Source organism: Hydrogenophaga sp., from assembly GCF_050182545.1.
Lineage (GTDB): Bacteria > Pseudomonadota > Gammaproteobacteria > Burkholderiales > Burkholderiaceae_C > Hydrogenophaga.
Genome location: NZ_JBFXCD010000022.1, coordinates 1 through 51690 on the forward strand (window position 1 = coordinate 1; position 51690 = coordinate 51690).

Consider the following 51690-nt stretch of genomic DNA (forward strand, 5'->3'; position numbering starts at 1 on the left):
CAGCTGGAACCGAAAGTACCAGCGTACCGCCTGGCTGATCACAGCCGCAGGAAATCTATGACCGTGATACGGAGACTTCGTCTTTTGCATCCAGCCAGCTTACGCCATCGGCAACGTGACAAAGCCCCCGGGGCCTGCATGACACCATCCAGGCTCACGAATGCGCTGACGACGATCTTCCTCATTTCATTCCCCCGCGCCACTCCAGCCAGGCCAGCACCAGGACCGCGAGGGCCTGGGCGATGACGAAGACGCGGCCCACGGCAGTGACGCCGTCGACGGCAAATGCCACGTAGCCACTGGCAACCGCCCATGCGACGTTGCCGAGCACGATGAGCATCACGAGCGCCGCAGCCGGTGGCCGCTGACGCCCCGCCACCAGCATCAGCACGGCACTGGCGAGCAGCAGCACGCCGGCCCAGGTCAGCAGCGCCGCAGGCAGCCCCAGCAGCGCGGCCAGAAACGGCGTCAGCGCGAGCAGAGCGACACCCATCGCCGCACAGGTGAAGGCGTCGAAGAGCAGCACCTTCGCAAGACCCGGGCGGGCAGCGGCGTTTGACAGGGTGGACACGGGATCGGTCATGGTGTTCATGGGGGATTCCTTCTGGATCATGTGGATGGGTCGACGGGAGCAATGGCGGCATCTTCAGCCGCAGCCGGCAGCGCGTCGATTACCTTCCAGGTCATGTGCGGTGCACGTGCAGGACGTCAGGGCACCCGAGTTGACCCCGCAGGTAGTCGACGGGCCTTCAGGACAGGACGAACATCCAGCCCCGAGCGCCATCAGGATCCCGTCTGGTCTTCGAGGAGATGTGTCGAAACCGGTGCATCTGGTTCGTCGACTCCAGCATCAACCACCCAACCCGGAGGAATTCCATGTCCAAGATGATTTTCGTCAACATGCCCGTCGCCAGCCTCAAGGCATCGATCGCCTTTTATCAGGCACTGGGTTTCAAGCAAAACCTTCAATTCAGCGACGACACCTCGGCCTGCATGGTGTGGAGCGAGGCGATCCACGTCATGGTGATGACCCACGACAAATGGCGCACATTCACGAGCCGGCCGATCGCGCCCGCAGGCTCCAGCGAGGTCATGCTGGCCCTTTCCTGCGACAGCCGCGAGGCGGTGGACGCCATGAACCGGGCCGCGGCGAAACATGGCGGCACGGCCGATGTGAACCCGGTGCAGGACCTCGGCTTCATGTACAACCGCAACCTGATGGACCCCGACGGCCATGTATGGGAGGCCATGTGGATGGACCTCTCGGCCATGCCTTCGGACGGCCAAGGGCACTGAGCGATGAGAGCGGGACCTGGTCATCCGGAAGTGGATGCGTACATCGCGAATGCAGCGCCCTTCGCGCAACCCATCCTGGCGCATGTGCGCCATCTGCTGTGGAAGACCTGCCCGAACGTGGTGGAGGAGATCAAGTGGGGCATACCGCACTTCGACTACCACGGCGAAATGATGTGCATGCTGGCCGCCTACACGAAGCACTGCTCATTCAGCTTCTGGAAACAATCGATCATGAGCGATGCCCGGCTGCAAGAGAACCCCGACAAGCCGGCATCGAAACGTTTTCTGGGCAAGCTCACTTCACTGGCCGATCTGCCCCCCGATCAGGAACTGGTGGTGCTCATCAAGGAAGCGATGGCCTTGAACGAGCAAGGCGTGAAACTGCCCCCCAGGAAGCCCGCAACGCCTCAGGCGCCGGTGGTGCCGCCCTGGTTTTCGGAGAGGCTCGCTGCCCATCCGGAAGCCAGGGCCGTGTTCGAGAGCAGGTCCCCATCGTTTCGGAAGGAGTACCTCGTCTGGATCCTGGACGCCAGGACCGAGGCGACGCGGGAGAAGCGCATGGAGGAAGCCCTGGCGTGGATGGCCGAGGGCAAGAGCCGGTTCTGGAAGTACGGGTAAAACTTCCGGGCAGCCCCCGTTGACGTGGTGCCAGCGGGCATCCACGTGCCCGAGTGTCTGTCCATGACCTTGATCCTCAGTCGATGACAGTGCCTGCGGGCGTCACCCGCCCGCCCCGTGCAAGCGGGTGGGTGGTGCTGGGGCCCGCAGCGTCACGTGTGACCCGATAGAGGCGACAGGTCAGCGCCGCAGCCGCCACGGCGAGCCCGATGCCGAAACCCCACCACACACCCGCCGGCCCGAGCGCCAGCGGGTGGGCCATTGCCCACGCGGCCGGCAGCGCCAGGGCCCAGCAGCAGGCCAGCGACACGCGGGTGGGCCAGCGGCTGTCGAGCAGGCCCCGCAGCGCGCCCAGGCTGACACTCTGCACCCCGTCAGCCACCTGCATCAGCGCCACCGCCACGCACAGCGCGGCGGTGGTCGCGACCACGGTTTCGTCCGCACTGAATGCGCGGGCAACGCTGCTTCCGCCCAGCGCCAGCGCCGCTCCCGCTGTGCCCATCCAGGCGGTGGCAACCACCAGCGCCGCGCGGGCCAGCGGCCAGCAGGCTGCACGCTCGCCGGCGCCCACCGCCTGCGCAATGCGCAGGCCTGCGGCCGATGCGATGCCCAGCGGCACCATGTACAGCGCCATCGTCACCGACATCGTGATCTGGTTGGCCGCCAGCGCCACGGCGCCGAACGCACCGACCAGCAGCCCGGCGGCCGCGTTGGCGCCGGTCTCGAACAGGTACTGCACGCCCATGGGCGCACCCTCGGTGCACTGGCGGCGCAAGGCGTCACGCCAGGGTGCCGGCGCGTGCAGCCAATGCCGCAGATCGGCCCTTTCGTGTGCCAGCAGCGCCAGGCCCGCGGCGGCGGCCGTGTTCGCCATGAAGCTGCCCAGGCCCGCACCCGCCAGACCGAGCGCCGGCAGTCCGAGGCCGCCGTGCACGAACCAGGCGCTGAACGCCGCGTTCAGCGGCACTGCGGCCGCCAGCACGGCCAGCGCGCTGGCGGGCCGGTCGATGGCGTCGAACAACTGCTTGTAGGCAAAGAGCACGGCCAGCGGCACCAGCGTGGCGGCCGACCAGGCCCAGTAGCCGGCCATCACGGCCAGCACGTCCTGCGGCTGGCCCAGGGCCGGCAGCAGCGGCCAGGCCGCGCCCATCAGCGCCGCCGCGACCAGGCCTGCCCCCATGGCGAGGCGCCAGCCGGCGCGCCGCTGGCTCGACACCGCCGACGCATCGCCGGCGCCAAAAGCCTGCGCGGCCAGCACGCCTGTGGCGTTCATCAGGCCGTAGAGGGTCGCGATGAACACCAGCATCACGGACGCGGCGATCGACACGGCGGCCAGCGCCGCACGACCCAGCGGTGCGACGACGGCGCTGTCCACCAGGCCCATCAGCGCGCTGCACATCAGCCCGGCCACGATGGGCAGCGCCAGGGCGAGCAGCGAGCGCAGGTCGCTGGCGAACCGGCCCATGGGCGCGCGCCGCGTGCCGGCGCGACAGGTCAGCGTGGTCATTTCACTGGCCTTGCATGTAGCGGTCCCAGTAGCCCGCGGCCGGATCGATCTGCTGCACCACATCGACCCACAGGCCCGAGGGGTCCGCGAAACCGAAGCGCCGCTGGCCAAAGGCCTCGTCGGTGAGTGGATACGCCACATGGCCACCGGCGGCGAGAAACGCCGCGTGCTCCGCTTCGGCGTCTTCCACCTGCAGCTCGAAGCACATGCCGGTGCCGGAGAAGGCCTCGGGCCCGGGCGGCGCCGAGGGATGGTCGGGGGTCATGAAGGCCATTGACAGGGAGCCGTCGGCGGCCGTGAGCCAGACGAACCAGTCGCTGTCGAAGCCCACCTGCAGATCGAAGTGATGGACCCAGAAGTCGCGGCAGGCATTCTTGTGGGGGGTGACGATGATGGGATAGCGGTCGCTGAATCGCATGAGGTTCTCCAGAGAAGGTTGCGTTGCCGAAAATACAAACAGACTGTCTGTATATAAGCAATCATCTCAACAAACAGACAGCCTGTCTATTACCATCCGGGTCATGGCCACCAATCCCGAACGATCCGCGCACACCCGCGCTCAGCTGCTGGGTGTCGCGCGTGCGCTTTTCGCGCAACACGGCTTCGCCGCCACCTCGACCGAGGCCATCCTCGCTGGCGCGGGTGTCAAGCGTGGCGCGCTCTACCACCACTTCACGGACAAGGCGGCGCTGTTCGAGGCCGTCTGCGTGGAACTGGTCGAGGAGGCGCTGCCCGCGGTGGATGCCGCCACGGCCAGGGCCGGCGGGGCGCTCGACGCGCTGATACGGGGATCGATCGCCTGGATCGAATTCGTCACGCGCGACGACGTGCGGCGCATCCTGCTCGTGGACGGCCCCACCGTGCTCGGCTGGCAACGCTGGCACGCGCTGGACGACCGCCTGAGCGTGAACGCGCTGCGGGCCGCGCTGCGGGACGCCATCAGCGCCGGTGAACTCAGCTTCGACGGCGATCCCGAGCTGCTGACGACCATGACCAACGGCGCGCTGAACGCCCTGGCCCTGGAGGTGGGCAATGCCGTGCCACCCCCCCCGGCACGGCAATGGCAACGGGCGGTGCGCGGCTTCTGGCGGGCGCTGGCGCGGTAGGTCCTGTGCCCGGAATTCGCCAGTCGGCCCCTCATTACTCAATAAGAACTTGACTGAATGTAGTTTTGATTGATTGCATTTAAATGAAGGTGCTGTGCGGGCACACTCCGTGGCATTCGCCCGCCCCCTTGGGCGGGCATCCACAGCTTCCGGAGCCGTTCGCCATGACCCTCGCCTTCCCCACCTTCACCGCCGGCATGGTGCTGAGCATGTCGCTGATCATGGCGATCGGCCCGCAAAACGCGCACGTGCTGCGCATGGGCCTGCAGCGCCAGCACCTGTGGCTCACGGTGCTCACCTGCGCGCTGGCCGACGTGGTGTTGATCGGTCTGGGCGTGCTCGGGCTTGCGCAGCTCGGCGGGCTGTCGGACAAGCTGCTCGGCGCGCTGGTGGGGGCGGGTGCGCTGTTCCTTGCGGTGTACGGCTGGCAGGCCTTCCAGCGCTTTCTGCGTCCGCGCGCCCTGGTGCTCGACGACGGTGGCCGCGTGGCCGCCGAACCCGTGTCGCCCCGCAAGGCGGTGCTGTCCGCGCTGGCCTTCTCTTTCCTGAACCCGCATGCGTGGCTCGACACCGCCGTGCTGATCGGCACCGCCTCGCTGGCGTACGGCCAGAGCAGCACCACCTTCGGCCTGGGTGCGGCCACCGGTTCGCTGGTGTGGTTCGTCTCGCTGGGCGCGGCCGCCTTCTGGCTGGGCCGCCGGCTCAACTCTTTGCACGTGTGGCGTGCGCTGGACGGCCTGGTTGCGTTGATGATGTGGGGCACGGCTCTCTGGCTGTTGACCAGCCTGTTCTGACCCACCGGAGATTTCGCGATGCAACGCCAACTGCGCGGCGCCGAGGCGCCCGTGACCCTGTTCGGGCCCGACTTTCCGTTCGCCTTCGACGACTGGATCGCCCACCCGCAGGGTCTGGGCGAGATCCCGGCCGAGCACATGGGGCAGGAGGTGGCCATCGTCGGCGCCGGCATGGCCGGCATGGTGGCGGCGTACGAGCTGATGAAACTGGGCCTGAAGCCTGTGGTCTACGAAGCCTCGCGCATGGGCGGTCGGCTGCGCTCGCAGGCCTTCGAGGGCGGCCAGGGCGTGGTGGCCGAACTGGGTGGCATGCGCTTCCCGGCCTCGAGCACGGCCTTCTTTCACTACGTCAACCGGCTCGGTCTGAAAACCCGGCCCTTCCCCAACCCGCTCACACCGGCGGCCGGCTGCACCGTGGTGGACCTGGAAGGCCAGACGCACTGGGCGCGCACGCTGGCCGACCTGCCGCCGCTGTTCAGCGAAGTGGCCGAGGCCTGGGCCCAGGCGCTGGAGGAAGGTGCCGGCTTCACCGGCCTGCAGCAGGCGCTGCGCGAACGCGATGCCGTGAAACTCAAGGCCCTGTGGAACCAGATCGTGCCGCTCTGGGACGACCGCACCTTCTACGACTTCGTCGCCACCTCGAAGGCGTTCTCGCGCCTGTCGTTCCAGCACCGCGAGGTGTTCGGCCAGGTCGGCTTCGGCACCGGTGGCTGGGACTCGGACTTCCCCAACTCCATGCTGGAGATCCTGCGCGTGGTGCTCACCGGTTGCGACGAGAACCAGCACCTCATCGTGGGCGGCGTGCAGCAGGTGCCACTGGGCCTGTGGCAGCACGCGCCCGCCGCGCACGAACTGCGCCACTGGCCCGCCGGCACCACGCTGGCCGGCCTGCACCAGGGCGCGCCGCGCGGAGGCGTCACGGCCATTGCGCGCGCCGCCAACGGCCACGACCTGGCCGTCACCGACACCTGGGGCGTCACGCGCCCCTACCCGGCGGTGCTGGCCACCTGCCAGAGCTGGCTGCTCACCACCGAGATCGCGGTGGAGGAATCGCTGTTCTCGCACAAGCACTGGATGGCGCTGGACCGCACGCGCTACATGCAGTCGTCCAAGACCTTCGTGATGGTGGACCGGCCATTCTGGAACGACCTGCGCAGCAACGGCTGGCCGCAGATGGGCATGACGCTGACCGACCGGCTCACGCGTGGCACCTACCTGTTCGACAACGGCCCGGACAAGCCCGGTGTGATCTGCCTGAGCTACGCCTGGATGGGCGACGCGCTCAAGATGCTGCCCCACGCCACCGAGAAGCGCACGCAGCTCGCGCTGCAGGCCTTGCGCAAGATCTACCCCGACGTGGACATCGCCCGCCACATCGTCGGCGACCCGATCAGCATTTCCTGGGAAGCCGACCCGCACTTCCTCGGCGCCTTCAAGGGCGCCCTGCCCGGCCACTACCGCTACAACCACCGCATGTACAGCCATTTCATGCAGGACGGTTTCGCCCCCGCCGAGCGCGGCATCTTCATCGCCGGCGACGACGTGTCGTTCACGCCCGCCTGGGTCGAGGGCGCGGTGCAGACTTCACTCAACGCGGTGTGGGGCATCGTGAAACACCTCGGTGGCCAAACGCACGCCGCCAACCCCGGGCCGGGCGATGTGTTCGCCGAGCTTGGGCCGATGGCGCTGCCGGACTGAGCCCGGCCATGGAATCGCTCACGCTCGCCCTCTGGCAGTGCCCCTATGCGGGCCAGGCCAGCGAGGCCCTCGTCCTGCTCGACGCCACCGCCACGCAGGCCCGCGCGCAAGGCGCCGACCTGTTGCTATGCCCCGAGATGTCGCTGACCGGCTACCAGATTGGCGCCCAAGCAGTGGCGGCGCTCGCCGAACCGGCCGATGGCCCCCTCGCACTGGCCGTGTCGGACATCGCACAACGCCATGGCATCGCTATTGCGTACGGCTACCCCGAGCACAACCCTGGTGGCAAGCCCTGGAATGCCGCGCAGTTCGTCACTGCCCAAGGCCAGCGCCTGGCGAACCACCGCAAGACCCACCTGTTCGGCGGCGTCGACCGCGCGCAGTTCAGCCCCGGCGTTGCCGCATCCGCTGTGTTCACCTGGAACGGCTGGCAACTCGGCCTGCTGATCTGCTACGACATCGAATTCCCCGAACCCGCACGCGCACTCGCGCTGCAGGGCGCTGATGCGATCCTGGTGCCCACGGCCAACATGGTGCAGTTCGACGAAGTGCAGCGCGTGCTGCTGCCCGCGCGCGCGCTGGAGAACCGGGTGTGCGTGGCCTATGCCAACGCATGCGGCAGCGAAGGCAGCACCGCCTATGGTGGACTGAGCACGGCGTGCGGGCCGATGGGTCAGGTGCTGGCGCAGGGCGGACGCGACGAGGAGTTGCTGCTCGCAACCCTGTCGCGCGCCGAGCTGCAGGCAGCGCGTGCGAGCTCGCAGCTGCCCGACCGGCGCGACGACCTCTTCGGTTCCACCAAACCCTGAACCGCAGGGGTCCGTCAATGGCCCCATTTCAGAGCTGATTCCGCAGGCGCCGCGCGGTCGGTCGGTCGCGCGCGCAAGCGGCTCTCTCGCCCTACAGATCGCACGCCCGCTGCCGATAGCGACTGCAGGGCCTCATGGCCTGCTCGTTTCAGGTGATGTTTCATCTGCAAAACCCACAGCCTTCGAGGCCCTTGTCCCTGCGCCGAGACGGGCGTGCAATCCCCACCGACCGACATGAACCGCTACAAGATTTCCACCCGCCTGATGTTCCTGATCGCGCTGATGTCCGTGCTGCTGTGCGGCGTCGGCGCGATCGGCCTGTACGGCACCCAGCAGTCCAACGAAGGCCTGCGAACCGTGTACGAGGACCGCACGCTGCCGCTCAAGCAACTGGCCGACATCAACTACCTCATCAACCGCAACCGGGCGCTGGTGATGGACATGCTGATCAGCCAGAACCTTGAAAACACTGAGCGCCGCTCCAACGAACTCAAGGCGAACGTCGAGAAGAACCTGACTGTGTGGAAGGCTTACATGGCGACCTACCTCACGCCGGAGGAAGCCGCGCTGGCGAAGTCCTTCAGCGACGCCGCCACCGACTTCTCGCGCAGTGGCCTGATGCCCGCCAGCGAAGCGCTGCGCGGCGGCAACATCTTCGAGGCGCAGAAGATCTATGACGAACAGATTTCGCCCAAGGCTCCCAAGGTGCAGAAGGAGATCGATGCGCTGATGCATTTGCAGACGGAGATCGCACAGCAGGAATACGCCAGCGCCGTCACACGCTTCCAGCGGCTGCGCGTGCTGTCGATCAGCGCCATCGTGGCGGGTGTGCTGATCGCCGTGCTGTTCGGTGTGTTCCTGGTGCGCGGCATCTCGCGTTCGCTGCGCCACGCGGTGGACGTCTCGGCCGCGGTCGCCGATGGCAACCTGACCACCCGCGTGGACACCAGCGGCCAGGACGAGGTGGCCCGGGTGCTGCAGAGCCTGGCCACCATGCAGGCCAACCTTGCGCGCATCGTCGGACGCGTGCGCCACGGCTCGGACGGCGTCTCCACCGCCAGCGCCGAGATCGCGCAGGGCAACCAGGACCTGTCCTCGCGCACCGAGAACCAGGCCAGCGCGCTGGAGGAAACCGCGGCCAGCATGGAGGAGCTGAGTTCCACCGTGCGTCAGAACGCCGACAACGCGCAGCAGGCCAACCGCCTGGCGCAGAGCGCCTCGGAAGTGGCCGCGCAGGGCGGCCAGGTCGTCGCCGAGGTGGTGGGCACGATGCGCGGCATCAGCGAGTCGAGCCGCAAGATCGCCGACATCATCAACGTGATCGATGGCATCGCGTTCCAGACCAACATCCTGGCGCTGAACGCGGCGGTGGAAGCCGCGCGTGCGGGCGAGCAGGGCCGGGGCTTCGCGGTGGTGGCTGGCGAGGTGCGCAACCTGGCGCAGCGCAGCGCCGGGGCCGCGAAGGAGATCAAGCAGCTGATCACCGACAGCGTCGAGCGTGTCGAGCATGGCAGTGCGCTGGTCGACCGCGCCGGCAGCACCATGACCGACGTGGTCGACAGCATCCGCCGGGTGACGGACATCATGGCCGAGATCAGCGCAGCCAGCGTCGAGCAGAGTTCGGGCGTGTCGCAGATCGGCGAGGCGGTCACGCAGATGGACCAGGTGACGCAGCAGAACGCCGCCCTGGTGGAGCAGATGGCCGCCGCCGCCAGCAGCCTGCGCAACCAGGCTGGCGAACTGGTGGAGACGGTCTCGGTGTTCCGCGTCGCCACCGCGCACTGACAGCCCCGGTCCGGCCGTCGCGCGGCTCCCCTACACTGGCGCGAGGCACACGTCGTGCCCGCACAGGAGAACACATGACGACGACGGAGACACATTCACGGGTGGCCCTGGTCACCGGCGCAGGCAGCGGCATCGGCCGCGCCGTGGCACTGGCCCTGCTGCAGGACGGCTACCGCGTCGTGCTGGCCGGGCGCCGGTCCGAACCCCTGAACGCAATGGTCGAAGCCGCGAAATCGGCCGGCCAGCAGGCCTTGGCCGTGCCCACCGACGTGCGCGACGCGCACAGCGTGCAGGCCCTGTTCGACCAGACCGAGCAACACTTCGGCCGCCTGGACGTGCTGTTCAACAACGCCGGCGTCAATGCCCCGGCGGTGCCGATGGACGAGCTGCCGCTGGACGCCTGGAAGGACGTGATCGACACCAACCTCACCGGCGTCTTCATGTGTGCGCGCGCGGCCTTCGCGCTGATGCGCCGGCAGAACCCGCAGGGCGGGCGCATCATCAACAACGGCTCCATCTCGGCGCACGCGCCGCGGCCGTTCTCCAGCCCCTACACCGCGAGCAAGCACGCGGTGCTGGGCCTGACCAAGTGCATCGCGCTCGATGGCCGCGAGTTCAACATCGTGTGCAGCCAGATCGACATCGGCAACGCGCTCACCGAACTGGCCGCGCGCATGACCCAGGGCGTGCGCCAGGCCAACGGCACCATTGCGCCCGAGCCGATGATGGATGTGCAGCACGTGGCCGAAGCCGTTCGCTACATGGCCGGTCTGCCCTTGTCGACCAATGTGCTCAACATGACGGTGATGGCCAGCCAGATGCCCTTCGTGGGCCGCGGCTGATCAGTCCGCGGGTCTGGCGGCGCGGTACAGCGCGCGCACCAGGTCCGACTGGGTGATGATGCCCACCAGGTGCTGGCCGGCATCGATGACCGGAATGTGGTGGTGCCCGCCCTCCGAGAACAGTGGCACCAGTTCGCTCAGGTGCCGCTGCCCGCTGACCACGCGCACCTCGCGCGTCATGATCTGGCCCACCACTTCGGGCTTGCCGGCGGCGTGCAGCGAGCCTCCCCGGCGCATGAGCGTTCGCAAGCGCCGGCCCAGTCCTTCGTGCTCGTCGAGGTCGGCGTGCCGCATGTAGTCCGCCACGGTCACGATGCCCACCACGCGGCGCGACTTGTCCGTCACAGGCAGCGCCTTGATCTTCTTCTGCCGCATCAGCAACCAGGCTTCGCGCAAGGGCGTTCCGGGGCGCACGACCAGCGGGTCAGGGGTCATGACGTCCGCGCAGCGCAGGTTGCCGAAGTTGCGCTGGTAAGCCGCCGATTCGGCGTGGTGCAACAGCGCCTCCAGATCGTCGCGGCTGACGTCGAGCACCTGGTTGTAGTGCGCCAGGGCCGCGTCCAGATCGGCCTCGCTGAAGCGCGCCGAACCGGCCTGTGCCGGCCGCCCCTGGGCGTGCGGATACCGGCGCCCGGTCAGGCCGTTGTAGAGCACGCCGGCGAGCACCAGCAGGACCGAGTTCACCAGCATGGGGAAGACGGCGAAGTGAAAGCTGCTGGCGCCCAGCGCGGCGAACAGCGCGGTGGCGCCGCCCGGCGGGTGCAGGCAGCGCAGCCAGAACATCAGCGCGATGGCCAGCGCCACGGCGGCCGACCCCGCCCAGGCCGCATCGGTGATGGCCATCGCGCACGCGGCACCCACCAGGGCCGACAGCGTGTTGCCCCCGATCACCGCCCAGGGTTGCGCCAGCGGACTGGCCGGTACCGCGAACACCAGCACGGCGCTGGCGCCCAGGGGGGCGACCAGCCACGGCCCCGGGGCCAGCGGCCCGGCCCACCACCGGCTGACCAGGGCCGTCAGCAGGATGCCGAAACCGGCACCCAGGAAGGCGCGCCAGCGCTCCCGGGCATCGACCGCCACGGGCGCCGGCCAGAAGCGGGACAGGAACAGGCCCGGCTGGCGGTGCCAGGGGCTGGCGGATGCGTGTTCGGTCGGCCCCCTGCCGGGGCGCTCGCGCGTCTTGCCCATCTCAGCTGGCCCGCACGGTCGACTCCATCAGGCAACGCGTGACGCGCGGCGGCGCCTCGCCGAGATGGAAGGCCAGCTTGCGGTCGCGCAGCGCGACGTCGGTGGCGGTGACACGGTCGAAACGCCGCAGGTGGTCGGTCCAGGACTCGTCGACGATGACCTCGACGAAGCGCCCCGGGTCGTTGATGTCGTGCAGAAGTTCCCAGGACAGCGCGCCATGGCGCAACCGGCTGCGGCGGCTCTCGTTGACCATCAGACTGCGAAACTCCGGCGCGCGCGCCGGATCGACGAGGTACTCGACCATCACCATCACGTGTCCCTGCGGCGGCGGCGCCTCGATCAGCGGCGCGGGGAAGATGCGCTTGGGCGTGAGGTCGTCCTCCAGGCCGGCGTCGGGCATCAGGCGGTTGGCCAGCGCCATGGCGACCACGCCACTGACGGCCGCGATGCCCAGCGTCACGGGCACGCTGGTCCAGGTGGCGATCTGGCCCCAGAGCGCGGCGCCGCTGGCGCTCGCGCCCATGATGGCCATCTGGTAGATCGACATGCCGCGCGCGCGCACCCAGTCGGGCAGGCCCATCTGGATCGACACGCTCAGGGTGTTCGCGGTGGTGATCCAGGCCGCGCCGCCCAGGAACATGGCCGGCACCGCCACCCCCACCTGGTCGGTCAGCGACATGGCCGCCATGGCGAGCCCCTGCAAGGCCGCGCCGCGCTGCACCAGGCCGTCGCGCGAGTAACGGCGGCGCAGCCGGGGCAGGAAGGCGGTGGCCACGATGGCGCCCGCGCCCATGGACGCCAGCAGCAGCGTGAAGGTGCCCGCGCCTCCGCCCTGCATGCCGCGCGCCAGCAGCGCCAGCAGGGCCAGCAGCGCGGTCGAGTGGAAGAAGAAGATCCAGATGCGCAGCAGCACACCTTTGAGCAGGTAGGACTGCGTCACGTACTGCCAGCCCACGCGCATGGCGGTCATGAGGCGCTCGCGCCCCAGCGGGTTCGGTTTGTGTTCGCGGTGCCAGCGCGTGATGATGATGGCAGCCCCCAGCGAGAGCACCGCGTTCAGCAGGAACACCCAGGCGCTGCCGGCGCTCGCAATCAGTGCACCGGCCAGCAGCGGGCCGATGATGCGCGAAGCGTTCATCGACACCCCGTTCAACCCCAGCGCGGCCGGCAGCTGGGCCCGGGGCACGAGTTCGGGCACGATGGCCGAGAACACCGGCCAGCGCAGCGCCAGGCCGATGCCGTTGGCGAAGGTCAGCGCCAGCAACAGCGCGGGCGTCACCACGCCCAGGAACACCACGACACTGAGCAAGGTGGCCACCACCGCCACCCACAGCTGCGTGACCAGGTAGTAGCGCTTGCGGTCCAGGTTGTCGGCCAGCGCGCCGCTGGGCAGGCCAAGCAGGAACACCGGCAGGGTGGAGGCCGTCTGCACCAGCGCGACCCAGATCGGCGACGTGGTCAGCGAGGTCATCATCCAGGCAGCGGCCACGTCGTTCATCCACATGCAGACGTTGGCCATGAGCCAGGTGGTCCACAGCATCCGGAACACCGGCAGGCGCAAGGGCGCGATGGGCGAGAGGCTGTCGTCGGGACCGGGCATGCGGGAACTGTAGCCGGTGCCGCCCGCCGCTGCCCGGCCAGGGGTACGCGCCATGCACCGGGGCGCCAGCCGGGCCAGGACAAAAAAAGGGCCGCCGACCTGGGTCAGCAGCCCTTGAAACACCTTGGAGACAACAGGATGGATCCACGCGCGTAGGCCTCAAGGCCCACCACGCGTGGCGGGCGTTCAGCCGCCGTTGGCGCGGCGCGACTCGACCAGTTCGGCGCGCACGTCTTCGCGCGTCTTGCCCTGCGCCAGCACCGGCTGCGGGTAGCGGTTGGGGTAGAGCTGGTTGTAGGTCTGGCCCGTGGCGCCGTCGGCCACCAGTTCGCCGTTGCGGATCGCTTCGGCCAGCTCGGCCTTGACCTGCTCGCGGGTCTTGCCCACGGCGGCCACGTTGGCCACCGGTGCATCCGTGCGCACGGCGGCGTACTGCGCCGGTGCCACTTCGTTGAAGCGCTGGCCGGTGGCGCCGTCGGCCACCAGGTCACCGTTGCGAATGGCGGCGGCCAGTTCGGCCTTCACCTCGGCGCGGCTCTTGCCCGCCACGGCGGCAGGCTGGGCGTACAGGTGGGGGGCGATTTCATTGAAGCGCTGGCCGGTGGCGCCGTCGGCGATCAGGTCGCCGCTGCGGATGGCCTGGGCCAGTTCGGCACGCACTTCGGCGCGGGTTTTGCCCACGGCAGCGGTGTCGGCTGCCAGGGCGTGGCCGGCAACGAGGGAAGAGAGGGCGATGGCGACAACAGAGAGACGGGTTTTCATGACAGTTTTCCTTGGAGAGGGTTGAACATGCCGGTCGGTCCGTTGTGCGGTCTGCCGGCTTCGATGCCTCTGCGGAGGGTTTGCGTGCATCGATGGGGTGTACTGTAGAGTTTCTGATTCAGAAGAAAAACAGCGCCGCAATGACAACTATGTTTCTGAAACAGCAACAATGTAGGTGTTCTTACCTGGGTTAACCCGTACTGCCCGTCCCACGGGTGGATCGGCGGCGCCTGCTCGTCAGGCAGAAAGCCACGCCCAGCGATCTCAGCAGTCCAGCACGAGGCGGCCGGACCGGCAACTGGAGACGCAGATCATCATCGACCGATTCGCCTCGCGCTCACGCTTCGTGAGGATCGAGTCGCGGTGATCGACATCGCCTGAAATCACCCGGGTCTCACATGCGCCGCACACCCCCTCCCGGCAGCTGAACTCCGGGTTCAGACCCGCGCCGGTCAGTGCATCCAGCAGGGCCACCCCAGGGGGCACATGGACGGTCCTTCCGGACTTGCGCAGTTCGACGTCGTACCCGCGGGCGGGAGACGCCCCGGGAGGGACCGCCGCGGCAAAGCGTTCAAGGTGCACATGGGCATATCCCAGTTGCGTGCATGCGCATTCGAAGGCTCCCAGCATCGACGCCGGTCCGCAACCATAGACGTGCGCATCCGGCGCATGCCCGCCCAGCAGCCGAACCAGATCGGGTCGGGCACCCTGCTCATCCCTGAAATGCAGTTGCGCCGAGAGCGCCCCCGCACTCTCCGCCACCAGGGCCTTGATGTCATCGACAAAGGCAGCCTGCGCGCGGCTGCGGGCGCAGTACACAAGATGCGCGCGCCGACCCAGCCTGGCGAGGCGTTGCAACATGGCATAAATGGGCGTGATGCCGATACCGCCCGCCAGCAGCACGCTGTTCGAGGCGGCCTCATCCAGCGAGAAGTGGTTGCGAGGTCCACCGAGGTGGACGACCTGACCCACCCGCAGGCTTTCATGAACGAAGCGCGAGCCGCCACGGCTCTGGGGGTCATGCATCACCGCCACCACGTAGCGGTGGCTTTCCCCCGGGTTGATCAAGGAATAGCTGCGCGTGATGCCCTCGCTCAAATGCAGATCGACATGCGCGCCCGCCTCCACCGCGACCGGGAACGATGTCGCCGGGGCGAGGGGCCGCAGTTCCATGCTCACGATGGTGGGAGCCTCGAATCGCAGGCTGTGGACGAGCGCGGGGCGTGATGGAGCCGTCATGACGTCACATGATGTGCAGGCCACCATCGACCATCAGCGTGGTCCCGGTGATGAACGACGCCTCGCCAGAGGCCAGCCAGACGATGGGCCACGCGATCTCCTCGGGCGATGCCCAGCGGCCGAGCAGCGAGGTGTCTCTGCGCTCGCTCCTGAGTTGCTCGACACTCTTGCCCGCGTTCTGCGCCCGGCCAACATGGAAGTCGGTCAGCGTGGAACCAGGACACACCGCGTTGGCGCGAACGCCGTGAGGCGCCTCCTCAAACGCCAGGCTGCGGGTGTAGGCCAGTTGCGCCGCCTTGGTCGCGTCGTACAGCGCCATGCCCTTGCGGCCGGTGACGGCATAGCACGAAGACACGTTGACGATGCTGCCCGCGCCGGACTTGCGCAGCGCCGGCAGGGCCGCGGCGCAGTAGTTGGACATGCCCACGAGGTTCACACCCACCATGGCCTGCCATTCCGCCGGCGTGGCATCTGCGGCAGCGGTGTGGTTGCGCATGGCGGCGTTGTTGACCAGAACGTCCAGGGCCCCCCACTGCGACGTGCATTGCGCCACCGCCGCCCTCGCGGCGGCCTCATCCGCAACGTTGGCGGTCACGCAGGCCAGCCGCGCCGTGGGCTGGGCCTGAAGAATCGCGGCCTGCGTGCGTGCCAGGGCATCTGCATCGGCATCCACCAGCAGCACCGCGGCACCCTCCTGGCAGAACAGGGCAGCGGTCGCCGCGCCAATGCCGGCACCCGCCCCCGTGATCAGCGCGGTTGTACCGCCCAGTCGGTGTGCGCTCATGTCCCGGTCACTCCGCCTTGGCACCGGTGTCCTTGATCACCTTGCCCCAGCGCACGATCTCGGTCCCGATCCAGTCGCTGAACTGCTGGGGCGAGGTGGCGGCGATCTCGAATTCCATGTCATGCAGGCGCCTGGAGATCTCGGGCGAGTTGAGGATGCGCACGATCTCCTCGTTGTAGCGGTTGATGATGTTCTGCGGCGTGCCTGCTGGAGCCAGCAGGCCGATCCACGAGGTGGCCTCGAAGTCTTTCAGGCCCGACTCGGCAAGGGTCGGCACATCGGGCGTGCTCGGGAAGCGCTTGGGCCCCGTGGACGCCAGCAGCTTCAGACGCCCTTCTTTCACGAAGCCCTGCACGTTGCCGGGCACGAAGAAGCCGGCTTGCACGTTCCCGGCCAGCAGATCGGCCACGGCGGGACCCGCTCCGCGATAGGGAATGTGCGTCATGCGGAAGTTGGCCGCCGATTTCATCATCTCCATCGTCAGATGCGATGCGCTGCCCAGCGCCACCGAGCCATAGACGTATTTGGTGGGATTGGCCTTGGCCTTGGCGATGAAGTCCTGCACGCTGGCGATGCCCGTCGCCGGATTGACCACAAGGTACTGGGGGGCCTTCACGGCCAGGGTGATGGGGGCAAGATCCTTCGTGGGGTCGTACGGCATCTTGTCGAACAAGGTGACGTTGATCGCCAGCGGCCCGTTGTATCCCACCAGCAGGGTGTGGCCATCGGGGGCGGCCCGGGTCACCTCGTAAGCACCGATGTTGCCCCCCGCGCCCGGTTTGTTTTCGACCACGAAGGGCTGGCCCAGCGCCTCCTGCAGCTTCGGCGCCAGCAGGCGCGCGAGCACGTCGTTCGTGCTGCCCACGATGGGCACGACGATGCGCACCGGTTTGGTGGGGCGCCAGTTCGCGGCCTCTGTCTGGGCCCAGGCCGAGGCCGCGCTGCAGGCCGCGAGCGCGACCGCCGCCGCGAGTTTCAGGTGCTTTGTCATGAGAAGTCTCCTGTGGTTGCTGTCGTGGGAAATGCGATGTGGTCTCAAAGGCTGAAGACCGGCTTCTTCGTGGCGTCCGCGAGATGCTCGCGCGCCCACTCGACGGGGTCCTGCTCCTTGGGCAGCAGCACGCCGGCGGGGCGCACGTGTTGCGCGCCCGCGTCCAGTGCGGGGGGGGTCTGGCCTTCTTCAAGGCCCAGCGTGGCCTGGTGCAGCATGCGGCGCGCCATCACGATGGCCTTGTCCGTCGGCAGCAGCATTTCAGCCTCGTGGTTCTGGATCGGCCCCATGCTCTCCTGCAACGAATAGTCCTGCGCGGAGAAGCCGAAGATGCCGCTGTAGGAGCGATCTTCGCGTTGCGCCACGCGGTCCATGCCGTAATCGTTGTCGCGGTTTTGCCTGGGAATGAAACTGCCCGGCGCTTCGTACTCGACGTGGATTCCCTTGCCTTCTTCCATGGCCGTGCGCTCTTCTTCGGTCAGCGGCTGGCCCGGCTGCCAGTTGATGCTCCACGCCCAGCAGTTGTGGTCATCGATGGGCACCCACACGTGGCCACCCAGCGCGTGATCTCCAAACGGTGCGATGAGCGTGAACCAGGGAAAGAGCCACTGCGTGATGCGCCAGTAGTACGAATCGGGCTCGCCGTTTCTGCGGCCGAACAGGCTCAGGCCGAACGGCGTCTGTTCGATCTCGAACTTCACGTTGCCGTCCGCCTTGATGTAGTCCAGCGCCTTCACACCCTGGTGCATCGGGTCGGTGTCCACCTCGAAACGGTGCACGTATGACACGTGCGCGGTGTCGATGCCGCCTTCCATGGCCTGCAGCCAGTTGCTGTACTGCAGGCGCTTGGAAACGAAAACATGTTCGGGCGGCAACGTGCACCACTCCAGTTCGGGCGGCGCGGGCTGCTGGTCGGCCGGACCCATGTAGGTCCAGACGATGCCGCCGCGCTCGATGCAGGGGTAGCCCTTGATGTGCATGCGCGCGCAGGCCTGCGGCGCGGACGGCACGTCCACGCACCGGCCCGTGCCGTCGAACTTGACGCCGTGGTACGCGCAGCGGATGCCGTTCTCCTCATTGCGGCCGAAGTAGAGCGAGACGCCACGGTGCGAGCAGAACTCGCCGATCAGGCAGGCCTTGCCATCGGTGTTGCGAAAGGCCAGCAGCTTTTCGCCCAGCAGTTGCACGCGCACCTGCGGTCCATCGGCCTCGGGGATTTCGCTCGACATCAGCGCGGGCACCCAGTAGCGCCGCAGCAGGTTGCCCATGCGGGTGCCGGGACCGACACGGGTGAGCGTTTCTGACATTTCCTTGTTCACGGGTGAGCTCCGGTGTGAGGTTGTACGCTTGGTGATACGGCTGTCCATTCTGTTGAGCGAGTTGACGTTCGTCAACAAAATGAATCGAATGTCCATCAGGTGGACGGATTTCTGCAAAAATGCCCATTTCCGCCTGAAAAATGCGCACCATGAACTCAGAAAACAGCAACGACGGCGTACGGGCAGTGGACCGCGCCCTGGACATCCTGATGGCCTTCCGCCCGGGCGACCACCTGTTGAGCGCAAGCGATCTGCTGCGCCGCGTGGCCTTGAGCCGTCCCACGCTCTACCGGCTGCTGCGCACGCTGGAGCTGCGGGGATTCGTCGTTTCCTCTGGCGAACCCCAGCGTTTCCAGCTCGGACCCTCGGTGGCCCATCTCGCCCACATCTGGGCCTCCGGCCTCGATCTGGCCGAACTCTCGCAACCCATGATGCGAAGCCTGTGGGAGCAGACAGGTGAGACTGTCGCCCTGCTGGTGCACCACGGCCGTGAACGCGTCTGCGTGGCGGAACTGCCCAGCCACCAGCCTCTGAGCTTCAAGCGCGGCGTGGGCTACAGCGAGAGCGTGACCCTGGGTGCGAGCGGGCGTGCCATCCTGGCCTTTGCGAACGATGTGCCCAGGTACCTGGAGGGAAAAGTCCCGCAAGACCAGCGCGCCGCGTACCTGGACGAACTGGCACGCATCCGCGAGGTCGGCTACGCCATCAGCCGGGATGAACTGATCAAGGGCGCGGTGGCCATCGCCGCGCCCTTCTTCTCAGCGGGCGCCAAGGTGATGGGTTCGCTCGCGGTCTACGGCCCCAGTGCGCGCGTGGACGACGCGCAAGTCAACCGCATTGCCCAATGGCTGGTGGAGGCAGCGCGTGAACTCTCGCAGAAGGCCGGCGCCAGGCAGTGAGGGGCACGCAGGCGCCCACGCTCACCCCTGCTGCAGCGGCAGTGCCGTCTTGTAGCGCACCTGCTTGAGCGCGAAACTGGATCGGATCTTCTCGACCTGCGCGATCGGCGAGAGCTGCTCCAGGATGAAGCGCTCCAGCGCGGGCATGTCGGGCACGGCCACGCGCAGCAGGTAGTCGGCGTCGCCCGTCATGAGGTAGCACTCCATCACCTCGTCGCGGATGCCGATGCGCGCCTCGAACTCCTCCAGCGCCTCGCGGCTTTGCTGCTTGAGGCTGATCGAGATGAAGACGTTCAGGTGCAGGCCGAGCTGTTTCGCGTCCAGCAGCGCCACGTACTGGCGGATCAGCCCGCGCGCCTCCAGCGCGCGCACCCGCGCCAGGCAGGGCGAGGGGGAGAGGTGCACGCGCCGGGCCAGCTCCACATTGGACAGGCTGGCGTCGCGCTGCAGCTCACCAAGAATCCTCAGATCGGTCGCATCGAGGTCGTTTGTGCTGGATGTATTCATGTTCGCGGAATTTTATGCGCCAGAACAAGCACGTATTGCGTCGCTTTGGCAGCAACTGCGTGTCCACCGCGCCTACAGTGACCGGTCCACGGAGCATCACCATGAACGACCTTTCAAGGCAGCGGTATTTCGACGAACCCGAGGGCGCCGACCCCGATCCGGCCGAGACGCTGGAATGGCGCGAGGCCCTGCTCTCACTGGCCGCCACGCAGGGCCCGGCGCGCGCGCGCCAGATCCTCGATGAGCTGGCGCGCCTGGCGCGCCAGCAGCGCATTGGCTGGCAGCCCGAGCTGAACACGCCCTACGTCAACACCATCGCCGTGGAGGACCAGCCCGCCTTCCCCGGCGACCTCGCGGTGGAGGAGCGCCTGGCCTCGCTGATGCGCTGGAACGCGCTGGCCATGGTGGTGCGGGCCAACCAGGCGTACGGCGAACTGGGCGGGCACATCGCCAGCTACGCCAGCGCCGCGGACTTGTTCGAGACCGGCTTCAACCACTTCTTCCGCGCAGGAAGAGATGGCGACCTGGTGTTCTTCCAGCCGCACAGCGCGCCCGGTGTGTATGCGCGCGCCTTCCTCGAAGGGCGGCTGAGCGAAGCCGACCTGCTTCACTACCGCCAGGAGATCACCGCGCCGGCCAGCGGCGCGCGCGGCCTCTCCAGCTACCCGCACCCATGGCTGATGCCGGACTTCTGGCAGTTTCCCACCGGCTCCATGGGCATCGGCCCGATCAGCTCGATCTACCACGCGCGCTTCATGCGCTACCTCACGCACCGCCAGCTGCAGAACTGCGAGGGCAGAAAGGTGTGGGGCGTGTTCGGCGACGGCGAAATGGACGAGCCCGAGAGCATGAGCGCGCTCACGCTGGCCGCGCGCGAGCGGCTGGACAACCTGGTGTGGGTGGTCAACTGCAACCTGCAGCGCCTGGACGGCCCGGTGCGCGGCAACGGCCGCATCATCGACGAGCTGGAAAAGCTCTTTGCCGGTGCGGGCTGGAACGTGATCAAGCTGGTGTGGGGCAGCGACTGGGACGGCCTGTTCGCGCGCGACACCACGGGTGCGCTGGTGCGCGCCTTCGCCGCCACGGTGGACGGACAGATGCAGACCTTTGCCGCCAAGGACGGGCGCTTCAACCGCGACAACTTCTTTGGCCAGAATGAAGAACTCGCGCGCCTGGCACAGGGCATGACCGACGAGCAGATCGACCGCCTCAAGCGCGGCGGCCACGACCTGGTGAAGATCCACGCCGCCTACGCCGCGGCCGCCGCCCACACAGGCCAGCCCACCGTGATCCTGGCGCAGACCAAGAAGGGCTACGGCATGGGCAGCGCGGGCCAGGGCAAGATGACCACGCACAGCCAGAAGAAATTCGAGGGCGCGGACCTGATCGAATTCCGCAACCGTTTCAACCTCCCGCTGACCGACGAACAGGCCACCGGCCTGAGCTTCTTCAAGCCCGCCGACGACAGCGCCGAGATGCGCTACCTGCGCGAACACCGCGAGCGCCTCGGCGGCGCCATGCCCCGGCGCGAGACCACCTGCGAGGTACTGCCCGTGCCCGCCATCGACACCTACGCGAACTTCGCGCTGCTGGCCGGCGGCAAGGAGATGAGCACCACCATGGCCTTCGTGCGCATGCTCGGTGGCCTGCTCAAGGACAAGCAGCTCGGCCCGCGCATCGTGCCCATCGTGGCCGACGAGGCGCGCACCTTCGGCATGGCCAACCTGTTCAAGCAGGTCGGCATCTACAGCAGCGTGGGCCAGCGCTACGCGCCGGAAGACATTGGCTCGGTGCTGAGCTACCGCGAGGCGCTGGACGGGCAGATCCTGGAAGAAGGCATCAGCGAAGCCGGCGCACTGGCGAGCTGGACGGCAGCGGCCACCAGCTACAGCGTGCACGGCCTGGCCATGCTGCCGTTCTACATCTACTACTCGATGTTTGGCTTCCAGCGCGTGGGCGACGCGATCTGGGCTGCGGCCGACCAGCGCGCGCGCGGCTTCCTGCTGGGCGCCACCTCCGGGCGCACCACGCTCGGCGGCGAAGGTCTGCAGCACCAGGACGGCAGCAGCCACCTCGTGGCCGCGACCATCCCCAACTGCAAGGCCTGGGACCCGGCCTTTGCCGGCGAGCTCGCGGTGATCCTTGACGCCGGCATGCGCGAGATGCTGGTGGAGCAGCAGGACGTGTTCCATTACGTCACGCTGATGAACGAGAACTACGCCAACCCCGATCTGCCCGAGGGCGCGGCCGCGGGCGTGCTCCAGGGCGGCTACCACTTCGGGCGCTTCGGCGCCGACAGCGCAACGCAGCGCGTCACCCTGCTCGGCTCGGGCGCCATCCTGACCGAAGTGATCCAGGCCGCGCAGACGCTGGCCAGCGAGGGCTTCGGCGTTGACGTGTTCAGCATCACCAGCTGGAGCGAACTTGCGCGCGATGGCATGGCACATGGCGAAGGTTCGCACCTCACGCGACTGCTGGCCGACGGCACAGGCCCGGTGATCGCCGCGACCGACTACGTGCGCGCCGTGCCCGAGAGCGTGCGCGCCTTCGTGCCCGAAGGCCGGCGCTACCTCACCCTGGGCACCGACGGCTTTGGCCGCAGCGACACGCGCGCCGCGCTGCGCGCGTTCTTCCAGGTGGACGCGGCGAACATCGCGAAGCGGGCGCGCGCGGTGACTTCGTGAGCAGGGCTGGCTGGCGTGGGTTGCCGGCGTGAGGGCGAAACGTGAGAGGGGGCAACCCGCCCCGACGGTGACTTGCCCACTTCAGCGCCGCGCATCTGTGCGGCGCCGGCGCCCGGCCATGAGCGCCCGGATACCCGAGCCCAACAGGACTGCGCCCATCAACACGCCCACCGCGTCACCCGCGAGCCGGCCGAGGTTCTCCCACTGGTCGGCGAACAGATGCCCGAGGCCGCCATACAGGACGACCCAGATCGCCTCGCCCGCCACCACGGCCAGCAAGAAACGTGGCCAGGGGTAGCCGGTCGCCCCTGCCAGCAGGTTGACCGGCAGCGCCACCGGCGTGAGCAGGAAGCGGCTGACAAAGACACCCCAGCCACCCCAGACGGCAAACAGCGCTGCCGCACGCTGCCAGACCTGCGAACCAGTGATGCGCCGCGGCACCCGTTTCAGGCCGGCGCGCCCGAACAGGTAGCTGCAAGCATCGCCCGCCATGGCGCCCAGGCACGCCGACAGCACGGCACTTTCGATGGGCAGCACGCCCTGCCGGGTGAAGGCGCCCGCAGCCATCAGCGTCATCGTGGCAGGCAGGGGCACACCGAACGCCGCCAGAAACAGCGTGCCCCCCAGCAAGGCGTTGCCATGGTTGAGCAGGGCCGTCAGCAGCCACTCGCTGACGTCAGTCACCCGGCGCCTCGCGCCGACCGGTTTCGGCCAGGATGAGTGCCTCGACGCGGGCACGTCCCGCAACCGGGTCGATGCCTTGAACTTCCAGCCAGTTGCGCAAGCTGCGGTCCTCATCCCCCGTAGCGGGCAAGCCCAGCGTTTCACGCAAGCGCGATTCGGGCACACCGTACACCTTGGCGATGTAGGGCAGCGTCATCCAGCCGCGCAGCGTTTCCACCCGGACCTGCCCCGCCGCCACGCGCTGCGCGTACTGGTACTGGTGCCAGGCGCGTGCGCCAAAAAGACCCAGCAGGGCCAGCCCCGCCACAACAGCCAGAATGCCAAGCCAGCGCCGCGTGCGCTGCAGGGGACTGGAAGGGGGATGTGAGGACACTGGACCCTAGCGTTTGAATTCGCAGGCCATTGGCAAGCGCGGGACGCTCTTGATGCTGGTGCGGCTGGCGGGGATCGAACCCACGACCCTCGGCTTCGGAGGCCGATACTCTATCCACTGAGCTACAGCCGCAACGCCCGCGATTCTACCAGCCGGGGGGCGCACGCCCGGGTTGCCGCAGGGGGCTTGGCTATAATCACGGGCTGTTTTGCCCCGCTCCGCGACGGGCACGCCCCACTCCCTTCCCGGCACCGATTCGCCACCCTTGAGGACACCATGAGCGACCACGCGCACGACGACGAACACCACACCGGCCCGATCAAGACGCCCACGCAGTTGCTCTGGACGTCTTTCTTTGCGTTTGTCGCCCCCATCTTCATCATCATCGGCCTCGTGTACTACGTGGTGTCGGGTGACAAGCCCGCAGCTGGCGCGGTGGACATGGAACAGGCCACCGCGCAGCGCATCCAGCGCGTGGGCACGGTGGAGCTGCGCGACGCCAACCGTCCATTGGCGTCCGGCGAATCGGTGTACAACGCGCAATGCGTCGCCTGCCATGGGGCTGGCCTGGCGGGCGCGCCGAAGCTCGGCGATACCGCCGCCTGGGCCCCGCGCATTGCCACGGGCTATGACGCCCTGCTGACTTCGGCGCTCAAGGGCAAAGGCGCCATGAGTGCGCAAGGTGGTGGCGCCTTCCGCGACGCGGAGATCGGGCGCGCGGTGGTGCACATGGCCAACGCCTCGGGCGGCAAGTTCCCGGAACCGCAAATGCCGGCACCCGCAGCCGCAGAAGCCACCCCTGCCACCGCGGCGGCACCTGCTGCGGTGACCGCTGCCGCTCCCGCGACCGCTGCGGCCGCACCTGCCCCGGCGGCGTCTACCACCGTGGCTGCTGGTGCGGGCGAAGCGCTTTACAAGCAGGCCTGCGCCGTGTGCCACGTGGCCGGCGTGGCGGGCGCGCCGAAGTTCGGCGACAAGACCGCATGGGCGCCACGTGTCGGCACGGGCCTGGACGCCCTGACCGCCACGGTGATCAAAGGCAAGGGTGCCATGCCGCCCAAGGGTGGCTCGACCGCATCGGATGCCGACATCAAGGCCGCTGTGCAGTACATGCTGGCGGCGGTGCAGTAAGCAGCGCTGCAAGGCCCCAAAAAAGCCGGTCCACTGACCGGCTTTTTTGTGGTCGCGCCACAGGCAGATCAGGCGTGCGGCTGTCGTCGCTGGGGGCTTTGCACAAAACCGTACCGCGTGGGCAGGGCGGACGCCACCACCTGATGTGGCGACCAGCGACCCGCTTCCACCCGTTCGGCCGCTTGCACCATGTCGGCACTGTGCACCAGGCCGACGCCGGCATCGGTGACCAGATACAGCCTGCCGGATTCATCCAGCAGGCTGTCTTGCACGTGAACCGGCGCACCCGTGTGAGACAGCACACGCCCATCGGGCTGCAAGCGCCAGATCCAGGGCGTGGCCTCCAGCTCCACGTACACCCGTTGCGGCCCATTCTGGAAGTACCAGCGGCCCTGTTCGTCCACCGCGTAGTTGCGATGGATGAAGTCGATCAGCTTCTCGTGCTGCAACAACGAACCCTTGCTGTCAGGAAACGGGCCGGCGGCCTGCGTGCGGTCGTCGCGCATGTACCAGTTGCCTCGCGCGTCCAGCCCCAGCCATCCGTAGCAGTGCGGCACATTGGGCCATTTGGCCATTGCAGCCTTGACGATGTCGTCCATGGCGGTGATTGTCATAGGTGGGCGAGCAGCCAGTTTCCCACGGCTTCGGGCATGGCACGCACATGGCCGGGAAGGCCGAAGGGTCCTTGTGACACCGGGAACCCGACATGCCCCCCCTGCGGGGGCTGCCACAACACGACGCTGGCGCTGGTGTCTTGCGGGCCCGGCAACGACGCCGCAGGCACGAAGGGATCGTTGCGGGCGTTCAAAGCCAGCGCGGGTACGCTGATGCGGTGCAGAACCGGCTTGGCCGACGCGCGAGCCCAGTAGTCTTCGGTATCACGAAAACCGTGCAACGGGGCCGTGAAGAGGTTGTCGAACTCGTAAAGATCGCGCGCCACCAGCAGCGCCTCGCGGTCGAACAGACCGGGATGCTGCTCCAGCTTCTGCAACGCCTTGGGCACCATGGAGCGCATGAACATGCGGGTGTAGACCAGCCGGTTGAAGCCACGCCCGATGGCGTGACCGCCGGCGGCGAGATCGAGTGGTGAACACACCGAGGCGATGGCACGCACCCGCTGCTGCGCTTCCTGTCCCATTTCCCCGGCCCAGCGCATCAGCGCGTTGCCGCCCAGCGAAACACCCACGGCCAGCAGCGGGCGGTCGGGGTTCTCGGTGGCGAAGCGGCGCAAGATCCAGTCGATCTCGGCGAAGTCGCCCGAGTGGTAGGCGCGCGGCGCGTGGTTGAGCTCACCCGAGCAACCTCGGAAATGCGGCACCGCATAGGCCAGCCCGTGAGCCGCAGCAAAGTCGGCGAAGGCCACGGCGTACTGGCTGGCCGACGAGCCTTCGAGGCCGTGAAACAGCACCAGCAGCGGCGCGTGCGAATCACTCGCGTGCAAGGCCTCATCCACGTCGACAAAATCGCCGTCAGGCGTGCTCCAGCGGCTGCGCCGCCAGCGAGGCGCAGGCCCGAAGTGGCGGCGCGCCACCAGCGCGGCCCACAGGGTCTGGGTGTTGCCACCCGGCAGCCACCAGGGCGCGCGGTATGCAAAATCGCTGTCGCGTCTCAATGCAACACCGGCTTGCTGGTGAGGACCTCGAGCGGCTCCGCGCGCGAACCCGGGCTGGCGTGGTGGGCCAGCATGCGCCAGCCCTGCGCGGTCTTGGCGTACACGTTGGTCGCGACCACCCAGGCGTGCTGCGGGCCGTCGTCCGTCATCACGGCCACACGTTCGACCACGCTGTGCACGCTGCAGCTTCCCGCGTCCAGCCGGCGGACTTTCTCGGCGTGAGCCTGCACGCTGCCGCTGGCAAACATGGCCTCGAAGGCGGCGCGCACGGCGGCATGTCCCACGAGGCGCGGGCCACCGGGGTGCACGCAGACAATGTCGTCCTCGTCCGCCCAACAGGCCATGAGCCGTTCGATGTCGGCGTGCTGCATGGCGTCGTAGAACGCCGCCTCCGTGTCGTCCGGCGAGCCGGGAGGAAGTTTTGGTTTGCGCATGCGGCGTATTTTGCCGCCTGCGCAGGCGTCGCTCTCATGCCGTATCCCCCTGGCGCACCACCATCGTCGCAGCCCCCAAGGGTATAGTGCCGCGGGTCGGGGCATCCAATTCCGCGGAGGTTTCATGCGCACCCCCATTCAACGTCTGTTCTTCTGGGCCGCGGCCTTGCTGCTTGGCACCAGTCTCACCGGCTGCGGCTACAACGACTTCCAGCGCCTGGATGAGCAGAGCACCTCGGCTTGGTCCGAGGTGCTCAATCAGTACCAACGGCGCGCGGACCTGATCCCCAACATCGTGGCCACCGTGAAGGGCGAGGCGAACTTCGAACAGGAGACGCTTACCCGCGTAATCGAAGCGCGTTCCAGGGCGACTTCGATCCAGGTCACGCCTGAGACACTGAACGACCCGGCGACGATGCAGCAGTTCCAGGCGGCGCAAGGCGAGTTGGGCAGTGCGCTCAGCCGCCTGATGGTGGTGGTAGAGCAATACCCCAACCTCAAGGCCAACCAGGGCTTCAGCGATCTCCGCGTGCAACTCGAAGGCACCGAGAACCGCATCACCGTCGCGCGCAACCGCTACATCCAGGCCGTGCAGGAGTACAACGTTCTTGCGCGCAGCTTCCCCACCAACCTCACCGCCATGGTGTTCGGCTACGGCCCCAAGGCCAACTTCCAGGTGGCCAACGAGGCGGCCATCTCGACACCGCCCGCAGTGGACTTCAAGAAACCATGACGCAGCGCCTGGCCCGGTCGCTGCTGGCGCTGGCGCTGTGGCTCTTGCCGGTGTGGACGCTCGCGCAGGGCCTGCAACCCATCCCCGAACTGCGTGCGCGCGTGATCGACCAGACCGGCACGCTGGATGCAGCCAGCATCGCGGCGATCGAAGCCAGGCTCGCCGCGTTCGAACAATCGAACGGCTCGCAGGTGGTGGTGGTGATGGTGGGGACCACCGCCCCCGAAGACATTGCCGACTACACGCAGCGCCTGGGCGATGCCTGGAAGATCGGCCGGCGCGACGTGGGCGACGGCGTGCTGTTCGTCATCGCCAAGGACGACCGGCGCCTGCGCATCGCCCCCGCGAAGACGCTCGAAGGCGCGATTCCCGACCTAATGGCGCGACGCATCATCGATGGCGCGGTGACGCCAGCGTTCCGCCGCGGCGACTACGCGGGCGGCATCGAGGCGGGGTTGGACCAGATCCTTGCGCGCATACGCGGCGAGGACTTGCCCCTGCCCGCCAGCCAAACCGCACGCACAGGCGGTGACGCCGGCGATTTCGAGTGGATGGAAGTGCTCGTCTTTCTGGTATTCGCCGTGCCCATGTTTTCGGCCGTGTTGCGCGGCATCTTCGGCAACAAGGTTGGCGCTCTGCTGACCGGGTTGGGCGCGGGTGCTCTCGCCTGGCTGCTGACCACGGTGGTCTGGGTCGCGATTGGCGCCGGGCTGCTCGGCATGCTGGCCGCGCTGTTCCTGCAATTCCTGCCGGCACCCACAACCGGAGGCCCTGGTCGGGGTGGTCGCGGCAAGGGTTGGGGCGGTGGTGGCTTTGGTGGTCGCAGCGGGGGCTTCGGCGGAGGGGGCGGCTTCAGCTCAGGCGGCGGTGGCAACTTCGGTGGTGGCGGCGCGTCGGGCGGCTGGTAACGATGGAGCGCACACAAGCATGAACAAGCTGCTTCGCATCCTCAAACACCGTTGGCTCGACGCCTCGGACATCACCCGCGCCCTGCCCGACGACATGGCCGAACGCCTGGCGCGCCGCGTGGCCGCCAGCGAGGGCCGGCACAGCGGCGAGGTCCGGCTGTGCGTGGAGGCGGCGTTGCCCACGAGCTATCTCTGGCGCATCAACGCGAACACGCCGTTGCCGATCATCGTGCGCGAGCGTGCACTGACCTGGTTCGGACGCCTGCGCATCTGGGACACCGAGCACAACAACGGCGTGCTGATCTACCTGCTGCTGGCCGAGCACGCGATCGAGTTCGTGGCCGACCGCGCGCTCGCACGGCGTGTGAGCCAGGCCGAATGGCAGGCCATCGTGGACCGGCTGGGAACGCGCCTGCGCGAAGGTGCGTTCGAAGACGGGCTGACGCAAGCCCTGGAGGAGGTGTCTGCCCTGCTGGTTCTGCACTTCCCCGCCGCAGCGGATGAAGGTCGGCGCAACGAACTGGCGGACAGCGTCGTGCGCCGCTGAGTCCTCAGCCGCGCACGCCGCGCTTGTCCGGGGTGGCGCGGCTGTTCAACGCCACGTTGAGCTCCTGCTGCAGCGCCTTGTTCATCTGGGCAAAGGTCTTGAGCTTGCGCGTGGTCTCGCGCAGCCGATCGGCCATGCGCTTGGAGATCGCGAGCAACAGGCGCGACCCGAGCTTGGGGTCCTCCTTGAGCAGGCGCATCAGGGCCGTGCGCGATAGCACGGCAGCGGCAATGTCGGTGTTGGCGGTGCAGGTGGCCGAGCGCGGGGCGCCGTCGAGTACGCCCATCTCGCCGATCAAATGACCTGGCCCCATGATGTTCACCACCATGCTCTCGTGCAGCCCTGGCAATTCGTTCTCCACCGCGATATCGCCCTCAAGCACCAGCAGCATGTAGTCGGTCTGCCTGACCTCCCCTTCCTGGATGATCACGGTGCCGGCCTTGATGAGCTTGGGGCGCATGTAACCCACGATCTTCAGGGCGTCGCCCAGCGTCAGGTCGGCCAGCGCGGAGGAGGTGACGAGCAAACGGGCCGCCACTTCTTCGGGAGCGGTGTCCGGACTCTCGAATATGGAAGACATGTCGCGCTCGGTTCCTTGTGCTTGTCTCGTTGCAGGATGTTATTCGCTCTGGCGCGAGCCGACTTGCAGCGACCAAGAAAAAGACCGGCACAGGGCCGGTCCATCTCCGAGAAGCAGCGCGGGGCCTTACTTCTTCTGGCGGTACTTGCGCAGCGCAGCAATCTGCGCGGCCATGACCGCCAGTTCCGACGTGGCCTTGGCCAGGTCGAGGTCGCTCTGGGCATTCTTCACGGCTTCCTCGGCCTGTCTGCGCGCCTCGGTGGCCTTGGCCTCGTCCAGGTCGCCGCCGCGGATGGCGGTGTCGGACAGGACCGTGACATGGTGGGGTTGCACTTCCAGAATGCCGCCCGCCACGAACACGAACTCCTCGCCGCCCTCGGCCCTCTCGATGCGCACGGCACCGGGCTTGATGCGGGTGATCAAGGGGGTGTGCCCGGGCAGAATGCCCAGCTCACCGGCCTCACCTGGGAGCGCCACGAACTTGGCCTCGCCGGAGAAGATGGACTCTTCGGCGCTGACCACATCGACGCGGATGGTACTCATGGAATTTCCTTGGGTTGGGCGTTGAGCGCTGAGCATTGAGCGCGCGGGGGCGTCTGCTCAGTCCCCGCTCAACGCACTACGCTGAACGCTGAACCTCGGCTCAGGCGACCTTCTTCGCCTTTTCAAAGGCTTCATCGATGGTGCCGACCATGTAGAACGCCTGCTCGGGCAGGTGGTCGCATTCACCGGCGGTAATCATCTTGAAACCGCGGATCGTTTCGGATAGCGGCACATATTTCCCAGGTGAACCCGTGAACACCTCGGCCACGTGGAACGGCTGCGACAGGAAACGCTGGATCTTGCGGGCGCGGGCCACGGCCAGCTTGTCTTCAGGCGCCAGTTCGTCCATGCCCAGAATGGCAATGATGTCGCGCAGTTCCTTGTAGCGTTGCAGCGTGCCTTGCACGGCACGCGCGGTTTCGTAGTGTTCCTGGCCCACCACCAGCGGGTCGAGCTGGCGGCTGGTGGAGTCCAGCGGGTCCACGGCGGGGTAGATGCCCAGCGCAGCAATGTCACGGCTCAGCACCACGGTGGAGTCCAGGTGGGCGAAGGTGGTGGCGGGCGACGGGTCGGTCAAGTCATCGGCTGGCACGTACACGGCCTGAATGGACGTGATCGAGCCGACCTTGGTGGAGGTGATGCGCTCCTGCAGTCGGCCCATTTCTTCGGCCAGCGTCGGCTGGTAGCCCACGGCGGAGGGCATGCGGCCCAGCAGGGCGGACACTTCGGTACCGGCCAGGGTGTAGCGGTAGATGTTGTCCACGAAGAACAGCACATCGCGGCCTTCGTCGCGGAAGGATTCGGCGATGGTCAGACCGGTCAGGGCCACGCGCAGACGGTTGCCCGGAGGCTCGTTCATCTGGCCGTAGACCATGGCCACTTTCGACTCACCCAGGTTCTCCAGGTTCACGACGCCGGAGTCGGCCATCTCGTGATAGAAGTCGTTGCCCTCGCGGGTGCGCTCACCCACGCCAGCGAACACCGACAGACCGCTGTGCGCCTTGGCGATGTTGTTGATGAGCTCCATCATGTTCACGGTCTTGCCCACGCCGGCACCACCGAACAGGCCCACCTTGCCACCCTTGGCGAACGGGCACACCAGGTCGATCACCTTGATGCCGGTCTCCAGCAGCTCTTGCGAGGGCGAGAGTTCGTCGTAAGCGGGGGCCTTGCGGTGGATTGAGGCGGTCAACGCCTGGTCGACAGGGCCGCGCTCGTCGATGGGCGCGCCCAGCACGTCCATGATGCGACCCAGCGTGGCCTTGCCCACGGGGACCATGATGGGGTTGGCGGTGTTGGACACCACCATGCCGCGGCGCAGGCCGTCGGAGGAGCCCAGTGCAATGGTGCGCACCACGCCGTCGCCCAGCTGCTGCTGCACTTCCAGCGTCAGCGCGGAGCCTTCCATTTTCAGAGCGTCATAAACGCGCGGCATCTGATCGCGCGGAAATTCCACGTCCACGACGGCGCCGATGCACTGGACGATCTTGCCTTGTACTTGAGACATGATGAATACCTTCTGTTTTCTCTGGATTCTGTTGGGCGGCTGCTGCTTCAGACCGCGGCGGCGCCGGCGACGATTTCCGAAAGTTCTTTCGTAATCGCGGCCTGGCGGGTCTTGTTGTAGACCAGCTTGAGTTCACCAATGACGCTACCAGCGTTGTCGGTCGCGGCCTTCATGGCCACCATGCGGGCGGACTGCTCGGAAGCCATGTTCTCGGCCACCGCCTGATACACCTGGGCTTCCACGTAGCGCAGCAGCAATTCGTCAATGACGGTGGCGGCATCGGGTTCGTAGATGTAGTCCCAGTCGCGGCCACCCGCGTTGTCCTGGATCGTGTCCGCGCTGAGTGGCAGCAGCTGCTCGATCACCGACTCCTGCTTCATCGTGTTGATGAACTTGGTGTAGCACACGTAGACAGCGTTGACGCGCCCCTCGGTGTAAGCATCGAGCAGCACCTTGACAGGGCCGATCAGCTTCTCAAGATGCGGCGTGTCGCCAAGACCCGTCACGCTGGAGACGACCTTCGCGCCAATGCGGTTGAGGAAGCCCAGACCCTTGTTGCCGATGGCCACGGCCTGAGCGTCCTGGCCTTTGGCCTGCAGCTCCTTGAGCTGGTTGGTCACGGCACGCAGCACGTTGGTGTTGAGGCCGCCACACAGACCCTTGTCGGTCGTGACAACGACAAAACCGGCGGTCTTGGCGTCGTTGGTCTGCATGAAGGGATGGGTGTACTCAGGGTTCGCCCGGCTCAGGTTGCCGGCGATCTGGCGCACCTTCTCGGCGTAAGGGCGAGCCGCGCGCATGCGCTCCTGCGCCTTGCGCATCTTGGAGGCTGCGACCATTTCCATGGCTTTGGTGATCTTCTTGGTGTTCTCCACCGATTTGATCTTGCCGCGTATTTCCTTGCCTGCTGCCATTGCTGCTCCTTTATCGGGTCAATGGGCCGGTTCAGTACGTGCCGGTTTTCTTGAACTCGGCGATGGCCGCCGACAGTTGTGCTTCTGCGTCCTTGTCCATGGCCTTGTCGGACTCCAGTTTGGTCAGCAGGGCAGCCTGCTTGTCCTTGAGGTGCGCATGCAGGCCCGCTTCGAAGGACAGCAGCTTCTTGACGTCGACGTCATCCATGAAGCCCTTGTTCACGGCAAACAGCGAGGCGGCCATCAGGCTGATGGACAGCGGGCTGTACTGCGCCTGCTTGAGCAGTTCGGTCACGCGGGCGCCGCGGTCGAGCTGCTTGCGGGTGGCTTCGTCGAGGTCGGAAGCGAACTGCGCGAAAGCCGCCAGTTCACGGTACTGCGCGAGGTCGGTACGGATGCCGCCTGACAGGCTCTTGATCAGCTTGGTCTGGGCGGCGCCGCCGACGCGCGACACCGAGATACCGGCGTTGATGGCGGGGCGGATGCCGGCGTTGAACAGGCTGGTTTCCAGGAAGATCTGGCCGTCGGTGATCGAGATCACGTTGGTCGGAACGAATGCGGACACGTCACCGGCCTGCGTTTCGATGATGGGCAGTGCGGTCAGCGAGCCCGTCTTGCCTTTGACTTCGCCCTTGGTGAAGGCTTCGACATAGTCGGCGTTCACGCGGGCTGCGCGCTCGAGCAGGCGGCTGTGCAGATAGAACACGTCGCCGGGATAGGCTTCGCGGCCCGGCGGACGACGCAGCAGCAGGGAAACCTGGCGGTAGGCCACGGCCTGCTTGGACAGGTCGTCATACACGATCAGGGCGTCCTGCCCACGGTCGCGGAAGTACTCGCCCATGGTGCAGCCCGAATAGGCCGAGAGGTACTGCATCGCAGCCGACTCGGAGGCCGAGGCGGCCACGACAATGGTGTAGTCCATCGCACCGGCTTGTTCCAGGGCACGCACCACGTTCTTGATGGACGACGCCTTCTGGCCGATGGCGACGTACACGCAGGTCATGTTCTGACCCTTCTGGTTGATGATCGCGTCGATGGCCACTGCGGTCTTGCCGGTCTGGCGGTCACCGATGATCAGCTCGCGCTGGCCGCGGCCCACGGGCACCATCGAGTCGATCGACTTCAGGCCCGTCTGCACCGGCTGGTCCACAGATTTGCGGGCGATCACGCCCGGGGCGACCTTCTCGATCACGTCGGTCATCTTGGCATTGACCGGACCCTTGCCATCGATCGGCTGGCCCAGGGCGTTGACCACGCGGCCAATCAACTCGGGGCCCACCGGCACCTCCAGAATGCGGCCCGTGCACTTGACGGTATCGCCTTCGGAAATGTGCTCGTATTCGCCCAGAATCACGGCGCCGACGGAGTCGCGCTCGAGGTTCAGCGCCAGACCGAAGGACGGCACGCCATCCTTGTTGGCGGGGAATTCCAGCATCTCGCCCTGCATCACATCGGACAGGCCGTGAACGCGGACGATACCGTCGGTAACCGACACCACGGTGCCCTGGTTGCGCACGTCAGTCGACGCGGCCAAGCCCTCAATGCGGGACTTGATCAGTTCGGAGATTTCGGCGGGATTGAGTTGCATGACTCTTTCCTTCTTTCGTTAAATGGTGTGCAGGCTCGCCCGGAGTATCGACCGTCAGGCCGTCAGGGCAATCTTCATTTGTTCCAGGCGGGCTTTGACCGACGTGTCGAGCACCTCGTCTCCCACGACCACGCGGATGCCGCCGATCAGATCGGGCTGCAACTCGACGTGGAGGTTCAGCTTGCGTCCAAAGCGCTTCTCCAGCACGCCGGAGAGATCGGCCAGCGCGCTGCTGTCGACTTCAAAGGCGCTGTAGACCACGGCGTCGAATGACCCCAGCTGCGCGTTCTTCAACGCGCGGAACTGGGCCGCGATCTCGGGCAGGGCCGCAATGCGGCCGTTGTCGATCACGGTGCGCAGGAAGTTCTGGCCCTGAGCGGGCAGTGCGTTCTTGAGCACCCCGCTCATAAGCGTGAACACCTGCTCGGGCAGGGCCTTGGGGCTGTCGGCAAACTGTCGCAGCTGCTCGTTGGCGGCCACAGCAGCCAGCTCATCGAGCCAGACTGCGGCGCTGGCCGCGTCAGAGCCCACAGCCTTGAACAGCGCTTCCGCGTAGGGGCGGGCAATGGTGGCGATTTCTGCCATGGTGGTCCTTTGGGTGCCGGTCGCTGGCGTCGTGGGGCGGGATCAGAGCTCGGTCTTCAGGCGGCTCAGCAACTCGGCGTGAACGCCGGCGTTGACTTCGCGCTTGAGAATCTGCTCGGCACCTTTGACGGCCAGAGCGGCCACCTGCTCGCGCAGGCCTTCACGGGCCTTGATGACCTGTTGCTCGGCTTCCTGGCGCGCGGCCGCGACAATCTTGGCGGCTTCGTCGGTCGCCCGGGCCTTGGCCTCTTCAATCACGGCCTGGGCCCGGCGCTCGGCATCGGCCAGGCGGGTGGCCGATTCGTTGCGCGACTTGCTGAGCTCTTCCTCGACCCGCTTGTTGGCCACGGCCAGTTCGGACTTGGCCTTCTCGGCGGAAGCCAGGCCTTCGGTGATCTTCAACGCACGTTCGTCCAGCGCCTTGGCGATCGGGGGCCACACGAATTTCATCGTGAAAAGCACCAGGATCGCGAAGACGACGATCTGCGCGAAGAGGGTTGCATTGATGTTCATCGCAACGCCTTTCTGTGTAGGGACAAGAGGTGGGATGCACCTGCTGCGGCATCAGCGGAAAACCGGGCGGCGAAACGGCTGGGCCGATTCGCCGGGGCGCCGCAGCGCGGGGCAGCAGACCGATCAAGCCAGCGTGAAGGGGTTGGCGAAGGCGAACAGCAGCGCGATGGCCACACCGATCAGGAAGGCCGCATCGATCAGACCGGCCAGCAGGAACATCTTGGTCTGCAGGTCGTTCATCAGCTCGGGCTGGCGCGCACCGGACTCAAGGAACTTGCCGCCCATCATGCCGATGCCGACAGAGGCGCCCAGGGCACCCAGACCGACGATAAGACCGCAAGCCAGTGCGACGAGACCCAGAACGTTTTCCATGATGACTCCTTAGAAAGAAACGAAAGTTGAGAGAGGGAAAGTAACGAAAGAAACCGGATGCACCAATCAGCGCACGTCAGTGAGCGTCATGCGCCTGCCCGAAATAGATCAGGGCCAGCATCATGAAGATGAACGCCTGCAGGGTGATGATCAGGATGTGAAAGATGGCCCAGATCGAGCCCGCGATGATGTGCCCAATGAAGAACAGGCCACCTCCCAAGGACAGCGCGGCAAAACCACCCAGCAGCGCGATCAGCATGAACACGAGTTCACCGGCGAACATGTTGCCGAACAGTCGCATGCCATGGGACACGGTCTTGGCGACAAATTCGATCATCTGCATGGCGAAATTCACCACGCCAAGCAGCAAGGCAAAGAGCGGGTTCTTGCTGGTGCCGAAAGGCGCGCTCACCAATTCATGCGCCCAGCCGCCCAGGCCCTTGATCTTGACGTTGTAGTACAGGCAGAGCAGGAACACGGAGATGGACAGGCCCAGCGTGGTGGACAGGTCGGCCGTGGGCACGACGCGCAGGTAATCGGGATAACCCATGGCCGGGCCGGCGGCGTGCCAGATGGCGGGCAGCGCATCCACCGGCAGCAGGTCCATGAAGTTCAGCATGAAGATCCAGCAGAACACCGTGAGCGCCAGGGGAGCAATCAGCTTGCGGCTATGCGCGTTGTGAATGACCGACTTGGCCTGGCTGTCAACCATCTCGACCAGGATCTCGACGGCCGCCTGAAAACGGCCCGGCGTGCCGGACGTGGCCTTGCGCGCGGCCAGCCAGAGCACGAAGCAGACCAGCGCACCCAAGAGGACGTTGATCACCATCGAATCGATGTTGATCACGGAGAAGTCGACGATCGACTCCTGCTTCTTGTTCGTCAAGTGAACCAGGTGGTGCCGGATGTATTCACCGGGGGTCAGCGCATGTCCTTCAGCAGCCATGTTTGTTTGATTCCATCAACCGTTTCAGTTTGGACGACGGGTCTGGATCCAGAATCCAAACCAGTACACCTTGATCACCACCACCAGCCCCACCAGCAAGGCCAGCCAGTTCAGGTCAGGGACGACTCTGGGCGCAGACCACAACATGGCCACCGACAGCAGAATCTTGACCCCCTCCCACAACACGAAGCTCATGAACATCGAGACCACATGCCCCGACGATCGACGGGACAGGGCGCTCGCTGTCATGCCCCAGGCCATCAAGGCCGTCGGGACCACCACCGATGCTGCGCCATACAGCACGGAAAGAACAACCGACACCTGCCGGGTGAACACCCAGCCCAAGGCCCCTGCTGCCATTCCAACCAGCAACTGCACCATCACGATCCGCCAGGCCGACAAACCGGGCTGAGCGGCACGCCACCGAACCGCTTCCTCGCGGTCCAGGGGCTTGAATTCGGGGTCTTGCTCCCCATCTTCCCAGTTGCCTGGGTCGGGCGCCTTCGACGTCACCGGGGGCATTGTCGACATGGCAAATGACAGATGGGTTACGGACACATGCATTTCGGCACAGCCGTTGATTATACGTAGAAACCCCATGCGGTCGTCAAGGCGAGCCGACGGACAAGGCAGCCTTGGCCCACGCGGCCGATAATCCCGCCATGACACCTGCCGCTGCGGGCAATGCCCCTCTTCTTCCCGACACGTTGTGCTATCTCAATGGCGAGTACGCACTGCTGCGCGACGCCAAAGTCAGCGTGCTGGACCGCGGCTTCATCTTCGGCGACGGCGTCTACGAGGTCTTGCCGGCCTATGGCGGCAAGCTGTTCCGGTTCGAACAGCACATGGCGCGGCTGGAGCGCTCTCTGGCCGAACTGCGCATCCGGAACCCACTGACGCGCGAGGAGTGGCTGGCGATCGCGCGCCGTCTTGTGGCGTCCCTGCAGGACAGCAAGGGCTTTGCCCACCAGTTGATCTACTTGCAGGTCACGCGCGGTGTCGCCGTGCGCGACCACGTCATGCCACCCGACCTCGCGCCCACCGTGTTCGTGATGGCCGGTGAAATGAAGCTGGCCACCGCAGCGCAGCGCGAGCATGGCGTGGCCTGCGTCACGGCCGACGACTTTCGCTGGCAAAAGGCACACATCAAGAGCACCAGCCTGCTTGGCGCCGTGTTCTCGCGCCAGATCAGTGCCGATGCCGGTGCGATCGAAACCGTGATGTTCCGCAACGGCTTCCTGAGCGAGGCAGCGGCCAGCAATGTGTGGGTGGTCAAGGGTGGCGCCGTGCTGGGCCCGCCCAGGGACCACCTGGTGCTCGAAGGCATCCGCTTTGGCCTGATCGAGGACATTTGCCGCGAGCAGGGCCTGCGCTTCGAGCTGCGCCGCATTTCGCGCGCCGAGGTGCTGGCCGCCGATGAGCTGTTGCTTTCATCGGCCACCAAGGAAGTGCTGCCCATCACCACGCTGGACGGCACCCCTGTGGGGCATGGCACGCAACGCGGCCTGCCCGGCCCGGTGTATGCCCGCCTGTATGCCGGCTACCAGCAGGCGGTGGCAGCGCAGTCGATCTGAACCTGTAACCCGGCCATGGACCTGCCCCCCGATATTCCTCCCGAGCAGTCGCTCATCACCTACCCCAGCGACTTTCCCATCAAGGTCATGGGGCACAACGTCGAGGGCTTCGTCGAGGCCATGGTGCACGTCGCGCGCGCCTTCGATCCGGGCTTCGATCACCAAACCGTCGAGCGCCGCCCGAGCAAGGCCGGCAACTACCTGGGGCTGACGCTCACGGTGCGCGTCGTCAACCGGGAACAGCTCGACGAGCTCTACCGGACCCTGACCACGCACCCGATGGTCAAGATCGTTCTGTGAACATCCGCCCGCTGGGCCGGGTGGCCTATGCCCCCACCTGCGAGGCCATGCAGGAATTCACCGCGCAACGCGAAGCCGCTACGCCCGACGAACTCTGGGTCTGCGAACACCCTCCCGTGTTCACACAAGGTCTGGCGGGGCGCGATGACCACCTCCTCGCGCCCGGCGACATCCCCGTCGTACAGACCAACCGCGGCGGTCAGGTGACCTACCACGGCCCCGGCCAGGTGGTCGCCTATCCCTTGATCGATCTCCAGCGCGCGGGCTACTTCGTCAAGGAGTACGTCTACCGGGTCGAGGAAGCCGTCATCCGCACCCTGGGCCACTTTGGCGTCACCGGCCACCGTGTCGCCGGTGCGCCCGGCATCTACGTGCGGCTGACCGATCCGGGAGACCATGCCATGCTGCCGCAGCGGCCACAGAAGCGCCTGCCCGGCGCGCCCCTGCCTGCCCCCGACTTCGCCGGCCTGGGCAAGATCGCCGCGCTGGGCATCAAGGTCAGTCGCCACTGCACGTACCACGGCGTGGCGCTCAACGTGGCCATGGACCTGCAACCCTTCCAGCGCATCAACCCCTGCGGCTACGCCGGTCTGCAAACCGTCGACCTTTCTACAATCGGGGTGGCCGTTTCATGGGATGAGGCGGCACAGGTCCTGAGCCAGAAGCTGGCGACCACCCTCTCTCCCTGATCCAACCCGCGCCCCTGGCGCCCACGCCATGACCCGCCCCGACACCCCCACCGCTCCCGCCAGCAGCACCGTCCGCGACGCGCAACCGGCGGCCAGCTACGACGCCACGGCCAAGCAGAAGAGCCAGGCCAAGACGGCGCGCATTCCCATCAAGGTGGTGCCCGCCGAGGTGCTCAAGAAGCCCGAGTGGATCCGCGTCAAGGCCGGCAGTCCGACCACGCGCTTCTACGAAATCAAGGACATCCTGCGCAGCAACAAGCTGGTGACGGTGTGCGAGGAAGCCAGCTGCCCCAACATCGGCGAGTGCTTTGGCAAGGGCACGGCGACCTTCATGATCATGGGCGACAAGTGCACGCGGCGCTGCCCGTTTTGCGACGTCGGCCATGGCCGCCCCGACCCGCTGGACGTTGACGAACCCGACAACCTCGCCAGAACGATCGCCCAGCTCAAGCTCAAGTACGTGGTGATCACCAGCGTGGACCGTGACGACCTGCGTGACGGCGGTGCCGGCCATTTCGTCTCCTGCATCGAAAAGACCCGGGCCCTTTCGCCGCAGACACAGATCGAGGTGCTGGTGCCCGATTTCCGCGGCCGGGACGACCGCGCGCTCGACATCCTCAAGGCCGCGCCGCCCGACGTAATGAACCACAACCTCGAGACCGTTCCGCGCCTGTACAAGGAAGCACGCCCGGGTTCGGACTACCAGTTCAGCCTGAACCTGCTGAAGAAGTTCAAGGCACTGTTTCCGCACGTGCCGACCAAAAGCGGCCTGATGGTGGGGCTGGGCGAGACAGACGAAGAGATCCTGGCGGTCATGCGCGACATGCGCGCGCACGGCATCGACATGCTCACCATCGGCCAGTACCTTGCCCCCAGTGGCCACCACCTGCCGGTGCGCCGCTACGTGCATCCGGACACCTTCAAGATGTTCGAGGCCGAGGCCTACAGGATGGGCTTCACGCACGCCGCCGTGGGCGCCATGGTGCGCAGCAGCTACCACGCCGACCAGCAGGCGCACGGCGTGCTGGAAGCACTGGCCAAGTGACATGACCAGGAGCGCGCGCGACCACCTGAGCGTGCGCAACTACGGCGCCTCGCACGGCAGCCACGACCATGGGCACTTCCAGATCCTCGTCGGCCTGGACGGCGTGCTTGAACTCGAAGTGGTCGGGCGCGGGCGGCGCATCGCGGCCGGCGACGGCTGCGTGGTGCCGCCAGGCGAGCGGCACGATTTCGAGGCGCGCTCGGGCGCCTGCTGCCTCGTGCTCGACAGCCATGCCGAAGATTGGGTCCACGTGGTGCCATGCAGCCCCCCTCCCGCGGCTCTCGCTCTGGCGCGCTACCTTGCAAGGGCCTGCGGTGCGGATCTTCCGCGTGCACAGCAATTGGGCCCCGGCCTGTTGCTCGAAGCCTGGTCCACGCCACCAGGCAGTGCCGCCGCACCACGCCGTCCCCGCCGCTCCGTCGACTGGAGTGCCCTGGCGCGCTGGGCGCTGGACCAGGGACCGCGCGCCACGGTCGCCGACCTGGCCAACCGCGCGCACCTGAGCGCCGCCCAGTTGGCGGCACGCTGTCGGGATGAGCATGGTCAGAGCACCCAGCAATGGCTGCGAGACCTTCGCCTGGCAAAGGCACGCACCCTTCGCACGCAAGGCCTGAGCGTGGCGGACATCGCGCACCGCATCGGCTATCGCTCGCCGTCGGCCCTGACCGCTGCGCTGCGGCGCCGGGCGGGCTGAGACACGCGTTGCGCGACGACAGGCCAGCGCCGCGCGCTGCCGCGCCCCACTAAGCTCGCACACCATGAATGCCAACCTGCTGGCCCTGGGCGCCATCGCGCTGTGGGCATCGCTTGCCGCCTTGGGTGTGGCGCTGTCCCACGTGCCGCCTTTCCTGCTCACGGGCCTGTCGCTGCTGGTGGGCAGCCTGATCGCCTTGCCGCTCTCGCGCTTCGACCTGCGCCGGTGGCGCGTGCCGATGTCCATCCTGGGGCTGGGTGTCTACGGGCTGTTCGGCTTCCACTTCCTGCTCTTCATCGCGCTGCGCCACGCTCCACCTGTGCAGGCCAACCTGGTGAACTACCTGTGGCCTCTGGGCATCGTCGTGATGGCGCCGCTGTTCCTGCCCGGCATGTCCCTCACCGTACGCCACGTAATCGCGGCACTGATCGGGTTCGCTGGCGCGGCGCTGGCCATCCTCGGTGGCGCCGTCGGTGCCGGCGAGGCACGCTGGGCCTGGGGTTACCTGCCTGCGCTGGCCTCGGCCTTCATCTGGGCCAGCTACTCGTTGCTGACGAAGCGGGTGCAGGCCTTTCCCACCGCTGCCATCGGCGGCTTCGCGCTCGCCTCGGGCCTGCTCTCGCTGCTGTGTCACGTGGGGCTGGAGCCTTCGGTGAGCCTGTCCACGCGCGATCTTCTGCTGATCGCCATACTGGGTCTGGGCCCGCTAGGCGGTGCCTTCTTCCTGTGGGACGCGGCGCTCAAGCGCGGGGACGCGCGGCAGATTGGTGTGTTGAGCTTTCTCACGCCCTTGCTGTCCACGCTGACGCTGTTGCTGGTGCGCGGCGAACGGCCAAGCGCAACCGTGGGCGTGGCGGCGCTGATGATCGTCGGCGCCGCGGTAATGGCCACGCGCCAGCCACGCTGAAACTCAGTCCGTCATCAGTGCGGCCGGGTCCTCTGCCGCCAGCACGCTCTGCGCCCAGGTCTGCAGGCGCGTGGTGTCACAACGCAGGATCTGCTGCTTGACCGCGAGGATCTGAGACGGGTGCATGGAAAAGCTGCGCAACCCCAGACCGAGCAGCAGGCGCGTCAGGCTCACATCGCCCGCCATCTCGCCACACACGCTCACACCCTTGCCCTGCGCGTTGCACTGCGAGATGGTGCCAGCCAGTAAGTGCAGCACCGCCGGGTGCACCGGGTCGTACAGGTGGGAGACCGCCTCGTCCGCGCGGTCGATCGCCAGCGTGTACTGGATCAGGTCGTTGGTGCCGATGGAGAGGAAATCAAAATGCCGCAAGAACAGCGGAATGGTCAGCGCCGCCGCCGGCACCTCGATCATCGCGCCCAGCTTCACGTGCCCGTACGGCGTGCCGGCGTTGTCCAGTTGCTCGCGTGCGCGACCAACCAGCGCGAGCGTCTGGCGGATTTCGCTGGCATGGGCCAGCATGGGAATGAGCAGGTTGACCGGGCCATGCGCGGCCGCGCGCAGGATGGCGCGCAGCTGCGCCAGGAACATGGAAGGTTCGGCCAAGCTCCAGCGAATGGCGCGCAGGCCCAGCGCGGGGTTGAGGTGGTCTTCGCCAGAGCGCGAGACGCCGCGCTCCAGCGGCTTGTCGGCCCCCACGTCCACCGTGCGGATGGTCACCGGCAGCCCCTGCATGCCTTCCACGGCACGGCAGTAGGCCTGGTACTGTTCGTCTTCGTCGGGCAGGTTCCCACTGCGCCCCATGAAGAGGAATTCGCTGCGGAACAAGCCCACGCCCACGGCCCCGGCCTTGAGTGCGGCGGCGGTGTCCTCGGGCTGCTCGATGTTGGCCAGCAGTTCGATCTTCTGCCCATCAAGCGTGACGGCGGGCGTGTTCTTCAGCCGCGAGAGCCGCTCGCGCTCGACCTCACCCTGGCGCTGCTTGAAGCCGTATTCGGCCAGCAGGATCGGCGAGGGGTCGACCAGCACCACACCCGCGTCGCCGTCGATGATGACCCAGTCGTCCTGCTTGATGATGTGGCTGGCCGAGCGCGCGCCGACCACGGCCGGGATGTCCATGCTGCGCGCCACGATGGCCGTGTGGCTGGTCTTGCCACCCACGTCGGTGACGAAACCCGCGAACACGCTCTGCTTGAACTGCAGCATGTCGGCCGGCGAGAGATCGTGCGCGATCAGCACCAGAGGGGCCTCTGCCGAGCCGTCACCCGAATGCCGCGGATCCTCAGCGCCTGCCGCAACAGGAGACGCCACGCCGCGCATGAAGCGCAGCATGCGCTCGACCACCTGCTCCAGATCCGCCTTGCGCTCGCGCAGGTACGGGTCTTCCATCTCGTCGAACTGGCGCGCGATCACCTCCAGCTGCGTGGTCAGCGCCCATTCGGCGTTGTAGTGGCGGTCGATGATCCAGTGCTTCACGCCACTGGTGAGCTGCTCGTCCTGCAGCAGCATGAGGTGTACGTCGAGCAGCGCGGTGAGTTCGGGGTGCGCGTCATTCGGGCCGAGGTCGTGCAGGCTGTGCTGCACCTTGGTGATTTCCTCGGCCACCGCGTTGCGCGCCTGGCGCAGACGCTCGATCTCGCTCTCGATCTGATCGACCGGAATGAAATAGTGCGCCACATCCACCCGGCTGGACGCCACGATCACGGCCCTTCCGATGGCAATGCCTCGGGAGACAGCCAAGCCATGGACCGAGATGGTCATGTCATTCGCCTTCGCCGAACTTGTCGTTGATGAGCGCCACCAGCGCGTCCATCGCCACCTGCTCGTCCTGCCCGGCGGTCTCGATCTCGACCATGCTGCCCAGCCCGGCGGCCAGCATCATGACGCCCATGATGCTTTTGGCGTTGACGCGCCGCTCGCCGCGCGACATCCAGACATCGCTGGCGAAGCTGCCAGCGAGTTTGGTGAGTTTGGCCGACGCGCGCGCGTGCAGGCCGAGCTTATTGCTGATGGTCACGGTGGTCTTGATCATGGGTGGCTCGTCGGGCCTGGTTTTGTGGGGCGGTCACCGCCACCTGGATCACGCCTTGCGTCGCACCGATCATGGCGCGCGAAATCAGTGCGTCCAGGGACTCATGCCGGTACGACACGGTACGCAACAGCATGGGCAGATTCACGCCCGTGATGAGTTTGGAGTTGATGCCGTCGATGAGCTTCTGCGCCACGTTGCAGGGCGTGGCGCCGAACACGTCCGTCACCACCAGCGTCTGCGGCCGGTGCATCTGGCGCATCAGCGCACGCGCCTGTGCCAGCGACTCTTCCGGCGGCACATTGGGCTGCACGTCCAGGGCGGCGACGGCGTCGGCGCTGTCGGGAAAGACGTGCAGCACGCACTGTCGCAGGGCCGAAGCCAGCGGTGCGTGCGCCATGATGAGGATGCCGTTCATGGCCGCAGTTTAGCCCGGCAGCCGCTCTGCAGCGCGGCCCAGGTGGGCGCGCAGGAAGACTGCGTAGGCCAGCACGCCACAGGCCCCGAAGATCGCAATGGCGCTGCGATAGCGGTCGGCCTCGCTGCCGCCGAACACGCCCAGCGCGTCGATCAGCAGCCCGATGCCCCATTGCACGGCGAACACACCGGCAAAGATGGCCAGGTTGTAGGCCGAGAGGGCGCGCCCGGCGGCCTCGGCAGGAAGGGCGAGTGCCACGGCCGGCTGCGACAACGAGACAAAGGTGCAGCTCACGCAGTACAGCGCCCACAGCGGCCAGCCCGCGTCGCCGCCCAGCAGCACGATGGCGCCCAGCACGACGAAGCTCAGCGGCAGGCCCCAGGCGATCAGGCGCTCGGGTTGCCACCCGTGACGCACCAGGTGCGGGTTGACCACTCCCCAGAGCCAGAAGGTGCACAGCATCGAAAGGTTGATGGCGAACAGTCCGCCCGCGGCCTCTTGAGGTGTGTAGCCCGCCACCTGCACCATCCAGGGCCCGGCCCACAGCGTCTGCACCGCCACCATGCCGCCGTAGTTAACGAAGCCGATAGGCAGCATCTGTCGGAAATAGGGGTGGCGCCAGATCATCCCGTAGCCACTCGCCGGGGGCGCAGCAGGCACATCGACCAGCGCGGCGTCCGGCTCGCTGCGGCGCCAGTGAGGCACGGTGAGGGCGATCCCCACCATCGACAGCACGACGAGCGCGGCCAGCGCCCAGAACAACCCGCGCCAGCCAGTCAGGGGCATGAGCCACTGCACGGGCAGGGTGGCGGCCACCATGCCGAAGGAGCCGGTCATCAGCATCCACGAGTTCGCGCGCATCTGCGCACCGGGTGAGAGCCAGCGGCGGTAGCCTGTGAGCGGCGCCATCAGGCACGCGCTCACGCCCATGCCGATGAGCACGCGCGCGGCCAGCAGCGCGGTGAAGCTGGTGGCCACCGCGAAGGCCACGCAGCCCAGCACGGCCACGCTCAGAAAGGCCAGGATCACCCGGCGCGGGCCATGGCGGTCCAGCCAGCTGCCCAGCGGCAACTGTGTCAGCGCAAAACCGAAGAAATACCCCCCAGCCAGCAGGCCGAGATCACTCGCGCTGAGCGCCAGTTCCACGCTCAGCGTGGGCGACAGCGTGGCCGTGATGGCACGCAGCAGCGCCGAGAGGAAATAGGCCAGCGCGAACGCCAGAAAGACCAGGATCGCCGCGCGAGACGCGAGCACCTCGCTGACAGAGGCGGCAACGGCGCTGGTGGCGGCACTGTCGTGGCGCACTGGGCCTGGTCGCTGTGCCCGCGTCATGGCAGCTTCAGTCCGTCGAAGAAGGTCGATGTCACCTCCTGTGCGAGCACCGGGCCGTACACCGCCGCCTGGTAGACCTGCGTCCCGCTTGAAAAATGCACCGCCCGCATCTGCACCGGCTGGCCTGAGTGGTCGCGACCCTGCGCGCTCAGCCCGGAGGCGGAGGGAGCACCGCGCACCGTGGCATTCCAGCGCGTGGCGGGATCATCGGCACGGGCCGGCTCCACGCGCACCGCGCCCAGCGTGGCGCGCCGCCAGCCGTCCACGGCGGCGGGCACGCGCCCGGCAGCACCCATGTCCGCCCAGGCCACCGCGAAGGTCAGTCCGCCGGTGTCGCAGCTGTGCATGTGCAGCTCTACCGGCGCCGCACCGTCCAGCGAGACCTGGCGCGTCGCGGTTTCGGGTTTGCACGGCATCAGAGCCTGCAAGGGTGTGCCTTCGGGGCGAAGCTCGCGCCAGTTGAAGGTGGGGGAGCAAGCTCCCAGGGCCAGCAAGGCGGCGACCGCGAACAGGCACGGGCACGGACGGCGGCACGGCGCGCAGCCGGTGACGGGAACAGACATGGATTTCCAGCGAGACGGGCCACGGCCGGGACACCGCAGCAGGGGTGGCCTCGCGCACAATGGCGACATGAATGCTCTGGATGGTATCCGCATACTGGATCTCTCGCGCGTGCTCGCCGGCCCTTGGTGCACGCAAACCCTGGCCGATCTCGGCGCCGACGTGGTGAAGGTCGAACGCCCCCCTGGCGATGGTCATCCGGGCGGTGACGACACGCGCGGCTGGGGCCCGCCATTCCTGCGCGGGCGCGATGGAGCCGACACCGCCGAGGCCGCCTACTACCTCGGCACGAACCGCAACAAGCGCTCCATCACCTGCGACATCGCCTCACCCGCCGGCCAGGCGCTGATCCGCGAGCTGGCCGCCCGGGCGGATGTGTTCGTGGAGAACTACAAGGTCGGCGACATGGCGCGCTACGGGCTGGACTACCCCGCGCTGCGCGCGATCAACCCCCGGCTGGTGTACTGCTCCATCACCGGTTTCGGCCAGACCGGCCCCTACCGGGAGCGCGCGGGTTACGACTTCGCGATCCAGGCCATGGGCGGCCTCATGAGCGTGACCGGCGAGCGCGACGACCTTGCGGGCGGTGGCCCGCAGAAGGTCGGCGTGGCGGTCTCCGATCTGTTCACCGGCCTGTACGCCACGGTGGCCATCCAGGCCGCTCTGCGCCACGCCGAACGCACCGGCGAAGGCCAGCACATCGACATGGCGCTGCTGGACACGCAGGTGGCGATGCTCGCCAACCTGGGTGCCAACTACCTGGTGCGCGGCCGCGAGGAAGGCAAGGTGCCGGGCCGCGCCGGCAACGCGCACGCCAACATCGTGCCGTACCAGGTGTTCGAGGTCGCGCCCGACGCGCAGGGGCAGGCCCAGCACATCATCCTGGCGGTGGGCAACGACGGCCAGTTCGCCAAGTTCTGCGCCGTCGCAGGGTGCCCGGAACTGGCCACCGACCCGCGCTTCGCCCTGAACCAGAACCGCGTGCGCCACCGCGACGTGCTCGTGCCTCTGCTGGCCGATGTCCTCAAGACGCGGGGCAAGGCCGACTGGCTGTCCGCGCTGGAAGCCGCCCGGGTACCCTGCGGCCCGATCAACAACCTGGCCGAGGTGTTTGCCGACGCGCATGTGCGCTCACGCGAGATGGTGCACACCTGGGCGCATCCGCTGGCGGATGCCGTGGACCTGGTGGCCAGCCCGATGAAGCTGGGCGCCACCCCGGTTCGCAACGACCTGCCTCCGCCCCTGCTGGGCCAGCACACCGCCGAAGTGCTAGGCGACTGGCTGGCGATGCCACCTGACCGCGTGGAAGAACTGCGCCGCGGCGGCGCTGTCTGAGCCCGCTCTGCGGACTTGCCCCATGAACGAAACCCGCCCGCCCGAACAAGCCCTGCCGACCCCAGCGTCGCTGCGTGGCGCGGGCCTGGCCGCCGCCGCGCGTGGCGAACCGCTGGTGGTCATGACCACACTGGAAGGCTGTCCGTACTGCGCCATCGTGCGTGGCCACTACCTGCTGCCGATGCGGCGCGAGGGCACGGTGCACGCTGTGCAACTCGACGTGCGCGACCGACGCAGCAGCCTGCAGGGATTCGATGGGCAACTGACCACGCCGGCCGGGCAGGCGCGTGCCTGGAACGCCCTGTTCACGCCGACCGTGCTGTTCTTTGGCCCGGATGGCCGAGAACTCGCCGAGCGCCTGGTGGGCGTCGCAGTGCCCGATTTCTATGGCGAGTACCTTGAAGCTCGCCTCGCCGAGGCACGTCAGAAGCTCAGGTAGACCGGCGGCTTCCGCCGCGCAGGTCACTTCAGCGCGCCAAACACTTTCTTGAGGATCGCGCTGCCGGTGCCCACCGGGTCCTGGCGGATCTTGCGCTCCTCCTCGCCGATGATGGTGTAGAGCCCGTCCAGCGACTTGCCGGTGACATAACGCTGGATGTTGGCGTCCTCCGACTTCACCAGTCCAAAGCCAGCGGCTTTGCCCGCGACCCGGTTGTACTGCTTTGCCAGGCCCACTTTTTCGGTGGCCTGGGTCACGATGGGCAGGAATTTCTCGCCCAGTGGCGTGCGCGTTTTCTCCGCGAAGAACTGCGTCACCGAGTTATCGCCACCCCCCAGGATGTTCTTGGCGTCGGTCACGCTCATCGACTTCACCGCCCCCAGCAGCACATCGCGCCCGACCGGCACAGCCGCCTCGGCCGCACGGTTCATGCTGGTCACCAGCTCGTCCACCCGCTTGCCCTGTCCGGTCAGCTTGAGCAACCGGGATGCGTCCTCAAGATACCCGGGCAAAGGAATCCGAACTTTTGGATTGCCCAGGAATCCATCAGTCTTGCCGAGAAGAGCCACCGCCGCCATGGCGCCCTTTTCAAGCGCCACCTTGATGCCCTGGCTGGCATCGCCTTCGGTGAGGTCCCCCAGCGAGATCGCCCTGGCCTGCCTGTGGACGGCGAGGATGAGCAAGCCCAGCATCGCGGGGGTGGACTGGGTAAACTGGCGGCGCTGCATGGCGGTTCCTCCGGGTGGCAAGCAGTTCAATGAAAGACGTGGGGCAATGTAGCCCCCGGGAAGTGAAAAGACAATGACCGATCTCAGCCCCGACGGCCTGCGCCGCCGCCGCAGCCTCAAGGCCGCCGCCGCGCTCGGTGCTGTCAGTGCACTTGGCCTGGGCGCCTGCGCCGGCCGCGACAGGGCACCCGATTCCACCTTTGTGCTGCTCGACGGCAGCAAGGCCACCACCGCCGACCTCAAGGGCAAGGTGACCTTGGTGAACTTCTGGGCCACCACCTGCGTGACGTGTGTGAAGGAAATGCCCTCCATCGTCGCCACCTACCAGAAGTACCAGGACAAAGGCTTCGAGACCGTGGCCGTTGCCATGGAATACGACCCACCGTCCTGGGTGCTCAATTTCGCGCAGACACGCCAACTGCCGTTCAAGGTGGCGTTGGACAACACCGGCGAGATCGCCCGGCAGTGGGGCGAGGTCAAGCTCACACCCACCACCTACCTGGTGGACAAGCAGGGCCACATCGTCAAACGTTTTGTGGGCGAGCCGGATTTTGCGGCGCTGCACAAACAGATCGAGGAACTGCTGGCACAGGCCTGAACCTGCGCCAGCGCGGGCCTCAAGAACAGAAAAGCCGGGGCGACGACCCCGGCTTTTCTGTTGCTGCAGGTGGGCGCGTACATCGCATGCGCCCTGACGCATTCACTCCTTGCGGAAGTTGTCGTGGCACGCCTTGCAGCTCTGCCCCACCGCGCCGAAGGCGGTCTTGATGGCATCGAGGTTGCCGGTCTTGGCTGCGGCATTCAACTTCGCGGTCTCGCCCTGCAGGCGTTCCGAAGCGTCCTTGAACTTGGCCTGTTCCGTCCAGATCACGGGCAGCGCACGGGTATCGCCCTTGTCCGTTCCGGCCACAAAACCTTCCCACGGCAGCTTGCTCATGGTCTCCACCAGGGCGGCACTGTCGGCGGCCACCTTGGCATCGAACGGGATCCGGCCATTCGCCATGGCACCGATGCGCCCGAAGTGGTTGGCCATGACGGTCAGAGCGGCCTTGCGGTATTTCACCGCGTCCTACGGCTTCTGGAACTGCGCCAGGGCGGGCGCTGACAGGGAGGCGAAAGCAACGGCCAATGCAAGCGGGGCGACTGTTTTCATGAAAACTCCTGAACAAATCAAATGTGTGGGAGAGGCGATGTGGCTCTGCGGCCACCCGCAGAGGAGTGCGGGGGTCAAACCAAAGTTCCGCAGGAACTGTTTTCCCGGGTATCTTCTCCATACGGCGTTGCCCCACCATTCACCTTTGCTGCCACGCACCATGTACACCATCCGCGTCTGGGACCTGCCCACCCGTCTGTTCCACTGGCTGCTGGCCCTCTGCGTCGTAGGTTTGGTGGTCACTGGCAGCCTAGGTGGCAATTGGATGAACTGGCATCTGCGTCTGGGTTACGCCGTTCTGACCCTGCTGCTGTTCCGGCTGGTGTGGGGGTTCATAGGCGGACACTGGTCGCGCTTTTCCAGCTTCCTCTACGGGCCATCGGCATTGCTCGCGCATCTGCGAGGCCGCGGCCGACCCGAACACGACGTGGGGCACAGTCCGCTGGGCTCGCTGTCGGTGTTTGCGCTGTTGCTGATCCTGTGCGCCCAGGTGGGCACGGGTTTGATGAGCGACGACGAGATCGCCTTCTTCGGCCCCCTGGTGCGCTTCGTTTCAGGTGACACCGTGTCCCTGGCCACCAGCTATCACAAGAACGTGGGCAAGTTCATCGTGCTGGCGCTCGTGGCGCTTCACCTGGGCGCGATCCTTTTCTACAAGCTGGTGAAACAGCAAAGCCTGGTGCGCCCTATGGTCGTGGGCGACAAGCTGCTCGCTCACGACCTGCCCAGCGCGCGCGACACCGTAAGCAGCCGGCTGTTGGCGCTTGTGGTGCTGATCGTGTGCGGGGCAGGAGTTGCCTGGCTTGTCTCACTGGGCAACGCCTTCTGAGATCGCCTCAAGGCTGTCGTATAGTGGCTGCCACGCCATTGCCAGGGTTCCGTGCCCGCCTCTCCGCCAACATGAACGCCCCCGGAACCGCCGAGATCTCCCTGAGATCCGCCCAGTTTCCCGACGACCTGCAGACCATTCGCGAGCTGTTTCTGGACTACCAGGCCGGGCTGGGCATCGATCTGTGCTTCCAGGGGTTCGAGACCGAGCTCGCCGAACTGCCGGGTGCCTATGCGGCGCCCGCCGGCGCCCTGTTGCTCGCCCTGGTGGACGGCCAGCCCGCCGGCTGCTGCGCACTGCGGCCCTTGCCCGATACCGACCACTTGAACGCCTGCGAGATGAAGCGCCTCTTCGTGCGTCCCGCGTTTCGCGGCTTCGGACTGGGACGTCTGCTGGTGGAACGCATCCTGTCGCATGGGCAGCTCGCCGGCTACACCACCATGCTGCTGGACACATTGAGCGACATGGAGACCGCGCGCGCCTTGTACCAAGAGGTGGGGTTCGTCGAGGTGGCACCCTACTACCACAACCCCATTCCTGGAGCGCACTACCTCAAGGTGGATCTCTGAGGTCATGCATCTGCCTCATGCCCACCCAAGAAAAAGCCGCGCCGTGATGCCACGGGCGGCTTTCTTTCAGGGGCGCAACTTCTTCAGACGCCTGACTTGACCTGGGCCAGCAGGGTGGCTGCGTCGCTCACCTCGAACTTGCCGGGGCCTTCGATGTTCAGCGACTTGACCACGCCGTCCTTGATCAGCATGGAATAGCGGTTGCTGCGCAAGCCCATGCCACGACCCGTCAGGTCCAGCGTCAGCCCGGTGGCCTTGGCGAAGTCGGCGCTGCCGTCGGCCAGCATGCGCACCTTGTCGCCCGTCTTCTGGTCGCGCGCCCACGCGCCCATCACGAACGCATCGTTCACGCTCAGGCACCAGATCTCGTCCACACCCGCCGCCTTGAAATCCGACGCATGCTGCACGAAGCCCGGGACATGCTTGGCCGAGCAAGTCGGCGTGAACGCGCCAGGCAGCGCAAACACGGCGATCGTCTTGCCGGCCGACGCCTTCTGCACGTCCACCGGGTTGGGACCGATGCTGCAGCCATTGCCCTCGACTTCGCTGTACTCCATCAGCGTGGCCGCCGGAATCTTCTCACCCACTTGAATCATGCTGTGCTCCTTGTTGTATCGGCCCTGAGGCCATGGATGCAATGCCCTTGGGAACCGGGCCCGAAAAAAGAAAAAGCGACCGAATTGTCGGTCG

General features: G+C 66.9%; 59 protein-coding genes, 1 tRNA gene and 1 pseudogene. 25 read left to right on the forward strand and 36 right to left on the reverse strand.

The genetic code is table 11. The features are described 5' to 3' along the window. Nucleotides 1–90: pseudogene (locus AB7P10_RS17730) on the reverse strand (IS6 family transposase); the annotation flags it as partial. 91 nt (nucleotides 91–181) lie between these two features. After that, nucleotides 182–592, reverse strand: a complete 411-nt coding sequence (locus tag AB7P10_RS17735; RefSeq protein WP_428295182.1) for a hypothetical protein — start codon at nucleotides 590–592, stop codon at nucleotides 182–184. A gap of 284 nt (nucleotides 593–876) precedes the next feature. On the opposite strand from AB7P10_RS17735, the gene AB7P10_RS17740 reads away from it, so the two are divergent. Then, on the forward strand, nucleotides 877–1296 hold the full coding sequence (locus AB7P10_RS17740) for a VOC family protein (protein WP_428295183.1): 420 nt from the start codon (nucleotides 877–879) through the stop codon (nucleotides 1294–1296). A 30-nt stretch (nucleotides 1297–1326) separates the two neighbouring features. Then, nucleotides 1327–1914, forward strand: coding sequence for a YdeI/OmpD-associated family protein (locus AB7P10_RS17745; RefSeq protein ID WP_428295184.1), 588 nt, complete (start codon nucleotides 1327–1329; stop codon nucleotides 1912–1914). Between the two features lie 76 nt (nucleotides 1915–1990). On the opposite strand, the gene AB7P10_RS17750 is transcribed toward AB7P10_RS17745, so the two are convergent. After that, nucleotides 1991–3421, reverse strand: coding sequence for an MATE family efflux transporter (locus tag AB7P10_RS17750; RefSeq protein WP_428295185.1), 1431 nt, complete (start codon nucleotides 3419–3421; stop codon nucleotides 1991–1993). A gap of 1 nt (nucleotide 3422) precedes the next feature. Then, on the reverse strand, nucleotides 3423–3839 hold the full coding sequence (locus tag AB7P10_RS17755; RefSeq protein WP_428295186.1) for a VOC family protein: 417 nt from the start codon (nucleotides 3837–3839) through the stop codon (nucleotides 3423–3425). A 103-nt stretch (nucleotides 3840–3942) separates the two neighbouring features. Between AB7P10_RS17755 and AB7P10_RS17760 the strand changes: the two genes are divergently transcribed. The 6 genes from AB7P10_RS17760 (at nucleotide 3943) to AB7P10_RS17785 (ending at nucleotide 10455) form a co-directional block, all read left to right on the forward strand. Then, nucleotides 3943–4527, forward strand: a complete 585-nt coding sequence (locus tag AB7P10_RS17760; RefSeq protein WP_428295187.1) for a TetR/AcrR family transcriptional regulator — start codon at nucleotides 3943–3945, stop codon at nucleotides 4525–4527. A 164-nt stretch (nucleotides 4528–4691) separates the two neighbouring features. Continuing rightward, a complete protein-coding gene (locus AB7P10_RS17765; protein WP_428295188.1) occupies nucleotides 4692–5321 on the forward strand; it encodes a LysE/ArgO family amino acid transporter in 630 nt (209 codons plus the stop codon). A gap of 18 nt (nucleotides 5322–5339) precedes the next feature. Beyond that, nucleotides 5340–7019 carry a flavin monoamine oxidase family protein gene (locus AB7P10_RS17770; RefSeq protein WP_428295189.1) on the forward strand — a complete coding sequence of 560 codons (1680 nt, stop codon included), beginning with the start codon at nucleotides 5340–5342 and terminating at the stop codon, nucleotides 7017–7019. Nucleotides 7020–7027: 8 nt separating this feature from the next. Then, nucleotides 7028–7828: a carbon-nitrogen hydrolase family protein gene (locus tag AB7P10_RS17775; protein WP_428295190.1), complete on the forward strand. Its 801-nt coding sequence runs from the start codon at nucleotides 7028–7030 to the stop codon at nucleotides 7826–7828. 213 nt (nucleotides 7829–8041) lie between these two features. After that, nucleotides 8042–9613: a methyl-accepting chemotaxis protein gene (locus tag AB7P10_RS17780; protein ID WP_428295191.1), complete on the forward strand. Its 1572-nt coding sequence runs from the start codon at nucleotides 8042–8044 to the stop codon at nucleotides 9611–9613. Between the two features lie 74 nt (nucleotides 9614–9687). Continuing rightward, complete coding sequence (locus AB7P10_RS17785) at nucleotides 9688–10455, forward strand: SDR family oxidoreductase (protein ID WP_428295192.1); 768 nt, start codon at nucleotides 9688–9690, stop codon at nucleotides 10453–10455. Here the strand turns inward: AB7P10_RS17785 and AB7P10_RS17790 are convergent, their stop codons facing one another. The 7 genes from AB7P10_RS17790 to AB7P10_RS17820 all read right to left on the reverse strand — a co-directional run bounded on the left by AB7P10_RS17790 (nucleotide 10456) and on the right by AB7P10_RS17820 (nucleotide 18338). After that, nucleotides 10456–11643 carry an HPP family protein gene (locus AB7P10_RS17790; RefSeq protein ID WP_428295193.1) on the reverse strand — a complete coding sequence of 396 codons (1188 nt, stop codon included), beginning with the start codon at nucleotides 11641–11643 and terminating at the stop codon, nucleotides 10456–10458. A 1-nt stretch (nucleotide 11644) separates the two neighbouring features. Then, the gene (locus AB7P10_RS17795) at nucleotides 11645–13243 is read right to left on the reverse strand and encodes an MFS transporter (protein ID WP_428295194.1); all 1599 of its coding nucleotides are present in this window, start codon (nucleotides 13241–13243) and stop codon (nucleotides 11645–11647) included. A 186-nt stretch (nucleotides 13244–13429) separates the two neighbouring features. Further along, nucleotides 13430–14005, reverse strand: coding sequence for a DUF4148 domain-containing protein (locus tag AB7P10_RS17800; protein ID WP_428293035.1), 576 nt, complete (start codon nucleotides 14003–14005; stop codon nucleotides 13430–13432). Nucleotides 14006–14269: 264 nt separating this feature from the next. Continuing rightward, nucleotides 14270–15244 (reverse strand): PDR/VanB family oxidoreductase, encoded by a 975-nt coding sequence (locus tag AB7P10_RS17805; RefSeq protein WP_428295195.1) that lies wholly within the window; start codon nucleotides 15242–15244, stop codon nucleotides 14270–14272. Nucleotides 15245–15248: 4 nt separating this feature from the next. Then, nucleotides 15249–16028 (reverse strand): SDR family NAD(P)-dependent oxidoreductase, encoded by a 780-nt coding sequence (locus tag AB7P10_RS17810; protein ID WP_428295196.1) that lies wholly within the window; start codon nucleotides 16026–16028, stop codon nucleotides 15249–15251. 7 nt (nucleotides 16029–16035) lie between these two features. Next, the gene (locus tag AB7P10_RS17815) at nucleotides 16036–17019 is read right to left on the reverse strand and encodes a Bug family tripartite tricarboxylate transporter substrate binding protein (protein WP_428295197.1); all 984 of its coding nucleotides are present in this window, start codon (nucleotides 17017–17019) and stop codon (nucleotides 16036–16038) included. Nucleotides 17020–17063: 44 nt separating this feature from the next. Then, the gene (locus tag AB7P10_RS17820) at nucleotides 17064–18338 is read right to left on the reverse strand and encodes a Rieske 2Fe-2S domain-containing protein (protein ID WP_428295198.1); all 1275 of its coding nucleotides are present in this window, start codon (nucleotides 18336–18338) and stop codon (nucleotides 17064–17066) included. Between the two features lie 149 nt (nucleotides 18339–18487). On the opposite strand from AB7P10_RS17820, the gene AB7P10_RS17825 reads away from it, so the two are divergent. Beyond that, the gene (locus tag AB7P10_RS17825; protein ID WP_428295199.1) at nucleotides 18488–19237 is read left to right on the forward strand and encodes an IclR family transcriptional regulator; all 750 of its coding nucleotides are present in this window, start codon (nucleotides 18488–18490) and stop codon (nucleotides 19235–19237) included. 21 nt (nucleotides 19238–19258) lie between these two features. Here the strand turns inward: AB7P10_RS17825 and AB7P10_RS17830 are convergent, their stop codons facing one another. Then, nucleotides 19259–19744: an Lrp/AsnC family transcriptional regulator gene (locus AB7P10_RS17830; protein ID WP_428295200.1), complete on the reverse strand. Its 486-nt coding sequence runs from the start codon at nucleotides 19742–19744 to the stop codon at nucleotides 19259–19261. A gap of 101 nt (nucleotides 19745–19845) precedes the next feature. On the opposite strand from AB7P10_RS17830, the gene mdeB reads away from it, so the two are divergent. Further along, nucleotides 19846–22428: an alpha-ketoglutarate dehydrogenase gene (gene mdeB, locus AB7P10_RS17835; RefSeq protein ID WP_428295201.1), complete on the forward strand. Its 2583-nt coding sequence runs from the start codon at nucleotides 19846–19848 to the stop codon at nucleotides 22426–22428. Nucleotides 22429–22509: 81 nt separating this feature from the next. On the opposite strand, the gene AB7P10_RS17840 is transcribed toward mdeB, so the two are convergent. From AB7P10_RS17840 to AB7P10_RS17850, 3 genes are all read right to left on the reverse strand, one after another. Beyond that, on the reverse strand, nucleotides 22510–23112 hold the full coding sequence (locus AB7P10_RS17840; protein ID WP_428295202.1) for a DedA family protein: 603 nt from the start codon (nucleotides 23110–23112) through the stop codon (nucleotides 22510–22512). After that, nucleotides 23105–23485, reverse strand: coding sequence for a hypothetical protein (locus AB7P10_RS17845; protein WP_428295203.1), 381 nt, complete (start codon nucleotides 23483–23485; stop codon nucleotides 23105–23107). The genes AB7P10_RS17840 and AB7P10_RS17845 overlap by 8 nt, the downstream gene beginning before the upstream one ends. Nucleotides 23486–23541: 56 nt before the next feature. Further along, nucleotides 23542–23617 (reverse strand) — tRNA-Arg (locus AB7P10_RS17850). 144 nt (nucleotides 23618–23761) lie between these two features. Here AB7P10_RS17850 and AB7P10_RS17855 point away from each other — a divergent pair. Next, nucleotides 23762–24616: a c-type cytochrome gene (locus AB7P10_RS17855; protein ID WP_428295204.1), complete on the forward strand. Its 855-nt coding sequence runs from the start codon at nucleotides 23762–23764 to the stop codon at nucleotides 24614–24616. A gap of 68 nt (nucleotides 24617–24684) precedes the next feature. Here the strand turns inward: AB7P10_RS17855 and AB7P10_RS17860 are convergent, their stop codons facing one another. Genes AB7P10_RS17860 through AB7P10_RS17870 form a run of 3 tightly spaced genes read right to left on the reverse strand, consistent with a single transcriptional unit; the run spans nucleotide 24685 to nucleotide 26662 of the window. Beyond that, entirely contained in the window at nucleotides 24685–25215 is a 531-nt protein-coding gene (locus tag AB7P10_RS17860; RefSeq protein WP_428295205.1) for a DUF2946 family protein, read from the reverse strand. A gap of 11 nt (nucleotides 25216–25226) precedes the next feature. Further along, nucleotides 25227–26228, reverse strand: a complete 1002-nt coding sequence (locus AB7P10_RS17865) for a YheT family hydrolase (protein WP_428295206.1) — start codon at nucleotides 26226–26228, stop codon at nucleotides 25227–25229. After that, complete coding sequence (locus tag AB7P10_RS17870) at nucleotides 26225–26662, reverse strand: YybH family protein (RefSeq protein ID WP_428295207.1); 438 nt, start codon at nucleotides 26660–26662, stop codon at nucleotides 26225–26227. The genes AB7P10_RS17865 and AB7P10_RS17870 overlap by 4 nt, the downstream gene beginning before the upstream one ends. Before the next feature lie 124 nt (nucleotides 26663–26786). On the opposite strand from AB7P10_RS17870, the gene AB7P10_RS17875 reads away from it, so the two are divergent. From AB7P10_RS17875 to AB7P10_RS17885, 3 genes are read left to right on the forward strand one after another with little or no spacing between them, the layout of a single operon-like run. Then, nucleotides 26787–27395 carry a LemA family protein gene (locus AB7P10_RS17875; protein ID WP_428295208.1) on the forward strand — a complete coding sequence of 203 codons (609 nt, stop codon included), beginning with the start codon at nucleotides 26787–26789 and terminating at the stop codon, nucleotides 27393–27395. Next, entirely contained in the window at nucleotides 27392–28303 is a 912-nt protein-coding gene (locus tag AB7P10_RS17880) for a TPM domain-containing protein (RefSeq protein ID WP_428295209.1), read from the forward strand. Before AB7P10_RS17875 ends, AB7P10_RS17880 begins: the two co-directional genes overlap by 4 nt. 19 nt (nucleotides 28304–28322) lie before the next feature. After that, complete coding sequence (locus tag AB7P10_RS17885) at nucleotides 28323–28850, forward strand: TPM domain-containing protein (RefSeq protein ID WP_428295210.1); 528 nt, start codon at nucleotides 28323–28325, stop codon at nucleotides 28848–28850. 4 nt (nucleotides 28851–28854) lie between these two features. Here AB7P10_RS17885 and AB7P10_RS17890 read toward each other — a convergent pair whose 3' ends face one another. The 10 genes from AB7P10_RS17890 to AB7P10_RS17935 form a co-directional block, all read right to left on the reverse strand. After that, a complete protein-coding gene (locus tag AB7P10_RS17890; RefSeq protein ID WP_428295211.1) occupies nucleotides 28855–29430 on the reverse strand; it encodes a cyclic nucleotide-binding domain-containing protein in 576 nt (191 codons plus the stop codon). A 126-nt stretch (nucleotides 29431–29556) separates the two neighbouring features. Then, nucleotides 29557–29973 (reverse strand): F0F1 ATP synthase subunit epsilon, encoded by a 417-nt coding sequence (locus tag AB7P10_RS17895; protein ID WP_428295212.1) that lies wholly within the window; start codon nucleotides 29971–29973, stop codon nucleotides 29557–29559. Between the two features lie 100 nt (nucleotides 29974–30073). Then, a complete protein-coding gene (gene atpD, locus AB7P10_RS17900) occupies nucleotides 30074–31480 on the reverse strand; it encodes a F0F1 ATP synthase subunit beta (protein ID WP_428295213.1) in 1407 nt (468 codons plus the stop codon). Between the two features lie 47 nt (nucleotides 31481–31527). Then, complete coding sequence (atpG, locus tag AB7P10_RS17905; RefSeq protein ID WP_428295214.1) at nucleotides 31528–32394, reverse strand: F0F1 ATP synthase subunit gamma; 867 nt, start codon at nucleotides 32392–32394, stop codon at nucleotides 31528–31530. A 31-nt stretch (nucleotides 32395–32425) separates the two neighbouring features. Continuing rightward, nucleotides 32426–33982, reverse strand: a complete 1557-nt coding sequence (atpA, locus tag AB7P10_RS17910; protein WP_297652803.1) for a F0F1 ATP synthase subunit alpha — start codon at nucleotides 33980–33982, stop codon at nucleotides 32426–32428. 54 nt (nucleotides 33983–34036) lie between these two features. Next, nucleotides 34037–34567 (reverse strand): F0F1 ATP synthase subunit delta, encoded by a 531-nt coding sequence (locus AB7P10_RS17915; RefSeq protein ID WP_428295215.1) that lies wholly within the window; start codon nucleotides 34565–34567, stop codon nucleotides 34037–34039. Nucleotides 34568–34609: 42 nt separating this feature from the next. Further along, nucleotides 34610–35080, reverse strand: coding sequence for a F0F1 ATP synthase subunit B (locus AB7P10_RS17920; protein WP_428295216.1), 471 nt, complete (start codon nucleotides 35078–35080; stop codon nucleotides 34610–34612). 123 nt (nucleotides 35081–35203) lie between these two features. Then, the gene (atpE, locus tag AB7P10_RS17925; protein ID WP_077334647.1) at nucleotides 35204–35452 is read right to left on the reverse strand and encodes a F0F1 ATP synthase subunit C; all 249 of its coding nucleotides are present in this window, start codon (nucleotides 35450–35452) and stop codon (nucleotides 35204–35206) included. A gap of 76 nt (nucleotides 35453–35528) precedes the next feature. Beyond that, a complete protein-coding gene (gene atpB / locus AB7P10_RS17930) occupies nucleotides 35529–36398 on the reverse strand; it encodes a F0F1 ATP synthase subunit A (protein ID WP_428295217.1) in 870 nt (289 codons plus the stop codon). Nucleotides 36399–36422: 24 nt separating this feature from the next. Then, nucleotides 36423–36911, reverse strand: a complete 489-nt coding sequence (locus AB7P10_RS17935; protein ID WP_428295218.1) for an ATP synthase subunit I — start codon at nucleotides 36909–36911, stop codon at nucleotides 36423–36425. Nucleotides 36912–37060: 149 nt separating this feature from the next. Between AB7P10_RS17935 and AB7P10_RS17940 the strand changes: the two genes are divergently transcribed. The 6 genes from AB7P10_RS17940 (at nucleotide 37061) to AB7P10_RS17965 (ending at nucleotide 41607) form a co-directional block, all read left to right on the forward strand. Continuing rightward, complete coding sequence (locus AB7P10_RS17940) at nucleotides 37061–37972, forward strand: D-amino acid aminotransferase (RefSeq protein WP_428295219.1); 912 nt, start codon at nucleotides 37061–37063, stop codon at nucleotides 37970–37972. A 15-nt stretch (nucleotides 37973–37987) separates the two neighbouring features. Further along, on the forward strand, nucleotides 37988–38272 hold the full coding sequence (locus AB7P10_RS17945; protein WP_428295220.1) for a DUF493 family protein: 285 nt from the start codon (nucleotides 37988–37990) through the stop codon (nucleotides 38270–38272). A 47-nt stretch (nucleotides 38273–38319) separates the two neighbouring features. Continuing rightward, entirely contained in the window at nucleotides 38320–38961 is a 642-nt protein-coding gene (gene lipB, locus AB7P10_RS17950) for a lipoyl(octanoyl) transferase LipB (protein WP_428295239.1), read from the forward strand. A gap of 28 nt (nucleotides 38962–38989) precedes the next feature. After that, nucleotides 38990–40006, forward strand: coding sequence for a lipoyl synthase (gene lipA, locus AB7P10_RS17955; RefSeq protein ID WP_428295221.1), 1017 nt, complete (start codon nucleotides 38990–38992; stop codon nucleotides 40004–40006). A 1-nt stretch (nucleotide 40007) separates the two neighbouring features. Continuing rightward, complete coding sequence (locus AB7P10_RS17960; RefSeq protein WP_428295222.1) at nucleotides 40008–40700, forward strand: AraC family transcriptional regulator; 693 nt, start codon at nucleotides 40008–40010, stop codon at nucleotides 40698–40700. A 64-nt stretch (nucleotides 40701–40764) separates the two neighbouring features. After that, complete coding sequence (locus AB7P10_RS17965; protein ID WP_428295223.1) at nucleotides 40765–41607, forward strand: DMT family transporter; 843 nt, start codon at nucleotides 40765–40767, stop codon at nucleotides 41605–41607. A gap of 3 nt (nucleotides 41608–41610) precedes the next feature. On the opposite strand, the gene ptsP is transcribed toward AB7P10_RS17965, so the two are convergent. From ptsP to AB7P10_RS17990, 5 genes are read right to left on the reverse strand one after another with little or no spacing between them, the layout of a single operon-like run. Then, the gene (gene ptsP / locus AB7P10_RS17970) at nucleotides 41611–43368 is read right to left on the reverse strand and encodes a phosphoenolpyruvate--protein phosphotransferase (protein WP_428295224.1); all 1758 of its coding nucleotides are present in this window, start codon (nucleotides 43366–43368) and stop codon (nucleotides 41611–41613) included. Between the two features lies 1 nt (nucleotide 43369). Further along, nucleotides 43370–43639, reverse strand: coding sequence for an HPr family phosphocarrier protein (locus tag AB7P10_RS17975; protein ID WP_297652759.1), 270 nt, complete (start codon nucleotides 43637–43639; stop codon nucleotides 43370–43372). Beyond that, nucleotides 43608–44054, reverse strand: coding sequence for a PTS sugar transporter subunit IIA (locus AB7P10_RS17980; RefSeq protein WP_428295225.1), 447 nt, complete (start codon nucleotides 44052–44054; stop codon nucleotides 43608–43610). Before AB7P10_RS17980 ends, AB7P10_RS17975 begins: the two co-directional genes overlap by 32 nt. Before the next feature lie 9 nt (nucleotides 44055–44063). After that, entirely contained in the window at nucleotides 44064–45386 is a 1323-nt protein-coding gene (locus AB7P10_RS17985) for an MFS transporter (protein WP_428295226.1), read from the reverse strand. Beyond that, entirely contained in the window at nucleotides 45383–45949 is a 567-nt protein-coding gene (locus AB7P10_RS17990; RefSeq protein ID WP_428295227.1) for a hypothetical protein, read from the reverse strand. Before AB7P10_RS17990 ends, AB7P10_RS17985 begins: the two co-directional genes overlap by 4 nt. A 67-nt stretch (nucleotides 45950–46016) precedes the next feature. Here AB7P10_RS17990 and AB7P10_RS17995 point away from each other — a divergent pair, with 67 nt between their 5' ends. After that, nucleotides 46017–47282 carry a CaiB/BaiF CoA transferase family protein gene (locus tag AB7P10_RS17995; protein WP_428295228.1) on the forward strand — a complete coding sequence of 422 codons (1266 nt, stop codon included), beginning with the start codon at nucleotides 46017–46019 and terminating at the stop codon, nucleotides 47280–47282. A 22-nt stretch (nucleotides 47283–47304) separates the two neighbouring features. Continuing rightward, nucleotides 47305–47721, forward strand: a complete 417-nt coding sequence (locus tag AB7P10_RS18000; RefSeq protein WP_428295229.1) for a hypothetical protein — start codon at nucleotides 47305–47307, stop codon at nucleotides 47719–47721. 23 nt (nucleotides 47722–47744) lie between these two features. On the opposite strand, the gene AB7P10_RS18005 is transcribed toward AB7P10_RS18000, so the two are convergent. Then, nucleotides 47745–48449 (reverse strand): DUF4197 domain-containing protein, encoded by a 705-nt coding sequence (locus AB7P10_RS18005; RefSeq protein WP_428295230.1) that lies wholly within the window; start codon nucleotides 48447–48449, stop codon nucleotides 47745–47747. A gap of 73 nt (nucleotides 48450–48522) precedes the next feature. Here AB7P10_RS18005 and AB7P10_RS18010 point away from each other — a divergent pair, with 73 nt between their 5' ends. After that, nucleotides 48523–49047 (forward strand): TlpA family protein disulfide reductase, encoded by a 525-nt coding sequence (locus AB7P10_RS18010; RefSeq protein WP_428295231.1) that lies wholly within the window; start codon nucleotides 48523–48525, stop codon nucleotides 49045–49047. A 102-nt stretch (nucleotides 49048–49149) separates the two neighbouring features. Here AB7P10_RS18010 and AB7P10_RS18015 read toward each other — a convergent pair whose 3' ends face one another. Beyond that, a complete protein-coding gene (locus tag AB7P10_RS18015; protein ID WP_428295232.1) occupies nucleotides 49150–49512 on the reverse strand; it encodes a c-type cytochrome in 363 nt (120 codons plus the stop codon). Between the two features lie 250 nt (nucleotides 49513–49762). Here AB7P10_RS18015 and AB7P10_RS18020 point away from each other — a divergent pair, with 250 nt between their 5' ends. Both AB7P10_RS18020 and AB7P10_RS18025 read left to right on the forward strand, forming a co-directional pair. Then, nucleotides 49763–50431, forward strand: a complete 669-nt coding sequence (locus AB7P10_RS18020) for a cytochrome b/b6 domain-containing protein (protein WP_428295233.1) — start codon at nucleotides 49763–49765, stop codon at nucleotides 50429–50431. A 71-nt stretch (nucleotides 50432–50502) separates the two neighbouring features. After that, nucleotides 50503–51000 carry a GNAT family N-acetyltransferase gene (locus AB7P10_RS18025; protein ID WP_428295234.1) on the forward strand — a complete coding sequence of 166 codons (498 nt, stop codon included), beginning with the start codon at nucleotides 50503–50505 and terminating at the stop codon, nucleotides 50998–51000. An 83-nt stretch (nucleotides 51001–51083) separates the two neighbouring features. Here the strand turns inward: AB7P10_RS18025 and AB7P10_RS18030 are convergent, their stop codons facing one another. Beyond that, nucleotides 51084–51596, reverse strand: coding sequence for a peroxiredoxin (locus tag AB7P10_RS18030; protein WP_428295235.1), 513 nt, complete (start codon nucleotides 51594–51596; stop codon nucleotides 51084–51086). Nucleotides 51597–51690 lie beyond the last annotated feature (94 nt).

What these genes read in the sequence shown, in the direction of transcription:
- AB7P10_RS17735 (WP_428295182.1), bottom strand. Translation starts at nt 592, where the DNA reads ATGAACACCATGACCGATCCCGTGTCCACCCTGTCAAACGCCGCTGCC.
- AB7P10_RS17740 (WP_428295183.1), top strand. Translation starts at nt 877, where the DNA reads ATGTCCAAGATGATTTTCGTCAACATGCCCGTCGCCAGCCTCAAGGCA.
- AB7P10_RS17750 (WP_428295185.1), bottom strand. Translation starts at nt 3,421, where the DNA reads ATGACCACGCTGACCTGTCGCGCCGGCACGCGGCGCGCGCCCATGGGC.
- AB7P10_RS17755 (WP_428295186.1), bottom strand. Translation starts at nt 3,839, where the DNA reads ATGCGATTCAGCGACCGCTATCCCATCATCGTCACCCCCCACAAGAAT.
- AB7P10_RS17760 (WP_428295187.1), top strand. Translation starts at nt 3,943, where the DNA reads ATGGCCACCAATCCCGAACGATCCGCGCACACCCGCGCTCAGCTGCTG.
- AB7P10_RS17765 (WP_428295188.1), top strand. Translation starts at nt 4,692, where the DNA reads ATGACCCTCGCCTTCCCCACCTTCACCGCCGGCATGGTGCTGAGCATG.
- AB7P10_RS17770 (WP_428295189.1), top strand. Translation starts at nt 5,340, where the DNA reads ATGCAACGCCAACTGCGCGGCGCCGAGGCGCCCGTGACCCTGTTCGGG.
- AB7P10_RS17775 (WP_428295190.1), top strand. Translation starts at nt 7,028, where the DNA reads ATGGAATCGCTCACGCTCGCCCTCTGGCAGTGCCCCTATGCGGGCCAG.
- AB7P10_RS17785 (WP_428295192.1), top strand. Translation starts at nt 9,688, where the DNA reads ATGACGACGACGGAGACACATTCACGGGTGGCCCTGGTCACCGGCGCA.
- AB7P10_RS17790 (WP_428295193.1), bottom strand. Translation starts at nt 11,643, where the DNA reads ATGGGCAAGACGCGCGAGCGCCCCGGCAGGGGGCCGACCGAACACGCA.
- AB7P10_RS17795 (WP_428295194.1), bottom strand. Translation starts at nt 13,243, where the DNA reads ATGCCCGGTCCCGACGACAGCCTCTCGCCCATCGCGCCCTTGCGCCTG.
- AB7P10_RS17800 (WP_428293035.1), bottom strand. Translation starts at nt 14,005, where the DNA reads ATGAAAACCCGTCTCTCTGTTGTCGCCATCGCCCTCTCTTCCCTCGTT.
- AB7P10_RS17805 (WP_428295195.1), bottom strand. Translation starts at nt 15,244, where the DNA reads ATGACGGCTCCATCACGCCCCGCGCTCGTCCACAGCCTGCGATTCGAG.
- AB7P10_RS17810 (WP_428295196.1), bottom strand. Translation starts at nt 16,028, where the DNA reads ATGAGCGCACACCGACTGGGCGGTACAACCGCGCTGATCACGGGGGCG.
- AB7P10_RS17815 (WP_428295197.1), bottom strand. Translation starts at nt 17,019, where the DNA reads ATGACAAAGCACCTGAAACTCGCGGCGGCGGTCGCGCTCGCGGCCTGC.
- AB7P10_RS17825 (WP_428295199.1), top strand. Translation starts at nt 18,488, where the DNA reads ATGAACTCAGAAAACAGCAACGACGGCGTACGGGCAGTGGACCGCGCC.
- AB7P10_RS17830 (WP_428295200.1), bottom strand. Translation starts at nt 19,744, where the DNA reads ATGAATACATCCAGCACAAACGACCTCGATGCGACCGATCTGAGGATT.
- mdeB (WP_428295201.1), top strand. Translation starts at nt 19,846, where the DNA reads ATGAACGACCTTTCAAGGCAGCGGTATTTCGACGAACCCGAGGGCGCC.
- AB7P10_RS17855 (WP_428295204.1), top strand. Translation starts at nt 23,762, where the DNA reads ATGAGCGACCACGCGCACGACGACGAACACCACACCGGCCCGATCAAG.
- AB7P10_RS17860 (WP_428295205.1), bottom strand. Translation starts at nt 25,215, where the DNA reads ATGGACGACATCGTCAAGGCTGCAATGGCCAAATGGCCCAATGTGCCG.
- AB7P10_RS17870 (WP_428295207.1), bottom strand. Translation starts at nt 26,662, where the DNA reads ATGCGCAAACCAAAACTTCCTCCCGGCTCGCCGGACGACACGGAGGCG.
- AB7P10_RS17875 (WP_428295208.1), top strand. Translation starts at nt 26,787, where the DNA reads ATGCGCACCCCCATTCAACGTCTGTTCTTCTGGGCCGCGGCCTTGCTG.
- AB7P10_RS17880 (WP_428295209.1), top strand. Translation starts at nt 27,392, where the DNA reads ATGACGCAGCGCCTGGCCCGGTCGCTGCTGGCGCTGGCGCTGTGGCTC.
- AB7P10_RS17885 (WP_428295210.1), top strand. Translation starts at nt 28,323, where the DNA reads ATGAACAAGCTGCTTCGCATCCTCAAACACCGTTGGCTCGACGCCTCG.
- AB7P10_RS17890 (WP_428295211.1), bottom strand. Translation starts at nt 29,430, where the DNA reads ATGTCTTCCATATTCGAGAGTCCGGACACCGCTCCCGAAGAAGTGGCG.
- AB7P10_RS17895 (WP_428295212.1), bottom strand. Translation starts at nt 29,973, where the DNA reads ATGAGTACCATCCGCGTCGATGTGGTCAGCGCCGAAGAGTCCATCTTC.
- atpD (WP_428295213.1), bottom strand. Translation starts at nt 31,480, where the DNA reads ATGTCTCAAGTACAAGGCAAGATCGTCCAGTGCATCGGCGCCGTCGTG.
- atpG (WP_428295214.1), bottom strand. Translation starts at nt 32,394, where the DNA reads ATGGCAGCAGGCAAGGAAATACGCGGCAAGATCAAATCGGTGGAGAAC.
- atpA (WP_297652803.1), bottom strand. Translation starts at nt 33,982, where the DNA reads ATGCAACTCAATCCCGCCGAAATCTCCGAACTGATCAAGTCCCGCATT.
- AB7P10_RS17915 (WP_428295215.1), bottom strand. Translation starts at nt 34,567, where the DNA reads ATGGCAGAAATCGCCACCATTGCCCGCCCCTACGCGGAAGCGCTGTTC.
- AB7P10_RS17920 (WP_428295216.1), bottom strand. Translation starts at nt 35,080, where the DNA reads ATGAACATCAATGCAACCCTCTTCGCGCAGATCGTCGTCTTCGCGATC.
- atpE (WP_077334647.1), bottom strand. Translation starts at nt 35,452, where the DNA reads ATGGAAAACGTTCTGGGTCTCGTCGCACTGGCTTGCGGTCTTATCGTC.
- atpB (WP_428295217.1), bottom strand. Translation starts at nt 36,398, where the DNA reads ATGGCTGCTGAAGGACATGCGCTGACCCCCGGTGAATACATCCGGCAC.
- AB7P10_RS17940 (WP_428295219.1), top strand. Translation starts at nt 37,061, where the DNA reads ATGACACCTGCCGCTGCGGGCAATGCCCCTCTTCTTCCCGACACGTTG.
- AB7P10_RS17945 (WP_428295220.1), top strand. Translation starts at nt 37,988, where the DNA reads ATGGACCTGCCCCCCGATATTCCTCCCGAGCAGTCGCTCATCACCTAC.
- lipB (WP_428295239.1), top strand. Translation starts at nt 38,320, where the DNA reads ATGCAGGAATTCACCGCGCAACGCGAAGCCGCTACGCCCGACGAACTC.
- lipA (WP_428295221.1), top strand. Translation starts at nt 38,990, where the DNA reads ATGACCCGCCCCGACACCCCCACCGCTCCCGCCAGCAGCACCGTCCGC.
- AB7P10_RS17960 (WP_428295222.1), top strand. Translation starts at nt 40,008, where the DNA reads ATGACCAGGAGCGCGCGCGACCACCTGAGCGTGCGCAACTACGGCGCC.
- AB7P10_RS17965 (WP_428295223.1), top strand. Translation starts at nt 40,765, where the DNA reads ATGAATGCCAACCTGCTGGCCCTGGGCGCCATCGCGCTGTGGGCATCG.
- ptsP (WP_428295224.1), bottom strand. Translation starts at nt 43,368, where the DNA reads ATGACCATCTCGGTCCATGGCTTGGCTGTCTCCCGAGGCATTGCCATC.
- AB7P10_RS17975 (WP_297652759.1), bottom strand. Translation starts at nt 43,639, where the DNA reads ATGATCAAGACCACCGTGACCATCAGCAATAAGCTCGGCCTGCACGCG.
- AB7P10_RS17980 (WP_428295225.1), bottom strand. Translation starts at nt 44,054, where the DNA reads ATGAACGGCATCCTCATCATGGCGCACGCACCGCTGGCTTCGGCCCTG.
- AB7P10_RS17985 (WP_428295226.1), bottom strand. Translation starts at nt 45,386, where the DNA reads ATGACGCGGGCACAGCGACCAGGCCCAGTGCGCCACGACAGTGCCGCC.
- AB7P10_RS17990 (WP_428295227.1), bottom strand. Translation starts at nt 45,949, where the DNA reads ATGTCTGTTCCCGTCACCGGCTGCGCGCCGTGCCGCCGTCCGTGCCCG.
- AB7P10_RS17995 (WP_428295228.1), top strand. Translation starts at nt 46,017, where the DNA reads ATGAATGCTCTGGATGGTATCCGCATACTGGATCTCTCGCGCGTGCTC.
- AB7P10_RS18000 (WP_428295229.1), top strand. Translation starts at nt 47,305, where the DNA reads ATGAACGAAACCCGCCCGCCCGAACAAGCCCTGCCGACCCCAGCGTCG.
- AB7P10_RS18005 (WP_428295230.1), bottom strand. Translation starts at nt 48,449, where the DNA reads ATGCAGCGCCGCCAGTTTACCCAGTCCACCCCCGCGATGCTGGGCTTG.
- AB7P10_RS18010 (WP_428295231.1), top strand. Translation starts at nt 48,523, where the DNA reads ATGACCGATCTCAGCCCCGACGGCCTGCGCCGCCGCCGCAGCCTCAAG.
- AB7P10_RS18020 (WP_428295233.1), top strand. Translation starts at nt 49,763, where the DNA reads ATGTACACCATCCGCGTCTGGGACCTGCCCACCCGTCTGTTCCACTGG.
- AB7P10_RS18025 (WP_428295234.1), top strand. Translation starts at nt 50,503, where the DNA reads ATGAACGCCCCCGGAACCGCCGAGATCTCCCTGAGATCCGCCCAGTTT.
- AB7P10_RS18030 (WP_428295235.1), bottom strand. Translation starts at nt 51,596, where the DNA reads ATGATTCAAGTGGGTGAGAAGATTCCGGCGGCCACGCTGATGGAGTAC.